The 57,671-nt window shown below is 69.4% G+C and carries 48 protein-coding genes (1 of these 48 only partly in view); 30 read left to right on the top strand and 18 right to left on the bottom strand.

The features are described 5' to 3' along the window. The 3 genes from IT355_13570 to IT355_13560 form a co-directional block, all read right to left on the bottom strand. A protein-coding gene (locus IT355_13570; protein MCC7054290.1) for a hypothetical protein crosses the window boundary here: on the bottom strand, positions 1-273 show its beginning. Its footprint begins 435 nt before the window's first position; 273 of the gene's 708 nt are visible here — the first part of the coding sequence; the start codon lies at positions 271-273; its stop codon lies off the left edge, out of view. 503 nt (positions 274-776) lie between these two features. Next, positions 777-3,608 carry a serine/threonine protein kinase gene (locus tag IT355_13565; GenBank protein ID MCC7054289.1) on the bottom strand — a complete coding sequence of 944 codons (2,832 nt, stop codon included), beginning with the start codon at positions 3,606-3,608 and terminating at the stop codon, positions 777-779. A gap of 9 nt (positions 3,609-3,617) precedes the next feature. Beyond that, the gene (locus IT355_13560; protein ID MCC7054288.1) at positions 3,618-4,292 is read right to left on the bottom strand and encodes an RNA polymerase subunit sigma-70; all 675 of its coding nucleotides are present in this window, start codon (positions 4,290-4,292) and stop codon (positions 3,618-3,620) included. 40 nt (positions 4,293-4,332) lie between these two features. Here IT355_13560 and IT355_13555 point away from each other — a divergent pair, with 40 nt between their 5' ends. The 3 genes from IT355_13555 (at position 4,333) to IT355_13545 (ending at position 6,594) form a co-directional block, all read left to right on the top strand. Next, positions 4,333-5,004 carry a hypothetical protein gene (locus IT355_13555; GenBank protein ID MCC7054287.1) on the top strand — a complete coding sequence of 224 codons (672 nt, stop codon included), beginning with the start codon at positions 4,333-4,335 and terminating at the stop codon, positions 5,002-5,004. Then, positions 5,001-5,708, top strand: a complete 708-nt coding sequence (locus IT355_13550; protein ID MCC7054286.1) for an RICIN domain-containing protein — start codon at positions 5,001-5,003, stop codon at positions 5,706-5,708. The genes IT355_13555 and IT355_13550 overlap by 4 nt, the downstream gene beginning before the upstream one ends. Before the next feature lie 64 nt (positions 5,709-5,772). Further along, on the top strand, positions 5,773-6,594 hold the full coding sequence (locus tag IT355_13545; GenBank protein MCC7054285.1) for a hypothetical protein: 822 nt from the start codon (positions 5,773-5,775) through the stop codon (positions 6,592-6,594). Here the strand turns inward: IT355_13545 and IT355_13540 are convergent. Further along, entirely contained in the window at positions 6,560-7,216 is a 657-nt protein-coding gene (locus IT355_13540; GenBank protein ID MCC7054284.1) for a DUF2306 domain-containing protein, read from the bottom strand. The two genes, IT355_13545 and IT355_13540, sit on opposite strands and share 35 nt — an antisense overlap. A gap of 11 nt (positions 7,217-7,227) precedes the next feature. Next, positions 7,228-7,878: a hypothetical protein gene (locus IT355_13535; protein ID MCC7054283.1), complete on the bottom strand. Its 651-nt coding sequence runs from the start codon at positions 7,876-7,878 to the stop codon at positions 7,228-7,230. A gap of 105 nt (positions 7,879-7,983) precedes the next feature. Here IT355_13535 and IT355_13530 point away from each other — a divergent pair, with 105 nt between their 5' ends. The 5 genes from IT355_13530 (at position 7,984) to IT355_13510 (ending at position 17,568) form a co-directional block, all read left to right on the top strand. Further along, positions 7,984-8,856: a TetR/AcrR family transcriptional regulator C-terminal domain-containing protein gene (locus IT355_13530; GenBank protein MCC7054282.1), complete on the top strand. Its 873-nt coding sequence runs from the start codon at positions 7,984-7,986 to the stop codon at positions 8,854-8,856. A 323-nt stretch (positions 8,857-9,179) separates the two neighbouring features. Beyond that, a complete protein-coding gene (locus IT355_13525) occupies positions 9,180-13,355 on the top strand; it encodes a serine hydrolase (GenBank protein ID MCC7054281.1) in 4,176 nt (1,391 codons plus the stop codon). Further along, the gene (locus IT355_13520; protein MCC7054280.1) at positions 13,352-14,950 is read left to right on the top strand and encodes a D-aminoacylase; all 1,599 of its coding nucleotides are present in this window, start codon (positions 13,352-13,354) and stop codon (positions 14,948-14,950) included. The genes IT355_13525 and IT355_13520 overlap by 4 nt, the downstream gene beginning before the upstream one ends. Before the next feature lie 153 nt (positions 14,951-15,103). Then, positions 15,104-16,243, top strand: coding sequence for a serine hydrolase (locus tag IT355_13515; GenBank protein MCC7054279.1), 1,140 nt, complete (start codon positions 15,104-15,106; stop codon positions 16,241-16,243). Between the two features lie 179 nt (positions 16,244-16,422). Next, positions 16,423-17,568: an alpha/beta hydrolase gene (locus IT355_13510; GenBank protein ID MCC7054278.1), complete on the top strand. Its 1,146-nt coding sequence runs from the start codon at positions 16,423-16,425 to the stop codon at positions 17,566-17,568. A gap of 6 nt (positions 17,569-17,574) precedes the next feature. Here the strand turns inward: IT355_13510 and IT355_13505 are convergent, their stop codons facing one another. Both IT355_13505 and IT355_13500 read right to left on the bottom strand, forming a co-directional pair. After that, on the bottom strand, positions 17,575-17,943 hold the full coding sequence (locus tag IT355_13505) for a hypothetical protein (protein MCC7054277.1): 369 nt from the start codon (positions 17,941-17,943) through the stop codon (positions 17,575-17,577). Further along, positions 17,868-18,998, bottom strand: coding sequence for a cytochrome-c peroxidase (locus IT355_13500; GenBank protein ID MCC7054276.1), 1,131 nt, complete (start codon positions 18,996-18,998; stop codon positions 17,868-17,870). Before IT355_13500 ends, IT355_13505 begins: the two co-directional genes overlap by 76 nt. A gap of 463 nt (positions 18,999-19,461) precedes the next feature. Between IT355_13500 and IT355_13495 the strand changes: the two genes are divergently transcribed. From IT355_13495 to IT355_13475, 5 genes are all read left to right on the top strand, one after another. Further along, a complete protein-coding gene (locus IT355_13495; GenBank protein MCC7054275.1) occupies positions 19,462-20,043 on the top strand; it encodes a PH domain-containing protein in 582 nt (193 codons plus the stop codon). Then, positions 20,036-20,803: a PH domain-containing protein gene (locus IT355_13490; protein MCC7054274.1), complete on the top strand. Its 768-nt coding sequence runs from the start codon at positions 20,036-20,038 to the stop codon at positions 20,801-20,803. The genes IT355_13495 and IT355_13490 overlap by 8 nt, the downstream gene beginning before the upstream one ends. 481 nt (positions 20,804-21,284) lie before the next feature. Then, entirely contained in the window at positions 21,285-22,385 is a 1,101-nt protein-coding gene (locus IT355_13485) for a hypothetical protein (GenBank protein ID MCC7054273.1), read from the top strand. Between the two features lie 281 nt (positions 22,386-22,666). After that, positions 22,667-23,206: a sigma-70 family RNA polymerase sigma factor gene (locus tag IT355_13480; GenBank protein ID MCC7054272.1), complete on the top strand. Its 540-nt coding sequence runs from the start codon at positions 22,667-22,669 to the stop codon at positions 23,204-23,206. Further along, positions 23,203-23,835 (top strand): hypothetical protein, encoded by a 633-nt coding sequence (locus tag IT355_13475; GenBank protein ID MCC7054271.1) that lies wholly within the window; start codon positions 23,203-23,205, stop codon positions 23,833-23,835. The genes IT355_13480 and IT355_13475 overlap by 4 nt, the downstream gene beginning before the upstream one ends. Here IT355_13475 and IT355_13470 read toward each other — a convergent pair. The 3 genes from IT355_13470 to IT355_13460 form a co-directional block, all read right to left on the bottom strand. Further along, entirely contained in the window at positions 23,796-26,597 is a 2,802-nt protein-coding gene (locus tag IT355_13470; GenBank protein MCC7054270.1) for a CHAT domain-containing protein, read from the bottom strand. The two genes, IT355_13475 and IT355_13470, sit on opposite strands and share 40 nt — an antisense overlap. A gap of 243 nt (positions 26,598-26,840) precedes the next feature. Continuing rightward, positions 26,841-28,802: a hypothetical protein gene (locus IT355_13465; protein MCC7054269.1), complete on the bottom strand. Its 1,962-nt coding sequence runs from the start codon at positions 28,800-28,802 to the stop codon at positions 26,841-26,843. A 169-nt stretch (positions 28,803-28,971) separates the two neighbouring features. Next, on the bottom strand, positions 28,972-30,900 hold the full coding sequence (locus tag IT355_13460; protein MCC7054268.1) for a hypothetical protein: 1,929 nt from the start codon (positions 30,898-30,900) through the stop codon (positions 28,972-28,974). 182 nt (positions 30,901-31,082) lie between these two features. Between IT355_13460 and IT355_13455 the strand changes: the two genes are divergently transcribed. The 4 genes from IT355_13455 (at position 31,083) to IT355_13440 (ending at position 36,389) form a co-directional block, all read left to right on the top strand. Then, a complete protein-coding gene (locus IT355_13455; GenBank protein MCC7054267.1) occupies positions 31,083-32,300 on the top strand; it encodes an amidohydrolase in 1,218 nt (405 codons plus the stop codon). Positions 32,301-32,463: 163 nt separating this feature from the next. Then, positions 32,464-32,847: a hypothetical protein gene (locus IT355_13450; GenBank protein MCC7054266.1), complete on the top strand. Its 384-nt coding sequence runs from the start codon at positions 32,464-32,466 to the stop codon at positions 32,845-32,847. A 249-nt stretch (positions 32,848-33,096) separates the two neighbouring features. After that, positions 33,097-34,938, top strand: a complete 1,842-nt coding sequence (locus tag IT355_13445) for a hypothetical protein (GenBank protein MCC7054265.1) — start codon at positions 33,097-33,099, stop codon at positions 34,936-34,938. Then, positions 34,938-36,389 carry a hypothetical protein gene (locus IT355_13440; GenBank protein MCC7054264.1) on the top strand — a complete coding sequence of 484 codons (1,452 nt, stop codon included), beginning with the start codon at positions 34,938-34,940 and terminating at the stop codon, positions 36,387-36,389. The genes IT355_13445 and IT355_13440 overlap by 1 nt, the downstream gene beginning before the upstream one ends. Before the next feature lie 519 nt (positions 36,390-36,908). On the opposite strand, the gene IT355_13435 is transcribed toward IT355_13440, so the two are convergent. After that, positions 36,909-40,679: a protein kinase gene (locus IT355_13435; protein ID MCC7054263.1), complete on the bottom strand. Its 3,771-nt coding sequence runs from the start codon at positions 40,677-40,679 to the stop codon at positions 36,909-36,911. A gap of 170 nt (positions 40,680-40,849) precedes the next feature. Here IT355_13435 and IT355_13430 point away from each other — a divergent pair, with 170 nt between their 5' ends. Next, on the top strand, positions 40,850-41,257 hold the full coding sequence (locus IT355_13430) for a VOC family protein (protein ID MCC7054262.1): 408 nt from the start codon (positions 40,850-40,852) through the stop codon (positions 41,255-41,257). A 188-nt stretch (positions 41,258-41,445) separates the two neighbouring features. Further along, complete coding sequence (locus IT355_13425) at positions 41,446-41,799, top strand: hypothetical protein (protein ID MCC7054261.1); 354 nt, start codon at positions 41,446-41,448, stop codon at positions 41,797-41,799. 176 nt (positions 41,800-41,975) lie between these two features. On the opposite strand, the gene IT355_13420 is transcribed toward IT355_13425, so the two are convergent. Beyond that, positions 41,976-42,506, bottom strand: coding sequence for a hypothetical protein (locus IT355_13420; GenBank protein MCC7054260.1), 531 nt, complete (start codon positions 42,504-42,506; stop codon positions 41,976-41,978). A 632-nt stretch (positions 42,507-43,138) separates the two neighbouring features. On the opposite strand from IT355_13420, the gene IT355_13415 reads away from it, so the two are divergent. Together IT355_13415 and IT355_13410 are read left to right on the top strand one after the other, a co-directional pair. Beyond that, the gene (locus IT355_13415; GenBank protein ID MCC7054259.1) at positions 43,139-43,987 is read left to right on the top strand and encodes a CPBP family intramembrane metalloprotease; all 849 of its coding nucleotides are present in this window, start codon (positions 43,139-43,141) and stop codon (positions 43,985-43,987) included. Between the two features lie 486 nt (positions 43,988-44,473). Further along, complete coding sequence (locus IT355_13410; GenBank protein ID MCC7054258.1) at positions 44,474-45,475, top strand: hypothetical protein; 1,002 nt, start codon at positions 44,474-44,476, stop codon at positions 45,473-45,475. Positions 45,476-45,560: 85 nt separating this feature from the next. On the opposite strand, the gene mazF is transcribed toward IT355_13410, so the two are convergent. Both mazF and IT355_13400 read right to left on the bottom strand, forming a co-directional pair. Next, positions 45,561-45,911, bottom strand: coding sequence for an endoribonuclease MazF (gene mazF / locus IT355_13405; GenBank protein ID MCC7054257.1), 351 nt, complete (start codon positions 45,909-45,911; stop codon positions 45,561-45,563). Further along, positions 45,908-46,138, bottom strand: coding sequence for an AbrB/MazE/SpoVT family DNA-binding domain-containing protein (locus tag IT355_13400; protein MCC7054256.1), 231 nt, complete (start codon positions 46,136-46,138; stop codon positions 45,908-45,910). The genes mazF and IT355_13400 overlap by 4 nt, the downstream gene beginning before the upstream one ends. Before the next feature lie 536 nt (positions 46,139-46,674). Between IT355_13400 and IT355_13395 the strand changes: the two genes are divergently transcribed. Together IT355_13395 and IT355_13390 are read left to right on the top strand one after the other, a co-directional pair. Beyond that, positions 46,675-47,427, top strand: coding sequence for an alpha/beta fold hydrolase (locus IT355_13395; protein MCC7054255.1), 753 nt, complete (start codon positions 46,675-46,677; stop codon positions 47,425-47,427). 23 nt (positions 47,428-47,450) lie between these two features. Next, entirely contained in the window at positions 47,451-47,798 is a 348-nt protein-coding gene (locus IT355_13390) for a cupin domain-containing protein (GenBank protein ID MCC7054254.1), read from the top strand. Positions 47,799-48,258: 460 nt separating this feature from the next. On the opposite strand, the gene IT355_13385 is transcribed toward IT355_13390, so the two are convergent. Then, positions 48,259-48,492 (bottom strand): hypothetical protein, encoded by a 234-nt coding sequence (locus IT355_13385; protein MCC7054253.1) that lies wholly within the window; start codon positions 48,490-48,492, stop codon positions 48,259-48,261. Between the two features lie 249 nt (positions 48,493-48,741). On the opposite strand from IT355_13385, the gene IT355_13380 reads away from it, so the two are divergent. Beyond that, positions 48,742-49,269 (top strand): hypothetical protein, encoded by a 528-nt coding sequence (locus IT355_13380; protein ID MCC7054252.1) that lies wholly within the window; start codon positions 48,742-48,744, stop codon positions 49,267-49,269. Between the two features lie 77 nt (positions 49,270-49,346). Beyond that, complete coding sequence (locus IT355_13375; protein MCC7054251.1) at positions 49,347-49,970, top strand: hypothetical protein; 624 nt, start codon at positions 49,347-49,349, stop codon at positions 49,968-49,970. On the opposite strand, the gene IT355_13370 is transcribed toward IT355_13375, so the two are convergent. After that, the gene (locus tag IT355_13370) at positions 49,967-50,596 is read right to left on the bottom strand and encodes a plasmid pRiA4b ORF-3 family protein (protein ID MCC7054250.1); all 630 of its coding nucleotides are present in this window, start codon (positions 50,594-50,596) and stop codon (positions 49,967-49,969) included. The two genes, IT355_13375 and IT355_13370, sit on opposite strands and share 4 nt — an antisense overlap. A 509-nt stretch (positions 50,597-51,105) precedes the next feature. Here IT355_13370 and IT355_13365 point away from each other — a divergent pair. Further along, positions 51,106-53,445, top strand: coding sequence for an SEL1-like repeat protein (locus tag IT355_13365; protein MCC7054249.1), 2,340 nt, complete (start codon positions 51,106-51,108; stop codon positions 53,443-53,445). 190 nt (positions 53,446-53,635) lie between these two features. Here IT355_13365 and IT355_13360 read toward each other — a convergent pair whose 3' ends face one another. Then, positions 53,636-53,845 carry a hypothetical protein gene (locus IT355_13360; protein ID MCC7054248.1) on the bottom strand — a complete coding sequence of 70 codons (210 nt, stop codon included), beginning with the start codon at positions 53,843-53,845 and terminating at the stop codon, positions 53,636-53,638. A gap of 246 nt (positions 53,846-54,091) precedes the next feature. Between IT355_13360 and IT355_13355 the strand changes: the two genes are divergently transcribed. From IT355_13355 to IT355_13340, 4 genes are all read left to right on the top strand, one after another. Beyond that, positions 54,092-54,700: a TetR/AcrR family transcriptional regulator gene (locus IT355_13355; GenBank protein MCC7054247.1), complete on the top strand. Its 609-nt coding sequence runs from the start codon at positions 54,092-54,094 to the stop codon at positions 54,698-54,700. Further along, on the top strand, positions 54,697-55,440 hold the full coding sequence (locus IT355_13350; GenBank protein MCC7054246.1) for a biotin/lipoyl-binding protein: 744 nt from the start codon (positions 54,697-54,699) through the stop codon (positions 55,438-55,440). Before IT355_13355 ends, IT355_13350 begins: the two co-directional genes overlap by 4 nt. 1 nt (position 55,441) lies before the next feature. Next, entirely contained in the window at positions 55,442-55,855 is a 414-nt protein-coding gene (locus IT355_13345) for a hypothetical protein (protein MCC7054245.1), read from the top strand. 103 nt (positions 55,856-55,958) lie between these two features. Beyond that, the gene (locus tag IT355_13340; protein MCC7054244.1) at positions 55,959-56,501 is read left to right on the top strand and encodes a hypothetical protein; all 543 of its coding nucleotides are present in this window, start codon (positions 55,959-55,961) and stop codon (positions 56,499-56,501) included. Positions 56,502-56,839: 338 nt separating this feature from the next. Here the strand turns inward: IT355_13340 and IT355_13335 are convergent, their stop codons facing one another. After that, positions 56,840-57,271, bottom strand: coding sequence for a hypothetical protein (locus tag IT355_13335; GenBank protein MCC7054243.1), 432 nt, complete (start codon positions 57,269-57,271; stop codon positions 56,840-56,842). Positions 57,272-57,671: the final 400 nt, after the last annotated feature.

Raw genomic sequence — 57,671 nt, 5'->3', positions numbered from 1 at the left:
CTCGATGGTGCCGTTCATGAAGTCGGTGCCCGTGATCACCGCCAGCCGGTCGACCTGCGACTGCTGCGCGATCGGCAGCGCGGCGAGGTCACGCTCCGTCTCGGCCGAGGTCTGGATGCGCACCGCGCGCTGTCCGCCGTGCACCACGGCCGTCGCGCTCACCCGGTGAAGGGTGAGCCCCTCCGCCGACTCGACGGGCACCCGTCGCACGCCCGCGGCCTGCGCCACAGCGGCCCGAGGGGTGCCGATGATCGCCAGCGACGACAGGAGCACTGCGGCACACCGCCACACCGTGCTCGGATTCCGGCGTCGCCTCATCGCTTCGGCAGTCCAGACGCCGGCACGATGGCGTTCGGGCGCGCAGACGCGATCAGCTGGCCATGATGCTGGTGCCGGTCCGCCAGCGACACGCTGTCGGGTGTCATCCTGGCTGCGGTGAATGGTTTCGCCGCTGCGGCGAGCGATCGTGCGTCTCGGCATGGGAAGCGGGGGCTTGGTGAGTGTCAGGAAGGCGCTCCTGCGCGCGCCCTGTCGTCAGTGCAACGGTAACACGGACGGATCCGCAGGTGTTGCCGATGTGCCCGTGCGCCCGTGTGGTTCTGTGAAAGCGTTGCGCCGCGCCCTTTCCTGGAGGTCGGCCAGCACATCGGCGATGCGGGTGCACCCCAGTGGCGCATCCACCGCCTCCTCGAGCTGCCGGACCGCACGACGGCTGCGCTGGTGATGCTGCCGCTGCCGTCGAGCCCCTTCGTCAGTCCGGCGCGTGACTGCGCGACTCAGCCACCGCGCCGCACCGTCACCCCGCAGCCGTTCGATCCCGCCTCCGACACCGCCAGGCGCGGCAGCAGCCGTGCCGGCAGGATCCCCTTCTGCTGCATGCGACGAAACGTCGCGACGCTGCGCGCGTGCCATGTGGCCGCGGCGCGGCACTCCTCATCGTGCGCTGGCCCCGCGCCGTGGCGCCGGCTGCGCGCCAGCAACACGTCACCCGCCGTCGCGTACACGAGCGCGAGGTTGACCTGCCACCGCGTGTTGAGTGTGTCGCGCGCGGCTGCCTCGGCCAGCGGCACGGCCAGCGCCAGCGCCGAGTCGGCCGGCGCGGGGGCGCCGAGCGCCCCGAAGGCGCGGCCACGGCCGGCGTGGATCAGGGACAGATCGGAGCCGTGCCGCGGGTTGGCGGGTTCAGCCACCTGCAGGGCCTCGCTCGCCACCTGCGCCCGGTCGAATGCCTCGAGCGCCGGACGCGCGAGGCCGGCATCTGCCAGCGCCTCACCGAGGAACTCCAGCGTGACCGCCACGTCGTGCTGGTTCTCGACACTCTGCGGGTCGGCCGCGCGGCGCTGCTCGGCCACGTCGAGCGCAGCGCGATGGTAGGGCACCGCTGCCGCAGCCTGCGACGCGGCGCGCAGGTCGCGCCCGAGCGAGTTGAGCATCACGCCGCGATTGCGGCGGTAGAGCGTGTTCTGCGGGTCGTTGGCGATCATCGCGTCGAGCAATGCGATGGTCTTCCGGTCGATCGCCAGCGCCTCTGCATAGCGCGCCGCGTCGGCCCACGGCTGCCGGATGCGGCTGTACGCCGACAGCAGCTCCTCGCGCGCGAACACGTTCCGCGGCTCCTCCGCCACCGCGCGCTCGAGCAGGCCCACCGCGCGCGCGAGCTGCGTCGTGCCGAGCGAGTCGCCCACCGCCACCGCCAGCGACCCGAGCGCCATCAGGTTCGTCGAGAGCGAGATGCGCACGCGCCGGTCCGATGGCGCCCGCTGCAGCAGCCGCTCGCCGATGGCGACCGCCTCACGAAGGTTGGTGAGGGCGCCTGGAATGTCACCGACGCTCGCCTGCCCGTCGGCGCCGAGGGTCTCTCCGAGCTCACGCAGCACCATCGCCAGCATGCGCGGGTGCTCGGTGCTGCCTGGCGCGGCGGCGGCCAGCATCCGCAGCACGTCGCGCGCGCGGCCGAAGCTCTGGATCGCCGCCGGCAGGTCGCCGGTGATGTTGCGCATGTTGGCCAGGCCCTCGTGCGCCTGCCACGTCACCTGCAGGATGCTGGTGTCGCGTGCCTGGCTGGCCGGGATCGCATCGAGCAGCGCCACCGCGCGCTCGTAGCTGCGCAGCGCACCCGGTGTGTCACCGAGGTTCGACGTGGACGAGTTGCCCTGGACCGCGCCGACGCGCACGTAGGCGGCGGCCAGGTCGCGCTGCAGCGCGGGGTCGCCGGGGGCCTCCTTCGCGAGGCCATCCAGCGACTCCAGCGCACGCTTCACCAGCAGGGCGCGCGTCGGCGTGGACCCCTTCAGGGTCACCAGCGCATCGTTGATGTCGAACAGGAACGACGTGGCCAGCGAACGCACCTCGGCAAAGCGCCGGTCCGACCGTGCGCGCTCGGTCCGGGCGATCCGCGCCTGCCAGAGCGCGGCGGTCGTGCCACCGAGCAGCGCGAGTGACGCGAGCGTCGCCGCTGTCACGCCGACGCGGTTCCGTCGCACGAACTTCATCAGCCGGTACGACGCGCGGTCACGCTGCGCCACCACCGGCAGCCGGTCGAGATGCCGGCGCACGTCCTCGGAGAGCTGCTCGACGGAGCGGTAGCGGCGCGCCGGATCCTTGTGCAGCGCCATCAGCACGATCGTGTCGAGGTCACCGCGCAGCCGGCGTGCGAGGGTGGCGTCGCGTCGTGCGACCACGATACTCGGCAGGGGCGGCTCGGTCTCGCGCACCAGCCGCGTGATCTCGGCCAGGCTGCGACCAGCCGTCGCGAACGGCCGCTGGTCCGTGAGCAGCTCGTACAACAGCACACCCAGCGAGTAGACGTCAGTGCTGGTCGAGAGCGGGGCGCCGAGCAGCTGCTCCGGGCTGGCGTACTCCGGTGTGAGGGCGTGCAGCGTCTCGGTGGCCGTCGCGCCCTCGGCGCCGGTGGCATCCAGGAGCCGTGCGATGCCGAAGTCGAGCAGCTTCGGCACGCCGCCGGCCGTCACCAGCACGTTCGCAGCCTTGATGTCGCGGTGCACGATCAGGTTCTGGTGCGCGTGCTGCACTGCGGCGCAGAGGGTGCGGAACAGCGCCAGCCGCTCGTCGATCGAGGGCGACCGGCGCTCGCAATACTCGCGGATCCCGGTGCCATCCACGTGCTCCATCACCACGTACGGCCGGCCGTCGGCGGTGGTGCCGCCATCGAGCAGGCGTGCGATGTTCGGGTGGTCGAGCGCGGCAAGCAGCTGTCGCTCCTGGCGGAAGCGCGCCACGATCCGGTCGGTGTCCATCCCGCGCTTGACCAGCTTCAGGGCGACCTGCTGCCGGTACTCGCCGTCGTCGCGGTCTGCGAGGTACACCGCACCCATGCCGCCGCGCCCGATCTCGCGCAGCAGCTTGTACGGCCCGATGCGCCCGTTCGATGGGAGCGGCTCGCTCACCTCGTCGAGCGCGAGCGCCGCCGCGGGCACCGCGAGGAAGTCATCCGGTGATTCATGCTCCGACAGCAGCGCCATGACGCGTGCGCCCAGCGCGGCATCGTGTCGGCTGCGGGACTGGACGAACGCCGTGCGGGTCGCGTCGGGCTGGTCGAGAGCGGCGTGGAAGAGCGCGGACACCTCCTCCCAGGATGGCGCGGTCACGGCGTGAGGTCAGTCGGCGCGCAGTGCGTCGCGCAGCCACGCGCGCGCCAGCGTCCACTCGCGCTTGAGTGTCGCCGGCGAGATGCCGAGCACCGTCGATGCCTCGTCGATGCCGAGGCCGGCGAAGAAGCGCAGTTCCACCACCTGCGCCTGCCGCGGGCTGATCGCGGCGAGGCGCGTGAGCGCGTCGTCCAGTTCCACCAGGTCGAGCGCCTGCCCGCCACCCCACGAGACCGAGTCGTCGAGCGTGACGCGTGTCGCCCCGCCGCCGCGCTTCGCTGCCTGCCGCGACTCGGCGTGGTTGACCAGGATCCGGCGCATCATCTGCGCCGCAAGCCCGAAGAACTGGCTGCGATCCAGCACACTCACCTGTGGTACGGCGGCGATGCGCAGGTAGGCCTCGTGGACCAGCGCCGTGGGCTGCAGGGTGTGGTCCGGGCGCTCGGCACGCAGATGTCGCGCGGCCAGTGCGCGGAGCTCGCCGTACACCGCCGGCAGCAGCGCATCCAGGGCGCTCCGCTCGAGCGAGGCGCCGGGCACCACGTACCCCGTCAGGTCGACCGGTCCGGACGCCGTCACGTCACCCCACGGCGGTTGGCGCCGGCAGCGGCATGAGCCGATTCGCGGCCGGTTCCTGCTTTCCCGGTACGACGCATCATCTCCCCCAATTCGGTACAGAGCCATGATAGGCAGCGGTCTCATGCGATGCCACCGAGGGCGGCCTGTGTCCCGCCTGGTGGCGCTCCTGTGCCTCCCGACCGCGGTCGCGAGCGCGCAGGGTGTGCTCGCCCGTGCGGCGCAGCGGATCGCGTCGATGTCGGCCGACGTGGCGCTCACCCGTGCGGCCAGCATCGACGTCCCGGCGGCCGGTGGCGTCTCGGTGCCGTTCGGCGACCTGCAGGCTGCCGTCCCGACCGTGGACCTCGTTCCCGGCGTGGTGGTGCGACTTCACCTGTTTCTCCGTAACACGGGCGAGGCGGCGGTCACGCTCCCCGTGCCGCCCGACAGCGCGTTCGTGCTGGTGGATGGCACCGGCCGCCGCCTGCCGCGCGTGTCGGTCCGGGTTCGCGAGGGGGCCGCGCAGGGCGTGCTGACCGTGCCGCCGCTCGAGCGCTCGCGATTCGAGCTCGTGTTCACGCTCGACAAGGCGGCCACGGGGGAGGCGGCACTGAAGGTCGGTGCCGCGACCGTGATCCGGGGCATCCCGCTCACGCAGGGCGAGGTCCAGGCGGCGGCGCCGACGCCCACTGCCACGCCACCTGCCGCGCCACCTGCCACGCCACCTGCCGCGCCACCTGCCGCGCCACCAGACACCGTGATTCCCCCGCGATCAGCGCCTCGGCGCCTCGCATTGCACCACGCAACCGTCCCAACCCAAACACCGGAGTTCCCATGAAGAAGCTCGCAGGAGTGCTGGCGCTCGTCGCCGCTGTGGCAGGAAGTGCACCGACGGTCGCCGGCGCCCAGACCGTGTTCAGCGGTGTCGGTGGCGTGTGCATGAACGTGGAAGGCGGCGTGATCGAGGGGGCGCGCATCATCGGGTGGTACTGCGGCGGTGGCGCCAACGAGAAGTTCGTGGTGACGAATGGTGTCATCAGGCTGCAGGGCACGAACTACTGCGTGGCCTCGGATGGGCGTGCGCAGGGGGCACAGCTGCGGCTCCGCACCTGCAACGGCGACGTGGCCACGCAGAACTTCGCGGTCTGGGCCAACAGCAAGATCGGCCACAACTCGGGGTACTGCGTGGACCTGAGCGGTGCGGGGTGGTTCGGCCAGAACAACGGCGGCAACCGCCCGGTCATCCTCTGGCCGTGCAGTGGCGATCGCAACCGGCAGTGGGCGGGCGGGGCACGCAACCAGCAGTGGTTCGCCGGCTCGGCGCCGCGCACCAGCATCGCAACGGCGGCGCTCCGGCGCGGTGCCGTGGTGGCGATCGCAGGCAGGCCAGGCACCTACACGTGGAATGGCTCGTCGCTGGTGGGCAATGACGGGGCGAGCCTGATCGGCAACGACGGCAGCACGCTGATCGCGGTGAACGCCGCCGGCCAGATGGTCGCGGCGGGTGGAGGCAACATGGTTGCCGCCGGCGGCGGGAACTGACGCGCGCACGGCGACCTCCACATCTCACCCGGGCTGACCCGTGATCCCTGCACCTTCCATGTCCATGTTCGCGCTCTCACTGTGCGCGCTCGTCTCCGGAACCGCGCTGCCGCCGCGCACCACCGTCACCGCACCGCCGGCGAACGTCATCAGCGGCCGCGTGACGATGGCCGACGGCACGCCGCTGCGCGGTGAGATCACCGACATCGCCATCCGCATCAACGGCATCACCATGGCCGGCGCGAACGTCAGCTACAGCCCCGTGGTGCGTCCCGATGGCACGTATCGCCAGCGGGTCGCGCCCGGGCAGTACTCGTTCTCCACGTCGCGCATCACCGTGACCTTCGGCTCGGCGCAGTTCGCGCTGCAACTCGAGCCGGTCGGCAGCAACTGGAACAAGAACCAGGACGCCGACGATGGCATCACGCAGCACTTCACGTGGAAGGTCACCGGCGCCACGCGATACGCCGCCGGCCAGCCGAGCCCGAACAACCACACGCACTGGTACGGGATGTCGGTCGGGATGGGATTCCAGACCTACCGCAGCGACCTGAAACGCAGCTCGGTGGAACCACCGGATGGCACGCGGCTCGTGTTCACCGCGACGGCCACGAGCCGTTCGATCGATGGCCGTGTGCTGGCGCCGGTGGTGATCGAGCGGGCCTGGAAGGCCGCGGCCATCACCCACAACGACGACCTGAACGACCTCGTGCCGGCGAACTACGACATCACGGGCGTGGCGATCCTGCCCGACGGCACGCGCAAGCCGATCGTGTTCCAGGGCGCCGGCAACTACCCGAACTACGTGAGCACGCTGAAGGCACCACTCGAGACGGGGTCGGTGGGCGGCATCAACAAGCTGCTCGCGGGATGGGCGATCGACTGAGGCTCCCGCGCCGGATGATCCACTCCGCCACCACCACGTTGATCGCCCACCCCGCGCCCATCAGCACGGCCCGACCCGTCTCGTCCGGCCGCCCGACCAGCACGAAGTACGGCAGGTGGGTCAGCACCTGCGTCCCCGCGCCCATGCCGATCGCATAGGCGCGGATCATCCACTCGCCGTGCACGGCGAAGGCGCGTCGCCGGATCGCGCCGGTCGCCAGCAGCAGGCACCCGAGCATCGCGATGCCGACCACGAGCCGCTCGACGTACAGCACCACGCCGTCGCCGCGCGGCCATGGATAGGTCAGTGTCATCCACAGCCCCGTCAGCGCGGCGATGAAGCCGCACGCCAGCACACCCTGCCCGGCGCCCCGGTGCCACCTCGGGTGCCGCGCACGCAGCGCCGGCGAGACCTGCAGTGCGCCGAGTACGCTGAACGGAATGACAGCGGTGATGTGCAGCACCACCGGCTCTGGCATGTCGAAGAAGCGTGCGTTGGCGGCGGTGACGACCGCACCGCGCACCAGCTCCAGCACCCGTGCCGCTCCGGCCAGCGCCGGAACGACACCCAGTGCGATCAGCCCCGCCGGCACCAGCCAGCCCGATCGGGGCGCGGCGCGCATCGGCGCCATGGTCAGTGCGTCGTGATGCGGAACCCGGCCATCACGCTCACGTCGTTCCGTCGTGCAGCGGTGCCCGTTCCCGTCAGTGGCGTGAAGCCGGAGACGTAGTCGCGGGCCTCCACGCGGAACCGGATGCGACGGTAGCCGAGCTCACCGCCGGCGCTGCCGTACGCCGCCAGGTTGTGCGATGCATCCACGTCGAGGCTGCGATAGTTGTAGCTGCGCCCGCCTGCGCCGCCGCCGGCGAACGGCGTGAAGGTCAGTGCCCGGCCCGACAGCCAGCGATCCGCGCGCAGCTCCGCGCCCACGTCGTAGGTGAACACGTCGAGCTTCGGCGCTCCGGTCGTCGCGATGTCGCGGCTCCGCGCCCAGCCCATGGACGCCGTCACGGCCAGGTTCGGCCAGACCGCGAACGACGCCTGGGCAAGCGTCATGTTGGCACGCTTCAGGGCATCCCGCTGGTCGCCGGTGGGCAGCAGGCCGCCCGAGGAGACGATGCACTCGAACCGGGACCGCTCCACCGGCTGCGCCGGCGCACCCTGCGCAATGGATGAGCTTGCCGTGGCCGCGAGGGCGGCTGCCAGCGCCAGTGGGGTCAGGGTGCCGGCGGCGCGGCGTGCGGTGCGGGCGATCCGGGTGGGTGCCGAGGTGGGCTGTGACATTGTCAGGCTCCGTGAGGTGGGCTATGTTTACGTCATACACTGTTACGAGTATACGATATACACAGTTTCAGGCCTGTCAATGGGCGGGCTGAAAACCGGAGCGACATGGCGGCACGTCCCGCAGCGAAGGGCCGGAAGGGCACCACCAAGGCGGCACCACGGCGCGGCACGGCCGAGCCGACGCACCCGGCGGCATCAGGCGTTGCCTTCGACGCCGAGGAAATCCGCAAGCGCAGCGAGTTGCTGTGGGACACGCCGCACAAGGCGACGCGTGGCCCGAAGGCGGCGCTGAGTCGTGATGACGTGGTGGCCGCCGCCATCCGCGTCGCGGACGAGGGTGATCTCGCGGCACTCACCATGCACGCCGTCGCCGCGCAGCTCGGCTACACGCCGATGGCGCTCTACCGCTACTTCCCGAACAAGGAAGCACTGGTGGACGCCGCGGTGGATGCGGCACTCGGCGCACCACCGCGGCGCGACGGCCCGCACGAGGGGTGGCGCGCGGAGATCCGGCACTGGGCCTGCGCCAAGCGCGAGATGCTCTGTGCACGTCCGTGGCTGGCCGAGCTGCCGTTCGTCGCGGCGCCGCATGGCCCGAACTGGCTGAGCTGGCACGAGGCGTTCCTGCGCACCATCGCCCACACCGGCCTCACGCCCGAGGACATGATGGACGTGCTGAGCGTGGTGCACGGCTACGTGCATGGCAGTGCGGACACCATCATCTCGCTCAGCCGCGCGACCGCGCGTGGTGTGACGCCGGAACAGTGGGCCGCGGCGGTCGGGGCCGATCTCAGTCGCGCGATCGGCGACCCGCGATATCCCATGCTCTCCGGGATCCTGACGTCGACCTCGGGCGGGATCACGGAGGGCTCGTCGCTCCCCACCCGGGACGGCAAGCAGCGCACGATGGACGAGAGTTTCGACTGGGGGCTGCAGCGGGTGCTGGACGGGATCGAGCGGTACCTGGCCACGGACTGACCGCCACGGCCGGAACGGCACCGCTCCCGCTTGCCGCAATCGCAAGGTGGTCGGGAGCCGGCTGGTGAAATAAGCCCGGGCGTCCCGGAGCCAGCGCGTGGCGGATGCAGGAGGCGGGCATGGCGAGTGCCTGACGCGGGCGTCCGTCCGTCATCGGTGTCGCCTGGTGTCGCCCGCTGCGTCGAGGCGACGGCGATTCCGCTTGCCACGATGCAGCAGCCCGTGCGCTCCGCTGCGTGTCAGGCGACCTTTTCGGCTGGTGGAGTGCCTGGTGCGCCCCGTGACGTCGCTTCCCCCTCGCACGCGTCGAGGAGTTCCGAACCGTGATCCATCGTAGCCGCGCTGCCGCAGTGGCCGTCGTGCAGTTGGTCAGCACCTGGTCGATGGCCGCCACGACGATACCCGCCACCGTGTGTGCGCAGGACCATCCACCGGTGCGCCGCGTGGCGTTCACCACCACGGAAGGCACGTGGGTCTCGCTCGACGTCACCCGGGACGGGCGTGCACTGGTCTTCGAACTGCTGGGAGACATCTACCGCCTGCCGGTCGAGGGCGGTCAGGCGCGGCCGCTCCTCACCGGGCGCGCCTTCCAGTCGCAGCCCCGTCTCTCCCCTGATGGAGCGCAGCTGGCGTTCATCAGCGACGCGAGCGGGTCCGACAACATCTGGGTGGCCACCGCGGACGGTCGTGACCCACGACCAGTGAGCCGCCTCCCGCGATCAGGGATGCTCTCACCGGCCTGGTCGTCCGACGGCCGCGCCATCCTCGTGACCGTCACCGACCCGCATGTGACGCGCACGGCCGAGTTGTGGCGCTTCGATGTCACGACCGGTGAAGGCAGTCGACTGGTTGCCAACGCGAATGGCCCGGCACAACCGCTCGTCTCGGCACCGGCGCCAGGCCCGTACGGCGCCTGGCCTGCCCCCGATGGCGCGAGTGTCTGGTTCACCTCCGTCACGCCGCGCCCGTATGGCAGCCGCAATGGCGCGACGAGCATGCTGATGCGCATCCCGGCCAGCGGCGGCGCCGCGACGCCGATGCCGGTCGAGGGTACGCCGGCCATGAAACCGATGCTCTCGCCGGACGGCAGCACGCTGGTCTACGCCACCGTGCGCGAAGGACAGACGGGACTGCGCGCACGACACCTCGCCACGGGTGCGGAGCGCTGGCTGGCGTACCCGGTGGACCGCCATCAGCTCGAGGCGCGCGCGTCGCGCGACGTCCTGCCCAACGCCGCCTTCTCGCCCGACGGCCGGTTCGTCTTCGCGGCCTTCGGCGGCAGGATCCACCGCCTCGGACTCCAGGACGGCACCGACACCATCATCCCCTTCACAGTCGACGTCGCGCTCGACGTGACGCCGACGCTGCACGTCCCGCAGCGGCTCGACACCGGCGCCGTGCGTACCCGACGCGTCCAGCATCAGGTGACGGCGTCGAACGGCCGCGTGGCGTTCTCGGCACTGGGCCGTGTGTGGGTCACCGATGCCAGCGGTACACCACGACGACTGACGAACACGCCCCGCGCGCGGGAGTTCATGCCCGCCTGGTCGCCCGATGCCCGCTGGGTGGCGTACGTCACGTGGGACGAGACCGGCGGCGCCCTGTGGAAGGCACGCGCTGACGGACGTGAGGCCCCGGTGCGCCTCACGACGGCGCCGGCGTGGTGGGCCGACCCCACCTGGAGCCTGGATGGCCGCACGATCATCGCGAACACGGCACCGCTGCGATCCACGCTGCTGGTGCCGCCCGGTGCACTCCCGCCGGACGCACAACGCGCGGAAGTCGCCGCCGCCGGTGGCGACTTCCGTGTGACTGGTCCTGCTCCGCGGCCGCAGGCGTCCACCGCGCAGCCGGCCAACGCGCCGGCCGGCGCCACTGCGCCGGCGCCGCCGGCGCGTGCCTTCGAGGTCTCGCTGCCGCGTGCCACTGTCACCGGCACTGTCGTGCTTCGGGGCGCGACGGTGATCACCATGCGCGGCACGGAGGTGCGCAGGAACGCCGATGTGACGGTCACCGACGGCCGCATCGTCGGCGTCGGACCGCGCGACAGCATCCGCACTCCACCGGGCGTGCGGGTGGTGGACGTGAGCGGAAAGTTCATCGTCCCGGGCTTCATCGACCTGCACGCCCACTGGGGACCATCGGGACCGCTCCTGCAACCCGAGTCCACCAACGGCTTCGCCAACCTCGCGCTCGGCGTCACCACCATCCGCGACCCGCAGGTCACGCCGGACATCTTCGACCTCGCCGATCTCGTCGAGGTGGATGGTGCCCCCAGCCCCCGCGTGCTGTCCGCCGGACCGGGCATCTTCGCCGGCACGAACTTCCAGTCGCTGGATGACGCGCGGCGCGAACTCCGCCGTTACCGCGACGAGTACGGGACTGCCTACCTCAAGTCGTACCTGACGGGATCCCGCCAGCAGCGACAGTGGCTGGTGGAGGCGGCGCGAGAGCTCGGTCTCATGCCGACCACCGAGGGTGGCGCCGACGGCAAGGAAGATCTCACGCACATCATGGACGGCTTCAGCGGCCTGGAACACGCGATCCCCGAGGCACCCATCCACGACGATGTGGTGCAGCTCATGGCGCGCACCGGCATCACCAACACCCCCACGCTGGTCGTCGCGTTCGGTGGTGCGCTGCCGGTGTACCGTCTCCTCGCCGAGGAACGGCCGCACCAGGACGCCCGCATCAATCGCTGGTTCCCCGACGGGGCGCTGTTCCAGAAGTCCTCGTCGCGCGTGCTCTGGTTTCCCCCGCAGGACTTCAACGATAGCGACGCCGCGGCTGGCGCTGTGGCGGTGCTGCGCGCCGGCGGTCACATCGGCCTGGGCGGGCACGGCGAGGTGCAGGGCCTCTCGAATCATTGGGAAATGGGGCTGCTCGCGGATGGCGGCATGCGGCCTGACGAAGTCCTGCGCGTCGCCACCATCGAAGGCGCGCACGCGCTCGGCCTCGATGCGGATCTCGGTTCGATCGAGGCTGGCAAGGTCGCGGACCTGGTGGTGCTCGATGCCGACCCGTTGCAGGACATCCGCAATGCGCGGTCGGTCAGCAGCGTGATGAAGGGCGGGGTGCTCTATCGTGGCGGCACGCTGGATCGGCTCTGGCCGAACCCGGCGCCGCTCACGCTGCCGTGGTCACTGCGCCGTGAGGCACTGCCGACCACCGCGGCGATCGACACCCTCGTTCGCCACACCATGGACGCCGCCCGCATCCCCGGGCTCGCGGTGGCCGTGATGCGGCGCGGCGAGGTGCTGCTGGCACGCGGCTTTGGCGTGGCGGAGCTGGAGAACCGCACGCCGGTCACCGACGAGACGATGTTCCAGTCCGGATCGCTCGGCAAGCAGTTCACCGCGGCTGGCGTGCTGGCGCTGGTGGAGGACGGACGCATGGCGCTCGACAGTTCCGTGCGCCGCTACCTCCCCGAAGTCCCGGCCACGTGGCAACCGATCACCATCCGCCATCTGCTCAGTCACACCGGCGGCGTCCCGGACTACACCAGCGACCGCTTCGACTACCGCAAGGACTACAGTGACGCTGACCTGATCGCGATGGCCTCCGCGTTGCCGCTGGAATTTCCGGCCGGCGCCCGGTGGAACTACTCCAACACCGGCTACGTGCTCCTTGGCATCATCGTGACGCGCGTCACCGGTCGCCCGTACGACGAGTTCCTCCGCGAGCGGATCTTCACGCCGGCGGGAATGCCGACCATCCGCGTGATCACCGAGTCCGCCGTCGTGCCGCACCGCGCGCACGGATACCTCCCCACCGCCACCGGCTGGGACCACGCGGCGTGGGTGGCACCGCGACTGAATACCACCGCCGACGGATCCATGCTGCTGTCGCTCCGCGACATGATCGCGTGGAACGAGGTGGTGCGTCAGCGGCGGCTGCTGCGTCCGGAGAGCTGGGCATTGATGCTCTCCGCCACGCGGCTGAACAGCGGACGCGCCTATCCGTACGCGCTCGGCTGGTTTCTCGGCGAGGCCAATGGGCACCCCGTGCAGGAGCACGGCGGGGTCTGGCAGGGCTTCGTGTCGCAGTACACACGCTTCCCGGATGACGATCTCGCCGTGGCGGTGCTCTCCAATGCACGCGCCATGGCCCCTGCCGCGCTGGCGATGCAGGTCGCCGCGCTGGTGGACTCGTCGCTGGCCGCGTCGTCGCCACCGGTCATTGCGATTCCCGATCGGGAGCCGCAGGCCACTGCGGCGGTGCGGACGGTGCTGACGCGAGTGGCCGGCGGTGGGCTGGCGCTCGACGATTTCGAGGTGGTGCGCCAGACCACCTTCCCGCGATTGAAGGCAGCCCTGACGGCGACGCTGCGGGGCAGGGGCGCCCCGACGCGACTCGAATTGCTCGCGAGGCGGGAGGTCGGTGATGATGTGGAACGCCAGTACTTCGCGTGGTTCGGCGCGGAGCGATTCCGAGTGCTGGTATCGCTGGGACCGCAGGGCAAGCTGACAGCGCTTCGCATCACGGCGGAGCAGCCATGAAGTCCGCGCCGCGCGCAAGGCATGCGACACGCGCAGCCATGCTGGTCGCGCTGCTTGCAGGATGCGGGAAGGCAGCCCCTGCCTATGACCTGCTGCTGACCGGCGGGACCGTGATCGACGGTACCGGAGCGCCACGGCGTGTCGCGGACGTGGCGATCACGGGCGATCGCATCGTGGCGATCGGCGCTGCCCTGCCGCGGAATGGCGCTGCTCGCGTGATGGACGTGGCCGGCCACGTGGTCGCGCCGGGCTTCTGGGACAACCACGCACACCTGGTCACCCTGGCAGACCATCCGCAGGCCGAGAACTTCGTGCGGCAGGGCATCACCACCGTGCTGGCGCCGCTGCACTCGCAGGACGAGGCATTCCCGATGGATGCGTACCGGGCGCGCGTGCGCATGGCGCCGAACGTGGGGTTGTTCGCGGGGCACACCTGGATTCGCAAGCGCGTCATGAGGCTCGCCAACCGCGCCCCGTCCGCTGCGGAACTGGCGTGGATGGCCGCGCTCGTGGACTCCGCCATGCAGCAAGGGGCGCTGGGGCTGTCCACGGGACTGGAATACGTGCCGGCGACGTATGCGACACTGGACGAGCTTGTTGCGCTCGCTGACGTGGCAGCGCGATCCGGCGGGCTGTATGTCACACACATGCGTGATGAGGGCGTCGCAGTGCTCGACGCAACGCGCGAGGCACTCGAGGTTGGCCGTCGTGCGCGGATTCCCGTGCAGGTGAATCACCTGAAGGTGACGGGAGCCGCGCAGTGGGGATGGAGCGAGCGTGTCCTGGCGCTGCTCGATTCGGCGCGTGTGGCGGGATTGGAGGTGGCAGCAGATGTCTATCCGTACACCGCCTACAGCACGTATTCCGACCTGATGTTCCCGCCGTGGGCGTTGGCGGATGGCCCTGCGGCATTCGCGCGGCGCGTCGCGGATGTGGGGACGAGGGCGCGGCTCGTTCGCGAGATGCTGGTGCGATTCACGCAGCAGTCCGGCGCGGGGCCGGCGTCCATCCAGTTCCGCGAGGTGCCGTCGGATTCGTCGCTCGCCGGCAAGACGCTGGAGGACTACCTCGTGGCGCATGGCCGTCCGGCAACCATCGCGGCCGCAGTCGAGGCGCTGATCGCGTTGCAACTGCGAGGTGGGTTCATCGGCATCTTCCACGGCATGGACGAAGCCGATGTCGAGCGCTTCCTGCGTCACCCGGGGACCATGGTTGAGACCGACGGCGACCTCGTGACCTTCGGACGCGGGTTCCCGCATCCGCGCAGTTATGGGTCGTTCCCGCGGGTGCTTGAGCGCTACGTGCGCGAGCGGAAGGTGTTCACGCTGGAGGCGGCTGTGCAGCGCATGACATCGATGCCGGCGCAGTGGCTGGGTATCCGCGACCGCGGGACGCTGGCGGTCGGGCAGAAGGCCGACGTCGTTGTGTTCGATGCCGCGCAGGTTGCGGACCGCGCGACCTACACCGAGCCACATCAGTGGCCGGCGGGGATCGTGATGGTCGCCGTGAATGGCGCCGTCGTGCTCGAGGGCGGGACGATGACGGGCGCGCTGCCGGGCGTGTTCCTCGCACGAGGGCGAGCGCCGCGACGGTGAGCGGGCCCGGTGCTGCGTCAGTGATGCATGCGTGGTCCGGTACGTGACAGTTCCATCGCGACCCTCCTATACGTTCCTCAGCCGCTTTCGCGCCTCCTCATTGCCGAGATAGAACAGCGACGTCGTCGGCATCCCCTAACGACTCCACCTTCCATGAACCGACTTCTCGCACTGGGACTGCTCGCCGCTTGCGCCGCCCCTGACCGGATCGCTGCGCAGGCGCGCGCGATCGGCACGCCGGCGCTTGCGTCATCGCCGGCACTGACGGCGCTGGCAGACTCCATGGCGCGCGGCGACCTGGGCTACGTGGATGCCCTGCACGTGGCGCGCAAGGGCGTGCCGCTGCTTTCGCGGACCTTCCCGCGGAGCTACGCCGGTATCTACCCGATGAAGGCGCCACCCGGCGCGTACAACTATCAGGACCCGGACTGGCATCCCTTCCATCAGCGCCGCACGCTGCACACCCTGCAATCGGTGACCAAGAGCATCGTCTCGCTGGTGTACGGCGTGGCGATCACGCGGAAGGACGTCGCCACCATCGACCAACCGATCGCGCCCTTCCTCCCGTCGCACGCTGACGCGTTCCGTGATTCACTGCGAAAGCAGATCACCATCCGTCACCTGTTGACGATGACCTCCGGCATCCGCTGGCCCGAGGGCGGCGGGTACGGCAGTGACGACGACATCACGCAGCGCATGGAGAACAGCGCCGACTGGGTCTCGATGGTCCTCGCACAGCCGATGGACACGGTCCCAGGCACGGCGTACCACTACAACGATGGTGCCGCGGCACTGCTGGCCGAGGTGTTCCGTGGCGCGACCGGCGTGGACCTGCAGGTGTATGCTGCGCAACACCTGTTCGCCCCGCTGGGCATCGCGCGCTTTCACTGGAAGGGCTCATCCGGTGGGCTGACCGATTCCGAGGGCGGCCTGTACCTCGAGCCAGCCGACCTTTCGAAGCTCGGCCAGCTGATGCTCGATCAGGGCATGTGGAACGGCACGAGACTCGTGAGCGCGGAGTGGGTGGCCGAGTCCGTGCGCGGACAGCGGCCGACCGCGGCGGGGAAGGCGGCACCGCGGGTGAACTACGGGTTGATGTGGTGGACCGTCGGCGCAGGCGTGCTGCAGGACCCGCGGGCGTATTTCGGCTGGGGATATGGCGGCCAGTATGTCTTCGTCTTCCCGGAGTCGCGCACGGTGGCGGTGCTGTACCAGTGGATGTTCGACGGGAAGGAGATACAACCGATCGCGTTCGCGCGTCGCATCGAGGCGGCGATTGCGGCCATGCCGTGAGGGCACGTGTCGCCAGGATGCGTGACGTCGGAGGCTGGCGTCCCGCTCGTCGCGCAACGTCATAGTGCCGCGTGTGGCGGGTGGCGGTGGGTCAGATGCGTCGAGACCTGATCGGTGCCCGGCATCCGGTGCCAATGCGGGGGTGGCTTCCGCCGGGCTCAGGCGGCATGCTTGGATACATGCGCCTTCCATCATTTGCCCGATGCGCGGTGGCCGCGCTCCTGGCCGCAGTCGCCGGACTACAAGCCGCGCCGGCCCAGTCGCTCTTCCCCCCGCCGGTTCCGTATCGCGACTCGATCGTCGCGCGCATCCGCGACCTGCGTAAGATCAGCACCCCGGAAGGCATCGACACGCTGCAGCGGCTGTCCATCGACGGCAGCCAGCAGTGGATCTCGATCCGCGGGCTCAATCGCGACAACCCGATCCTGCTCTTCATCCATGGTGGTCCAGGGGCGCCGATGATGGGCTCGGCCTGGGCCTATCAGGGGCCATGGGAGGACTACTTCACCGTCGTCCACTGGGAGCAGCGCGGTGTCGGCAAGAACCACGTGGACGCGGACACCACGGCGCTCGCGCCGACGATGTCGGTCGAGCGCATGGTGACCGACGCCGAGGCGGTGGTGGCGCAGCTGCGTCGCCAGTTCGGTCGCGACAAGATCGTCGTGATGGGATTCTCGTTCGGCAGCGAGATCGGCATGCGCCTGGTCAAGCGTCGCCCGGAGTGGGTATCAGCCTATGTGGGCGTGGGGCAGGTCGCGGCCGGTGACATCGAGACGCCGGTCTACAACCGGGTCATGGAGATCGCCCGGCAGCGCGGCGACGACTCGACACTGAAGGCCCTGCAGGCGCTGGCGCCATACCCCAGCGTCGGCGGGCCGACACCGCTGCAGCACATCATCGCCGTGCGCCGCGCCGCGCGCGTCTACAACGGGGGCTGGTACGGGCGCCCCGACTTCAGGCTCTGGTTCGCGCTGCCTGACTGGGCACCGGAGTACACCGCGGCCGAGGTCGAGGCGTTCATGCGCGGCGTCCGCTGGGGGGGCGAGCAGCTCGCCGCCAGGACCGTCTCCCTCGACCTGAGTGACCTCGGGCGGGAGTTCAGGGTCCCCATCATCATCCTGCAGGGGCGCTACGACCTGCACACGCCGTATGAGTCCGCCCGGCAATACTTCGGGACGATCCGGTCACCGCACAAGCGGTTCATCACCTTCGAGCGGAGTGCGCACTACCCGATGTTCGAGGAGTCGGGTCGCTTCCTGCTGACACTGGTGCAGGAAGTGCTGCCGTTGACGACGGAGCGGGCGGTGTTTCCGGTGCTGCCGTAGCCCGCGCTACGGCGCGCCGCCGGGAAGCTGAGGCTCGGCGATGTACGACGCCGGCAATTCGCCCGTGAGCGTGCCGAGCCACACGCGGATGCCCGCGACCGTGCCGGTGCCCAGCTCACGCCCGAGCTGATGGCGCGCCATCAGGACGATCACACTGTCCAGTGACGCGACCGAGCCGTCGTGGAAGTACGGCGCCGTCTGCACGACGTTGCGCAGCGAGGGCACCTTGAACACGAAGCGGTCGGACGCGAGATGCGTCACGGCGATCCGTCCGCTGTCCGTCGCCGTCGGCCACGGTGTCACCAGGCCAAGGCGGCGGTACATCTGGCCGCCGACGGACACGCCGCCGTGGCAGCTTGCGCAGCCGGTCTGCACGAAGAGCGCAGCGCCCGCGCGCTCGGCCGGTGTGAGCACGGTGGTGTCGCCTGCGAGGTACGCATCCCATCGCGATGGCGTGACCAGGCCGCGCTCGAACGCGCCGATCGCCCGGCCGCGTTGTACACGGTGGGCGCGTTCCGGCCGCCGACGTGCCCCACACTCCCGAAGCTCACGCGTCGCCCGTCTGCACCATACCCGTTCAGCGCGTGACAGCTGTTGCAGGAGACGTCATGCCCGTTCGACAGCAGGGTTTCGTAGAACAGCCGGCGGCCAAGTGCGACCAAGGCCGGGGTGCCGGGTGCCCCCGGCGCCGACATCACCGCCGGAAGCACGCCGAACATCGCCAGCTCGGCGCGCGTCAGCGTCGAAACCTGCACCGGGCTCTCGACCACGCTGCGCGAGCGCGCGCCGGCGCTGTCCGCAGTGGACGGAGGGGGCGGTGCCGCGCGTCCGCACGCCACGACCGTGGCTGCCACGACCGCGGGCCGCAGCACCGCCGGTGCAATGCCGAATGGGCGGCGCCACATGCGCAACACGAGCAGGGCAGCCACCGCGCACGTCGCCGCGACCACGAGACCCGACGCGGGGATCGCCAGCCACGAGAGTGATTCCTTCGCCGCGCCGGTGCTGCCCATGCCGGGGGCGCGCGCACCCGCCCAGACCCAGAAGAGCGAATAGCCAAGGCCACCGGCACCGGCCGCGACACTGATCATGCGCGCAAGCAGCGGCGCGATGCCGAGCAGCACCACGATGAGCGAGAGTGCGACCGCCGTGGTGCCGAGCGCGCCGGCATGCAGGTGCGCGCGCTGCATGTAGGCCCACGACTTCGCGAGCACCACCGCGATCGCGGCCGCATCGCCATGGTAGACCGGCGCGGGTGCGGCGGCCGCTGCGGCCGCGAGGCGTGTGGTGATCGCCTCCTCGTTCAACCCGAACACCACCCCCAGCCCGAAACCCAGCAGCAGTGTGAGCGTCGCGAGCAGCAAGCCCGGCAACACGGCATGCAGCAGGGCCTCGCTGATGGTCGAGGCAGGAAGACTCGTCGTCCGCATGAGAGCACTCTGTGCCTGACGGCACCTGATGGGAGGCGCACAGGACCGAATCGTTCTGTGTACAGCCGATCCCCGGTGCTGCAGTAAGACGTGTCACGCACGCGAACGCAATCGAACCCGACGCTGTCCACACCACAGCTCGACAGCGGTGCCGTGCCATGCACGTCTGCGGTGCTGCGGCGGATGTGCGTGACCAGCCCGCACCGGTGTGGTGGTGCAGGTGCTCCGCCGGACCCCGCGCAGATGGGCGTGGCGTCCACGGCGTTCCTCCGGTGCTGTTGTGCGCATACGCCAGGATGCCACCGGCGGCGACTTGCGCAACGCGGCCCCGCAGGGTTTCGACGTCGCCCGATGCGGCACTTGCCTCGCAGCACGCCGCAGGATAGATGTGTGGCGATCCACGGGGAGGGCGAACGGCCGTGGTGACTCCGCGTGCCCGAACCCGTGATGCTCACTTGTGTCGATGCTTCCTGATCGCGATGCGCACCTGCAGCCGGTTCCCGCGTCCCGGGTGCAGGCCATCGCGCGCCCGGACCCGCAGCTCTGGAAGTTGTACCTGATCTACTCGGTGCTGGCCAACGTGGCGTTCCCGCTGGCGGTGGTGCCGTACTACTTCCTGTATCGCACACTGCGCTTCCGGTTCGATGACGAGGGGGTGGCGGTGTCACACGGCCTCTTCTGGCGCCGCGAGACCTACCTGACGTACGCGCGGATCCAGGACATCCACGTGACGCGCAACATCTTCGAGCGCTGGCTCGGCATCGGCACGGTGAAGATCCAGACGGCATCGGGGAGCGCGGCCGCAACCGAGTCGATTCCCGGCCTGGTCGCGTACCAGGACGTCCGGAACTTCCTCTATGCGCGCATGCGCGGGCATCACGGTGCCGCACCTGCCGCGGCCACGCCGCCCGGTGACACCGCGCACGGCGCACTGGTCACGGGCAGCGAGGCGCTCGCCGTCGAGGCGCTCACCGGCATTCGCGACGAGCTGCGGGCCGTTCGTCAGCTGCTCGAAGGCCAGTCGCCCCGGGCGCCCGATGTATGAGTGGCTGAAGTCGATCATCCTGCCCCTCCTCCGGATCGAGGGGGGAGAGCCGCACCCGCCCGCAGGGCACGTGCCCGCCGAGATCCGTCGCATCGAGCGTGCAGCGCCCGGCTACCTGCGGCTGAAGTTGTTCTGGTGGGGGCTGTACGCGGCCGCGTGGGGGCTCGCCGTGGTGATCGCGAGCACGCTGCTGCTGGTCGCCGACGTGCGCCTGCTGCTGCTGGTCATTCCCCTGATCCTGGTGGCGCTGGCCAAGGCCGCGACGCTCTACGTCACCATGCGCCTCGACTACGAGCTGCGCTGGTACGTCCTCACCGACCGGAGCCTCATGATCCGGGAGGGCGTCTGGAACGTGAAGGAGATCACGCTCACCTACGCCAATGCACAGAACGTGCGGGTGACGCAGGGGCCACTCGAGCGCCTGTTCGGATTCTCGACGGTGGAGGTCGAGACGGCAGGTGGTGGGTCGGGGGAGAACGGCATGACGCCGCACCTGGCGCGCCTGCCGGGACTGGCGCATCCGCACGAGGTGCGTGACCTGATCCTCGACGGAGTCCGGCGCGTCGGGACCACGGGACTGGGCGACCTGGATGACCATCCGGCGCGCGCCACTGCGGCCGGCGCCGCAGGGTCGGTGCTCCCACCCCCCGCGCGGCAGGCGCGCCCGGCGACGACGGAGGCGACGCTCGTGATGCAGGAGGTGTGGGACGAGGCCCGGGCGCTTCGTGTTGCCTTGGAGCGGCGGCCGGAGACGGAGTAGCGCGCACGTCGGGTCGCGCGTCTCGACGCGACGGGGGCCCGTCCTTGCGGTAACACCGTGCGCTTCATGACCTGATCCGTCCCATGCGAGTTGCGAGAGAACGACCAGGCGCGCACGTCACCGAAGCGCGAGCCGTCACACACGCACCCGTCCAGTACGCTCGCGGAAGCGCGGCGACATATCTTCACGGCGAGGCACATCCATCCCCTGTTGCAACGCGGGACGACGCTGACGCCTGCCGCACTCGCACCGCCGTGCGTGACGGGTGCAACATGCTGAGCGAATGGCGAATGCAGCCCGTCGCCCGGTGGAATGCGACACGTGGACACCACGCGTCGGGCAGGGCGCTGCTGGTTCACACCGGTCCGACCCGGCCACCGTGTCGTCTGGGCGCACGATCCTCGCCTCTCACGCCAATCGCGCGCCGCGCCGCCAAGCGCTCGCGACCCCGGCGCGCTGCTGTCCCACACGCAGGAACTCCATGAAGATTGCATTCGCGGTGCTGCTCGCGCTCCACGGCCTCCTGCACCTGATCGGCCCGGCCAAGGCGTTCGGGTCCTGGGATATGACGCAACTGCGGCTGCCGATCTCCCCGATCGGAGGCGCGCTCTGGCTGCTCGCGGCCGTGCTGATGGTCGCTGCCGCGATCACCGTGCTCGTCGGAGCGCGATGGTGGTGGTGGCTCGCGCTGCCGGCGGTGGTGCTCTCGCAGCTGCTGATCATGCAGGCATGGAGCGACGCCCGGTTCGGCACGCTCGCCAATCTCCTGATCGTCGGGCCGGTGCTGCTCGCCGCGCTCGATGCACGGCCGGGAAGCTTTCGCTCGCGATTCTCGCGCGACAGCGCGACGCTGCTGGCTCGGCCTGTCGCGTCCGCGCCTGTCGTCACGAATGCGGATCTCGCCGTCCTGCCACCCCTGCTGCAGCGCTACCTGCGCAATGTCGGCGCCGTCGGACGGCCGCACATCCACAACATGCGCGTCGTGTTCGACGCCCAGATGCGCAGCAGTGCGGCAGCGCCGTGGATGGCCTCCACGGCCACGCAGTACGAGTCCTTCAATCCACCGGCGCGCCTCTTCCACATGACGGCATCGCGGAGCGGTGTGCCGTTCGACGTGTATCACCGGTACGTCGACGGTGCCGCCACGTTCCAGGTGAAGGTGGCCGGCCTGTACCCGATGGTGAACCAGGGCGGCCCGGTGATGACGAGGGCCGAAACCGTGACCCTGATGAACGACATCGTGGTGATGGCGCCGGCTGCGGTCCTTGACCTGCCCTTCACCTACACGACACTCGGCCCCCACGCGCTGCGCGCCACGTTCACCAACGCCGGCTTCACCGTGGCGGCGACGTTGACGTTCGACGATGCCGGAGACCTGGTCGGCTTCCTCTCCACGGATCGCGCCCAGGTGGACGGCGCCACGGTCACGCACGTGCCGTGGTCGACGCCGATCTCGGCCTATGCCGAGGTGGACGGCCACCGGGTTGGCACCAGGGGTGACGCGAACTGGATCCCGTCGACGGGCGAGTGGACGTACGGACGCTTCCTGATCCGGGAGCTCGGGTACAACGTCACGAAGTGATGGTGTGACCGGCGGGTACGCCGCAGCCCGCCAGCGCCGCGTACGACGGAGGCCGGAGGAGGCCGGAGGAGCCGGACGTGCTGCACGCGCCGAAGGGAGGCGCCGGCGGCAGGCACGGAGGTCGTGCTGCGCGCCGTTCACCCGTTCCAGGTGCGGAACGACGCTCGCTCCCGGCATGCGGCGGTGGATCACGCATCAGCCACGTCGCGCCCCCGGCCCCCACGTGAGACATTTCCGCGTCCGGCTGCGGCAATGCGGTACCCCCGCCGAGCGATGAACCCATGCCGACCACTGACGTCACGCCGCGCCACGACGATCTGAGTCACCGGATCGAGGCCGTGATCGCCGCGCACGCCCCGCGCGGGCGCGCCGCGGCGCGCCAGTACGGGGTGGACCTGGCCGACATCGAGCTCGTCCTGCAGGAGACCCGGCTGCGGATCTGGCGGCACGCGGAACGCGGCGACGCGCCCGACGACCTGCGCCCCGCGCTGATCTACCGGATCGCCGCCGGCGCCGCGATCGACCTGCTGCGCCGGCGCGATGCGCGGCGTGAGGTGCCGGCCGAGGCGGCGGCCGCGATCGCGGCGCGCGACGGCAACGCCCTCGATCAGGTGGCGCTGCAGGCGGCGCTCCGCACCTGCTTCGCGAAGCTCATGCAGAGCCGCCGCGCGGTGGTTGCGATGCACCTCCGCGGCAGCCCGCGCGAGGAGATCGCTGCACTCCTGCGCTGGAGTGAGGCGAAGACACGCAACCTGTTGTACCGTGGACTCGAGGATCTGCGGCTCTGTCTCCGGCACGCCGGCTTCGAGGGGGGATCATGAGCGTGAACGACGACACCCTGCGCCGGGAGTTCGCGTCGCTCTCGATGCCGCCCGACCAGCAGCCGACCGCCGGCGAGATCGTCGACCTCGTCGACGGCACCGGTGACGAACGGCAACGCCTCGACACGCTCGACCGGCTGATGGCCACGCCGGATGGCGCCGCAGAACTGGCGATGGTGCGTGCCCTCCGCCAAGGCCTCGCGGAGGACGTCGGGACGAGCGTCCCGATCGTGCCCACGGCGGGTCGTGTCCGGCGCTGGTGGCGGCCGGCGGCACTTGCCGCGGCCGCCGTCGTCGCTGTCGTCGTCAGTGCCCGCGCGATCGGCGATCGGGATGCCGCTCGCGTGCTGCGCAGCGCCGATGCCTCCATCACGCTCGTCACGCCACGCGACGGTGCCACCGCAGACGGCGGCGTGACCTTCGTGTGGCAGCGGATCGCCGACGCCACCTACGAGGTCGAGGTGTACTCGGCCGGTGGTGTGCCCGTGGTGCAACGCGAGACCGCTGACAGCACGCTGTCACTGGCGGCCGGTGCCGTACCGCGCGGTGACTACCGCTGGTGGGTCACGGCACGGCTCGACGACGGCACTCAGGTGCGCAGCCGCACGCGGCGGCTCGGGGTGCGGTAGAACCAGGCGACCAGGGCGCCAACGGCGAGCAGGCCGCTGAATCCCGCGATCAGCGGCGGCAGGTCGCTGGTGCTGCGTGGTGCCATGAGTGTGGCCGAGACACGCGTCGATGGATCACCCACATAGCTCCACCCCGCCCACTCACCCGGCGGCAGGCCGGCGCGGTGGCCGCGAAGCTGCGCCGCGCGCAGCGCGTCCGCCGTGGACAGTCCGCGCGCCAGCTCCGCGTAGAACCACGCCATCATCTGTGCGGCGGATGCATCGCTGGTCGGCCATTGCGTCGCCACCACTCCCTGCACGCCGGCGTCGAACAGCGGGCGCACGAGACCCTGCACCCCTTCAGCGGCCAGCACGCGGCCCGATGCCGTACTGCAGCCGGACAACACCACCAGCTCCGCCGGCAGCCGCATCGACGCGAGTTCGTGCGCGGTCAGGAGGCCGTCGTCACCGTCGGCGGGAGCAAGGACGATCGCCGCGCGCGACGCGGCACGATCGTCCACGATGGCGTGCATGGCGAAGTGCAGGATCGATGGCGGTGACGCCGCGAGACTCCTGACGGCCCGCTCCGTCGCAGCCGCGCCAACGATCGCGCGGCCGTTGGTCGCCGCGGTCGCCACGCCGTGCGCCTCGCGCTCGGCGCGCGGCAACGGTGCCAGTGTCGCGCCCTCCCAGCGCGCAGCGCCCGCCGAGAGGCCCAACGCAACGATCGGGCTGCCACGCGCGCCGGTGCGCTCCCGCGGGGGGGCTGGGGCGACCGGCCTGGTCGTCACGGCGAATCGCTCGATCACGCGCCGACCGTCCGGCAGCACGAGCGCCGCCCATGGCACGCCGTGCAACATGCCGTCTGGGACGATCACGAGATGGCGTGTGGACGAATCCGCGGCCGGGATGGCGCTGCCGAGCAGCGACGTGCCGAGCACCCGGGCGAGGTCCGTTGCAGCCGCGTTGCCCGCGAGCAATGAGCGCAGTGCGGCAATGGAGCGGAGCAGGGAGTCCACCGGCGGCAGCGCGGCGCTGCGCAGGGAGGTGCCGCGCCTGATGAAGAGTGTGGTGGGCTCGCCGCGGCGTCCGGTCACGAACTGGAGCCAGAGTTCGCCGGCCGCCGGTGCGCGATCAGCGCCCGCGACCACCGCGCTGCGCAGGTCGCGTGAGCGACGGGCGTTCGCGAGTCGGAGGGCCAGCGTGTCGTGCCCCGCGTGTGCCGTCCTGGCGATGATCGTCGCGATGCCCAGGTCCGGATCGGAGTCGATGGACCGCTCGTCCCAGCTCGCGATCCGCAACGCACGATCGCTGATGCTCGCCCGCCACGCGCCGAAGCGCGCGATCGCGCTGTCCAGCATCCGCGCCCCCTGCAGGACATCACCCGCGAGTGACTGCGCCTCCGCATGCCGCACGGCGAAGTCGAAGCGACGGACGGCGTTCAGCGTCCGTTCGTCGAGCGTGGCACGGAAGCGGCGAAAGTGCCCGAGCGCGCCGGCACCGTCGCCCCGTCGCAGCGCCAGCAGTCCAAGGTGGTAGTGCCGCTCGTTGTCCCATGTGGGATTCCGGGCGCGTCGCGCGATGGAGTCCATCCACGCCAGCCGTGCCAGCGCTGCGGTCTCGCCGCTGAGTTCCCGTTCGATGTCAATGAGCGGGGCGCCGTGGTTGACCAGGTTCGTCACGGCACCGAGCGACTCGCTCTGCGCGATGGCTTCCAGGAAGCGCGCCCGGGCGCGCTTCAGGTCACCGAGTTGATGCGCGGCGGCGCCGGCCAGGTCGCTGGCCTCGGCCAGCCCCCAGCGATCGTCGATGGCCGCCAGGGCAAGCCGACCGCGATGCGCCTCGTCCGCCGCACGCACCGGTTCGGCCGCGGCAAGCGACAGCGCGCTCAGCCCGAGCCATGCCCATGCCACCGGGGAGCGATTCCCCGAGACAGTGCCGGCCTCGATCGCGCGACTGAAATCCGCCTTGGCCGCGTCGAACTCACCGAGCAGCCGGTTGGTGTAGCCACGCCACTGCAGAGCGGCTGACAGGGACGCCTGGTCCCGCCCCGCCTCGAATCGATCGGCTGCCGCACCAAACGCGATCGCTGCATCGCGATACTTGTCATGGCCGAAGTGTGCCTGGGCGGCCGCCAGCCAGCACTGGCCCTCGACGCGTGCGTCGCCGAGCGCCGCGGCGCTCGCTGCGTGTGTCAGCGCGTCGCGGAGGGCCACGGTGTCACCGGTGCGAACGCGCACCTGCGCCCTGCGGCACGCGAGCTCGAGCTTCCACGAGGCGTCTGCCGGTCCGAAGAGACGCGCGGCCGAATCCGCGGTTGCAAGCGCTGACGCAACACCGTCGGTGCGCTGGCGGATCGAGACAAGCTGGAGCAATCCCTCCGCGATCACATCGGTGGAGCCCGACCGCACGGCGAGCGCTCGCGCACGCAGCAACAGACGGCTTGCCTCACGCACGTTGAACTGCTGCGCTTCCACCGATGCCAGGCCCAGCGCCGCGCGCGCCGTGACTTCGTCTGGCACGGTCGTATCGCCCTCGGCCGCGCGGAACAGGCGTGCGGCCTCGGGGAATCGGTAGGCGAGTCGCGCCGCTGATCCGAGTGCCAGCGCCGCGAGGCGGCGGTCGACCGAGGCCGGCGCACGCTCCCACCTGTCGCGGAAGGCCTGCAGCGTACCGCGCGCTGCCGCCGCACGGGCTTCGTCCACCACGTCGCGCGCGCGCCCCGGGCGCTGCGCCACGAGCGGACCATGGATGAGCAGAACCAGCGCCAGCCAAGGCCGCATCGGCAACTCCGGCGCGACCGTCAGGCGCCGGGCGCCCTCGTCGTCACGCGGTGAAGTGGCGCGGATCGCCCGACTCCGGCTGCCCCGCCGAAGTGCGACGATGCACACCCCTCAACGTTAGTCGCGGAGTGAACGAATGCGACCCGCGCACGCGATGGCACCGGCAGCGCCCCGTCCGCTGCCGGTGCCATCGCCGGTACCACAGGCACCTCGCCGGCCGCTACCGCTCGCTGAGCGCCCGCCTCACGGCCGGCGGAGCCCAAGAACCCGTGCATGCCGGCTGACGGCCGGCGCCGCAGTCACGACGGCCGATCCGCTCTCGCGCGTGCTCGTGACGCCGGTGGCACCGTCGGCGAGTGGGCTGGCCAGTTGGTGGTGGCTGCCGCCCGCCGCCGAGACGCTCCACGCGAAGGGCGCCGTGGTGAGGCCCCAGGCGTTGTTCCATCCCGTCACGCCTGACAGGTCGGGCATCTGGATGTCCCACGTCGCCGGCAGGGACGCGCCGGCGTATCCGGCCGTGACGAGCACGCTGTTGTGACGGGGGGCCGTACTGAAGGTGGCCTGTACCCAGCGGTCGTATTCCGGCTGCGACGTCAGCGCGGCGCGCCCGCGTCCGTACGGCGCGCTGGCGAGCCGTGTCACTGTGGGGACGCTCAGCCGCGGTGGCAAGGTCAGCGACGCGGCGGCGGCACTCCGGAAGTACCGCATCACGGTGCGCGTCTCGAGCTGGTCACCGCTCACCACGCTCGTCAGCAGCTGCTGCAACTCCCCGGTGTTCAGCCGTGACGCCGGCAGCGCGTAGTAACGCCACGTCCCGGGGACATCGAAGGCGTAGAACAGCTCCGCCAGCGCCGATCCGCGCGACCCGTTGAAGTGCACGTACCCGTCCTGCTGGTCGCCTGTGGTGAGGCCGGTGATGGCGACGCTCGCTGTCTCCGGCGTGAACGCCTCGCTGCTGGCGAAATCGATGCTGGCGCCCGTGCCGCCGGCCGGGATGTTCACATCGCGGCGCATCACGACACGCAGCGGCTGATCGGGTGCCGACCCGTTGCGCGTGGTGGCCAGCAGTACCTGGGGGCCTGGCGCCACGAGGTCCAGCTGGAAGGTGCCGGATGCAGGCGTGTTGGCGTTGATCGACGCATTGGCGTACCCGATGCCGATGCTCTTGCGCTGGGCGGTGGTCGCACCCGTGAACGGCACGGTCACCGTCTTGCTCCCGCAACCGCCCGTGTTCACCGTCGCGGCGTATTCGGTGAGGTCCGCAGTGGTGAGATAGATCACGTCGACGAGCGGGCTGTTGAACACAGTGTCCACGACAGCCAGCCCGCCGCGTCCCGATGCGAAGTTGATGTGGTACGTGCTCCCCGTCGTGGGCAGCACCCGCGTCCACGCGCCGGCGCCGTCCTGCTGCGCCACCCACACCGGCGCATCTTCAGCGCAGTACGCCACCGCGATGCCGCTCCCGATCGCCGGCGGCGACACGGTCACGGTGATCGTCGCGGTGGCATTGCTCACGCCAGCGCCACTGGCCGTGACGATCACCGGGTACGACCCGCCGGCGAGCGTGCTCGCCGCCTGCGCCGACACCGCGGCCGTGGTCCCTGTGATGCCGGTGGCGGGGGTGGCCGTGACCGTCAGTCCAGGCGGCGCGCCACTCAGCGCCAGCGCGACCGCGCCAGTGAAGGGTGCCGTGCGGGTGATCGTGACCGTCGACGTTGCCGCGGCGCCGCCGGCGATGAGCGCGAGGGTTGGTGGCGCGGCGGCGACCGCAATGCTGCCAGGTGTTGCAGCGCTCACGGTCACGACGACGGTGCCGGCGGTGACGGTCGCACCGCCGGCCAGACCCGTCGCCGAGACGGTGAGCGTGAACGACGTGCCGGCGGGCGTCGTCGCGGTCGTCGTGACGAGCGCCGTGCTGCTCGTGGCGCCCACCGCGATCGTGGCCGGCGTGAGGGTCACGGTGACGCCAGCCGGTGCGCCGGTGACGCTGAGTGGCACTGCACCGGAGAAGGTTCCGCTACGGACCGCCGTGATCGTCACGGCGCGGGAATCACCGGCGGCAACCGACATCGTGGCCGAGGAGGTCACGATGGTGACGCTCCCGGTCGGACCGACCGGATCGTCGTCATCATCGTCGCCACCGCTCGTGCAGCTGGTCAGAAGCGCAAGGGTCGTGAGCGCGAGCAGTGCGTGGCGGAGTGGCATGATGGAGCGGACCATGAGGCGAGCCCGAGTGGTGGGTGAGTGCCGACTGGGCGCGCGAGCTGCAACGGCGCAGTGCGACGCGACTGGGTGTGCCGCATCACTCCACGTGTCTTTCTCACGGCGCGGCTGCGCCGCAGGTCGCGTCCCACCGCAGTGGATGCGGTGCGACCTACGGTATGGGCAGCCACGCGTGCGGGTGTTGCGAGAGGCGCAGGTCCGCAGGCAGGAGCGCGTTGGACCGCGTGGCGAGAATGCCTCGCGCGCCATCGGCGGGTGCGGGGGGCAGGCGGAAGAGGCTTCCGCCAGCCGCCGTTACCTCCCACAGCAACTCGCCCGTCGCAGCAATCGCCCACGCATCGTTCCAGCCGCTCGCGGCAGACAGATCGGGCATCTGCAGGTCCCACGTGGTCGGCAGCGACGCGCCGGCGAATGCGGCCGTGACCAGCATCGTGTTCACGCGCGCACCGGTGCTGAACGACGCCTGTGCCCAGCGGTTGTACTCCGGTTGCGAGGAGAACGTCGCGCGGCCGCGCGCGAAAGCCCCGCTCTCGATGCGGGTGATGGTCGGGGTGGGGAGCGCTGGCCCGATCACGGCGGAGGTGGTGGCAACGCTGCGGAAGTACCGCGCGACGGTTCGCCGCGACCGCTGATCGCTGCTCAGCACGCTCGTCTGGAACATCTGCAACTCGCCGGACAGCAGCCGGCTGCCTTGCAGCCCATAGTACCGCGTGACGCGACCATGGTTGTTCAGGGATTGGATCGGACTCCGTGCCGACCCCTGTGATCCGGTGAAGTACACGCCGCCGCTTCCGGTCTCCGAATCGCTCATGCCGGTGACGGTCATGGTTGCGGAATCGGGGTCGAATGACTCCGGGCCGTTGAAGTCGAGGAACGCCGCGGTCCCGCCGTCGGCAATGCTGACACTGCGGCGGATCGCGAGACGCGGCGCGAAGCCCACGCTCGTGCGGGTTCCGAGCAGCACCTGTGGTCCGGCCGCAACGCCGCGGATCGTGATCGTGCCGCCGCTGCCAGAGCCGGTCGCGTGCCCGAGCGACGCGCGCAGGGAGATGAGGGCGCCGAGATCCTGAGACGGCACGAAGACCGTCTTCGTCCCGCAGCGTCCGATGTTCACGCTGCTCGCGTATGCCGTCAACTCCTCCACCGTGAGGTACCTGACGCCGAGCGCACTGACCGAGCCGGTCGTGTCGACGACGGCGAGCCCGCCCCGACCGGTGGTGAAGTTGATGTGGTATGTGCTGCCGGTCGTGGGAAGGACGCGCGTCCACGCGCCGGCGCCGTCCTGCTGCGCCACCCAGATCGGGGCGTCGGGGGCGCAGTAGGTCACCGCAATCCCGGTGCTCACCGGCGCCTCCACGGCGACGTCGATCGTATCGGCGGACTTGCTGATACCCTCGCCGCTGGCCGTGACGATCAGGGGATACGTGGCGGGTGCGAGGGTCGCCGCTGCGCGCACGGAGAGTGTCGCGCTGGTGCCTGCAATCCCGGTGGCGGGTGTGGCCGTGGCGGTGAGGCCGGCTGGCACGTTGCTCACGTCCAGGTCGACGGCGCCAGCAAACGGTGCGGTGCGGGTGATGGCAATCGCCGCTGTGCCTGCCGCGCCGCCAGCCACGATCGCGACGAGTGCAGGTGACGCGGCGATCGCCACGCTGCCTGTCGGCGCGGCCGTCACGGTGACGGTGACGTTCGCCGGGGTGGCGGTCGCACCGCCCGCGAGTCCGGTCGTCGCAATGGTCAGCGCAAACGGCCCCGTCGCTGTCGCTGCAGTAGTCCTGAGCGTCGCAACGGCGACGGTCTCGCCTGGGGCGATCGTCGCGGGTGCGAAGGAGACCGTCACGCCGCTGGGCGCGCCACTCGACGTCAGCGAGACGGCACCCGTGAAGGCGCCGCTCCGCGCGATCGTGATACCCACCGTGCCGTCACTGCCCGCCTGCAGCGTCACGTTCGGTGTCGCGACCATGATCGCGACACTCCCCGGTGGTTCGACGGGGTCGCCCTTTCCACTGTTGCCCGCCGTGCAGCTGCCGAGCAACAGCACGGCGGTGACGGCCTGCACAAGAGACCGGCGTCGGACGGTCACGATACGCATCTGGCGATCCCGCTGTCGGGGGGAGAGGACACGCGAGCGCTCACCTGCTGCGGCGGCGCACTGCGGCGCATCACTGTAGGCCGCAGCCACTGGCGCGGTCGTCTCACGCCGCGACAGGAAACTCCCGCCAGTCCCCTGGCGTAGGGTGGCCGACCCCACACGAGGAGCCATCGATGCATCGGTATGCCGCCGTAGTCGCCGTCGCTGTCATCGGGAGCTCGGCCGCGCTGGCGCAGCGCGATCCGCTCATGCAGACCGTGGCGGCGCGACTCAGTGCAACCGAAGGTGAGTTCATCGCCTTCCGTCGGGACCTCCACCAGCACCCCGAAGCGTCAGGCAACGAGGTGCGTACGGCCGAACGTGTTGCCGCCCGGCTTCGCGCACTTGGGCTGGAGGTTCGCACGGGGGTTGGCGGCCACGGCGTTGTGGCGGTGCTGCCCGGCGGCAGGCCAGGGCCGGTCGTGGCGTATCGTGCCGACATGGATGCCGTGATGACGGACGACGCCGACCCGGTGGCGTTTCGCTCCCTCACGCCGGGTGTCCGCCACATCTGCGGGCACGACCTGCACACGACCATCGGGCTGGCGCTCGCCACCGCGTTGCATGCGGTCCGCGCGCAACTCCCGGGCACGGTGCTGTTCATCTTCCAGCCAGCCGAGGAACGCGCAACGGGCGCACACGCCATGCTTGGCGCCGGTGTCTTCGGTCCCCGCGCGCCGGACGCGATCTACGCCCTCCACACCGCACCGCTCGAGGTGGGGCAGCTGGGAACGATCGCGGGAGACCTGATGAGTGGGCGCGATGCGTACCGGATCACGCTCAGTGGTTCCGGCGACCTCGCGGCTGCGGCAGGAACGGTGAAGCAGCGCCTCGATGCGATCGCGACGATCACGGCGGAGCAGTCGTTTGCGCCGGCAGCCCGTGACCTGATCCTGATCGAATCGCGCGCGGAGGCGGATTCTGCGGGAATCCGCACGGTGCAGGGAACGATCATGGCGACGGCGCTCAGCCGGCCCCGCGTTGTCGCAGCGATGGCGGAGCTGCGCGCGATGACACGGCCGAACGTCACCGTGCGGGTGGACTACCGCCCGAAGTTGATGGCGGGCGTCACCAACGATTCGGCGCTGACTCCGCGTGCCGTCGCGGCGCTCGGGCGCGAGCTGGGTGGCGCCGCGACCCTCGAGGTGAACCAGATCATTCCCGCCTTCAGCGAGGACTTCGGCGCCTTCACCGAACAGGTGCCCGGCACTTACTTCTTCCTCGGTGTCAGCAGCTCGGCGAACGGTACGGTCGGGATGCCGCACACGCCGGGCTACGTCGCGGACGAGGGGGCGATCCAGGTCGGTGCACGCGCCATGGCCGCCGTGATCCTCGACCGGTTGCGACGCTAGTTCAGTTCGCTTGGCCCCCCCCGGTCTTGCAGGATGTGGCAGCCCCCGGCATCGTGGCACGAGCGTGCGAATCAGCCCACGTCGTTCCCGCTCGGTGCTGATCACTCGCAGCATGCGCTCGCGCGCCGTTCCGGTCAGACGCGCCCATTCTCCTGGAGGATCCATGCGACCGACGATTCGACGGGTGCTGCTGGTCTGCGCTGCCAGCGCCGCACCGGCCCTCAGCCTGGCGCAGGCGACGCGAGAGGTGACGCCGCGCCGCAACGCGTTCGGCTTTTCGTATGTCAGCTACGCGATCGACGACGACGACGCCGTCTTCACGGATGCACAGGAACACTTCACGGCCAATTTTGGCTTCCGCTTCACCAGGGCGTTCGTCCGGCCGAGCCGCGCGCTCGGCTGGATGATCGACGGTGAGCTGTTCCTTGGCGTGATCGACCGTGAGCTGCTGGACGTGCCGTTGCCGGAGACCATGCTCGGCCTGCACGCCTTCGTCGGCCCGGTACGGCAGAACATCAGGACGTCGTTCTCGTTCACTGGCGGCTGAGGTCCGGATCGCGGAGCGGCGTCTCCGGCTCGAACCCCAACGGCGTAGTCGGATGCGCTGCGTGGCGGCATCCGGAAGGAGGGAGACGCTCCCACCGCCCGAGGGATCAACGAGCTCCGGGATATCCCTCGTTCCGGTCTCCCCGCGGCATTGCCCGGAAGGAACACGCGCCCGCGAATCTGGTCTTTACGGGTTGTTATGCTCCTCGGTGCCCACATGCAGTTGGCCGCAGACTCCCGAATCATCCGCATGCTCCCGTTCCCGGTGACCAGACTGCTTGCCGCGCTCCGGGCCCTGCTGGCGCTGGCGTTCGGTATCTGCCTTGTACTGCCGCTTGCAGCACAGGAGGTGGTGGCGCCAGCAGGATGGACGTCACGCCGCGCCGAGGGCCTCGTACTGTTGAGGCCGCCACAGGTCGAACCGCGTACGGTGTTCACCGTCACGGTCTACGCGCCTGTCGCCCCGGGCGCCGAGGCCCCCGACCAGTGGCTGGCCTCACGCGCCGATGCCGACATCGCGACCGTGGCGAACGCCAGCGTGGAGCGCCGCACCCCGGTGACCCCGGATGCCGACGGCATTCGCTCGACCTCCCGCGTCCTGGTGACGCCATCCGGTGCGCGCCTGCTCGCGCTGTATTTCGGCGTGACTCCACGGAGCGGCCGTGCAGGACTGGTACGCGTGCTCTCGTCCTCGGCGGCGCTGCTGAGTGAGCACGCCGACGCCGTCACGCAGGTCGTGCGGCAGGTGAGCGCCCTGCAGCCGCCGCAGGTCGCGGCACTCCCCGTGCCCGCAACACCCGCCGCAGAGGCGACGTCATCGCCGGGCCCCGGCGCCATCGGCGCGCCCACCGTGCCGGTGTCGGATGCCGGTGACGTCGGTCGGATCTCGCCGAATGTCGTCGTGCGCACGCCTGCTCCGCGAAGGAACGGGTTTCGCGCCGGCGGGGTGCTGGCGCCGGGCATGTACGTGGGAAAGCAGGTGTACACCGACACACGTGAGGTCCTCAACGAGATGACGCTGTGGATCTATCCATCCGGTGAGTACCGCCAGGTGTGGCAGGGCAGCACGCGCGAGCCCGGTACAGGGCAGTTCGCCTACGACCCCGCCACCGGCCGGATCGATCTCGAGTGGGGCTCGCTCATGACCATCGTGAACAGCCGTATCGAACCCCGGACGGATTTCGCCGTGATGGGAAGCACGGACGACGGCGTGCCGGCGCTGCTGGCCGAGAACGATCGCGGCTTCCACATCCTCCGCACGCTGCTGGTGCGTGCGGGGCCGAACGACCGACCGTCCCCGGCGGCAATGAAGGCCGCAGAAGCGGCAGCGGCGGCGGAAGAAGCACGCTACAAGTATGTCGTCGCGCCGGGACGTGGCCTGCAGGAGGCGCAGATCGCCGGGATCCACCTGCATGCGGAGATGCACCAGACCGTCGGGCTCAGCATGCAGCTCGGTGTGTCGAGTACGCTGTCACTCTACCTGCTGCTGTCCGATGGCACGGTGCATGATGGCGTGCCCGTGGCGCCGGATGAAATGGACCTCGTGGCGAGCCGGCGTCGAGAGCCGGAGCGGTGGGGGCGCTGGCGCCGCGTGGGGGCGGCGCTGCAGGTGGCCTGGAACGTGAAGCCCGACGAGTGGGTGCCGCTCCCGGGCGAGCCGATGGTGAAGATTCCGCCGGTGTACGAGTTGCGCGGACGGTTCAGCGGTGGCGAATCGTCGGCCGCCGGCGATGTGGGGAGCTACTCGCTCTACGGTGTCACGTTCGGACCCGGGCGGACGTTCGAGACCGATTCGCGCGGCGGCACGGGGACGGGCTCGTTCACGCAGGTTACCGGCGGGACCAGCGTGCAGGTCGCACGTGATGACGAGGGATCGGCGACGGTCGCATCGACGCCGGGCGTGATCGTGACGGGAACGCGGCGCGCCGAGGCCGCAGCGCGGAGTGGCACCTATCGCGTGATCGGATGGACGCTGGAGGCGCGCTATGACGACGGGCGCGTCGTGCGCCAGCCGGCCTTCTTCCTCGACCACGATCGGGACGCGATCTACTGGCAGGGGAAAGTTGTGACGCTGAACCGGGAGACCCGTTGATGACACGTACCGCACTGTCGCACCACCGCCCGCCCCCCCGCTGGCGCGCCCGCTGCGTGATGCTCGCGGTGTGGGTGCTCATCGCGATGCCGACTGGCGCGCAGCGACCGGCGCCGCCCCGCGGCTGGACCATCGACACGACGGGCGGGGTGCCGGTGGCGGTTCGCCGGGGCGGCATGCTGAGCACTGACACGAAGGCCGAGCTGCTCGGCCCGGTGCTGCGCGAGGGGCCAGCGCTGCAGATCTGGATCTCCACCTTCGCGCGCAGCAACGCCGCCACCCTCGGCACGGTGGATTCGGGGGTGAAGGACGAGATCGCGGTCGGCACGATTGCCGGACAACGTGTCGTGACCGCCGCGCAGACCGTGCGGACGCAATCGGGAACGAAGTACGTGGCCTACGGCATCCTGCAGGACACGCCGACAGGCGCACCGGTGATCGTGGTACGCAGCATTTTCGGTGACGCGCTGACGCTGGCGCGGGTGTTCCGGTCGAGTGTGGAGGCGCTGATGCCGTATGTCCTCGCGCCGATGGAGAGCATGCGCGTGCAGCGGTCGGTCGCGATGGCGGCGCAGCCGGTGACGTCGTTCCGTGGTCTTGCCAGCGCAACGCCGCCGCCCGCCGACACGGCAGTGCCCGTCGCGGCCGCCACCGCGCCGGCGGCGACCGGTGATTCGGCCGGCCGGGCCGCGATCGGTGCCGCCATCACCGATGCCGTCGCCGAGCTCGAGCCGACGCCCGCTGCGGCGACAGCGGGTCCGGCGCGCTCGCCGGCGACGGCCGGGCGCGCACGGGGCACCCGGACCGGTTCCGCGACCACGCCGACGGTCGCGACCGGGGCGCTCGCGGCGTCGCTGGTGAAGGTGGTGTTCTATCAGTTCGGCGACCTGCAGTTCCACCCCGTCGCGCTCTTCCGTGACGGCACGTCGTTCGACGTCAGCGATGTGCCGCTGGAGCAGACGGATGCGAGGGCGTCGCGTGCGGCGCAGCCACGCCGGTGGGGTCGCTGGCGCAACGAGGGCCAGACCTACTACCTGTCCGGGCAGGGAGAGAAGGAACGGGACTACACGCTTGGCGGCGGTGGCTTCCACACGGCGTTCGCCGCGCCACCCGGCACCACGCTCGACGGCACGTACAAGGCCGTGTCGGGGATGACGATGGGCGAGACGAACACGCTGAGCACCACGCAGCTCCGCTTTGCGCCGGATGGACGCTTCACCGGCGCCAACGAATTCGCGGCCATCGGCAGTGGCGAAACCAGCGGCGTCAGCACCGCGGCCGGTGCCAGCAGCAGCAACGCCGGCCGGTATCGTGTGACCGGCCATCGGCTGGTGCTGACCTATGACAGCGGGGAGGTGAAGGAGTTCTTCTTCGCCTTCGGCTCGGGTGGTGACACGGAGGCCATCGATCGCGACATGATGTTCGTGGGGTCGACGGCGTTCGTGCGGTAGGTGCGGGCCGCCGTGGGTGGCGTGGTGCGCGGGAATGACGGAACGGTGAGGTGCGATCGGCCACCATGGCCGCACTCCGCCTGAGCGCCAGCCTGGCGACCGACGTCACGTCCCCCTGCCCGCCGACCGCTTCGGGATCCGATCCCCCACGCACGGAGAGGCTCGGCAGTCCGACCGGCACACTGGCGGCAAGGCACGATGCAAGGATCGATACGCGAACAACTCGGTGCGGTGTGTGCACGGGTCACCTCCACGCGGGATCGGGATCGGACAGGCAATCGGGGACGGACGAGTGTTGGCGTGGTCGCCCAGCATCAGGGGCAGCAGCCGTCCCTCTGGACGTCCGAGTCTCTTTGCGCGCACTCGCTCCTCGTGAGTAAGCCGGAAACGAGTCCCAATCAGCTCATTGCCTCGCCGCTGGCCGCGAGCACGGCGCGCCGCAGACCCAGCTGATCAGCTGGCCCGTTTCTCCTGCCCCGATGCAGCTCGTCACGGCCACGCCACGTGACGGTGCGCGCGTCATGGATGCGACGGCGGAGCGATGGGCGCCTCAGGTGGCGCCAGCGGATTCGGTATGCCAAGCGCGACCGCGCCCGCCGCGACGTGATCCCCGAGCCCGGTGAGGTCGGTCTCGGCAAGGCCCGTCGCGCGCTGCAGCAGCGCGCGTCGGGCGTCGGCCTGCAGCACGCCGTAGCGATCCCCCGTTGCACTGGCAATGGCCCGGGCCTCGTCCACAGCACGCGCTGCGTCCTCGTGGCGTCGCTGCTGCATGGCCACATCGGCGCTGACGCGCAGCGCCAGGCTCAGTCCCCAGCGGTCGCCGATGTCCCGGAACACCGTGGTCGACTCCGCGACGAGTTGTGCGGCGATCGCCAGGTCGCCGCGCTCGCCCGCGGCTTGCGCCCGGATGCTTCCGTTGAAGGCAAGCAGTTGGCGTTCGCCGAGGGTCTCGAAGTGCTCGCACGCTTCACGCAGGAGCGCCTCGGCGCGATCGTGATCGCCACACCGCAGCGTGGTCCATCCCAGCACCGTGAGCGTGAACGCCACGTTACGCGTGTCACCCAGAGCGCGGCGCAAGGCGAGGCTTTCTGTCAGCGCCTCGCGGCTGGTCTCCATCTGACCCTCGAACAGTGCGACCCAGCCGAGGTTCGACAGCGCCAGCGCCACGCCGCGTGGGTTTCCCTGCTCCTGATGGAGCGCCAGGCACTCGGTGGACAGGCGCCGCGCGTCGGTGAACGCGCAAAGCCGCCACGCCAGCCATCCCATCACGCCCAGCGTCCGCGCCTCGCCGCTGCGATCACCCAGCGCGCGCCACAGGGCGTGCGCATGTTCCGCGGACTGGTAGGCGATCTGGTAGTCGCCCTGGTTCTGCGCCAGGGTGCTGTCCGCGCCGAGCAACTCCGCGTGCAGTGCGGTGCCGTGCATGTCGGGCAGCTGGATTCCCTGCGCGATGCGACGGCGTGCCTCGCCCCACGCGCCGCGGACCAGCCACGCGCGCCAGAGTGACAGCACCAGGCGGCCGAAGCCGGCGCCGTCAGCCTTGCGATCGGCATGGTCGAGCGCGGCGTTGAAGTTGCCTCGTTCATGGTCGAAGCGTGCCAGCGCTGAGACGGAGCGTTCCCCTTCGAGCTCGGCCGGCAGCGATGCGGCGCGGTCGGCGAACACACGAAAGTGACGGTCGCGGATTTCGTCGGCCTCGCCGGCAGGGACGGCGGCGGTGGCGCGGAATTCACGGATGCTCTCGAGCATGGTGAACCGGGTGTCGCCATCCGGCATCTCCACCCGCCGCACCAGGCAGCTGTCCACCAGCGTCTGCACCGCGTCGAGGAGCGCATCCTCCGTCGTCGACAGCACTGCGACGGCATCGGCGAATGCGGCACCACCGGTGAAGGCCGCCAGCCCCCGCAGTGCACGTTGCTCGGCGGGCGCCAGCAGGTCATAGCCCCATGCGATCGCGCCGCGGAGCGTCTGCTGCCGTGCGGGGAGGTCGCGGGCGCCACCCACGAGGAGGTCGAAGCGGCGATCCAGGCGCGCGATGATTGCGCGCGGTGACAGCACGCGACACCGCGATGCCGCCAGCTCGATGGCCAGCGGCAGGCCGTCGAGGCGCGTGCAGATCTCGGCGATGGCGCGCAGCGTGGCGTCGTCGGCGTCGAAATCCTGCTGTGCATCGCGCGCCACGCGCAGGAAGAGCTCCACCGCCGGACTGGCGCGATACGCGTCGGTGTCAGCGCTCGCGAGGTCCGGTACGGCCAGCGGCGTGAGGTGGAACTCGTGTTCACCACGCAGTCGGAGGCGGATGCGACTGGTGACCAGCAGTGTGAGTTGCGGGCACCTGGTCAACAGTGGCGTGAGGGCCATCGCGCCTGCCACGACCTGCTCGAAGTTGTCGAGCAGCAGCAAGACCTGTCGCTCGCCGATCACGTGCACCAGCGCGTCGAGTGCCGAACGCCCTTCGCCCTCACGGGCGCCGAGTGCGGCTGCTATGTGCGTCAGCAGGCCGTCAGTGTCGTGCACCGAGGAGAGGTCGATGAAGCGGACGCCATCGGTGAACGTTGCGCATGCCTCAGCCGCCACCCGCAGGGCAAACCGCGTCTTGCCGGCGCCGCCGGCGCCGGTCACCGTCAGGAGGCGGATGTCGGGGCGCGTGAGCAGGGCACCAGCCGTCACCAGCTCACGGTCGCGTCCGATGAGTGCACCCGGCGGACGTGGCAGGGGCGCCGCGTCACGCATGGGTGACGGCGCGGCACTGGAGGCCAGCTGGGCGGCGAACGCCGCCGCCGTGATCGTACGTTGCCCGGGATCAGGGTGCAGCGCGCGCGCCAGCAGGTCTGCAATCGCGGCTGGCGTCTCCGGCCGGAACGTGCTCACGAGCGGTGGCACCTCGACGAGGCGCTTGGTGAGCAGCATGTGCGCGGAAGCGGCGATCCATGGTGGACGACCCGCCAGCATCTCGTACATCACGCAGGCCAGCGAGAAGACGTCGCTACGGCCGTCCGCATCGCGTCCGTCGGTGAACTGCTCGGGACTCATGTAGGCCGGCGTGCCCACCGCAAACCCGGCCTGCGTCAGCATCGGCTGCGAGGCATCCGACACCAGTCGCGCGATGCCGAAGTCAGCGACGATCGCATGACTGTCGCTGACCAGGATGTTCTCCGGCTTGATGTCGCGATGGACGATGCCACGGGCGTGCGCGTGTGCGAGCGCGTCGGCCACTTCGCCGCACAGCCGCACCGCCACGTCGACCGACAGCGTGCCCGTGCGCGCGAGCATCGCGCGGAGCGTCTCCCCATCCACGAAAGGCATGACGTAGAACAGCGTGCCGTCCGCCTCGCCCGAGTCGAAGAGTGGCAGGATGTTCGGGTGCCGCAACGCCGCCGTGACGAGGATCTCGCGGGACAGCCGCTCGCGCCCCAGCGCCTCGGCCAGTTCGGGGTGCAGCATCTTGATCGCCACGTCCCGTTCGTGGCGCACGTCGCGCGCCAGGAACACCGCCGCCATGCCGCCGCGTCCGATCTCGCGCCCGAGCACATAGCGCCCGGCGAGCGTGGACTCGTCCGGCGTCGAGGGCGGCGACGGTTCCGACGTGTGCGCCGCCGTCGCCGACCGCCGACGCAGGCGGTCGGCCGCGTCGCGCACTGCGGACGAGGGCTCACGGTCGAGATCCTCACGGACACGGGCGTGATAGCGGTCGGCGTGCTCCAGTGCCACGGCGCGTTGCCCGTGGCGGTGGAGTGCCGACATCAACCCCAGCGCGGCCTGCGTACCGAGGGCATCGATGTCGGTCAGTCGCCGCCACCAGTGTACGGCCGCGGCGTGGTCGCCTGCGGCGTCGGCGCTGGTCGCGAGGTGTTCGAACGCCGACGCCGCACGTGAGGCCAGTCGGGCCCGCAAATCGTCGGCCCATCGCTCGAACCCGAGCGCGTCGTCGAGGAAGATGCCGTCGAGGAAGGGACCCACGTACAGCGACGCCATCTGGGCGTGATCGGCGGATGCCTCGGCCTGCAGGAAGTCGCCGATGTCGCTGCTGATCACCGACGGATCCAGTTCCAGCAATTCGGCTGCACCGCGCACCAGCGACTGCCCGCCGGCGTCACGACGCAAGGCGTACAGCGCCTGCGAGAGGGCCTGGCGTCCGCGGTCCTCGGACGTCTCGGGCCACAGCTGGCCAAGGAGCTTGGCGCGCGTCACACCCGTGGTGGGGTGGGCGGCGAGCATGGCCAGCACCGCGAGTCGCCGTGGTTGCTGGCCGGCGCCGCCCACCGGCGTCTCGCCATCGAGGAGCCGCAAGCCTCCCAAGGTGTGCAGCCTCAGCCGTGGCCGGCGGGGATCAGCCATGGGTGGGAGCTCAGGTGAGACGCAGGTGAGACCGCTGGCTGAGTATAGGCTCGCCGAGGAGAAGCGTCGAGGGAGTCGCCCGTCGATACGCCTCGGCGCCACGCGCCCATCAGGAGGACAGCATGCCCGCCACACCCGCCCCGATTCAGATCGTGACCACCGGCGTCCACCACCTTGCATTGCGGTGTACCGACCTCGCGCGATCGCGGAGGTTCTACGTCGAAATGCTGGGCTTCGTCCCACTGCTTGACACGCCAAGCCTGTTCATCGTGGCGGCGGGCCAGACGGCGGTCGCCGTCCGCGCGCCGGGGCCGGCCACCGACAGCACCGACACCTTCGACCCGTTCCGTGTTGGCCTCGACCACGTCGCGCTCATGTGCGCCGATCCTGCCGAGCTGCAGCGGGTGGCCGCGGCACTCACGGACTGGGGGGTGGAGCACACGGGCGTCAAGACCGACGAGGTGCTCGGCAAGGATTACGTGGCGTTCCGGGACCCGGATGGCATCAAGTGGGAGGTGTACATGCAGTGAGCGACGCGGAACCCGCGCACCGGCTGCCGAGCGTGACGGGCAGCCGGTGCGCGCGGCTCCGTCCGTCGTTGGGGTGGGACGGCCCCTTACAGGCGACCGGCGCGTTCCTTCCTGAGAGCATTCTGGAGTACGACCCCGGCATTTCGCTTGAGCCCCGCCAGCTTCGCCCGCTTCATCTCACGACCCCCGTGCACCGGTTGCATCGCAAGGCACTCGGCAAGCTCTCGGGTGCCGCACTGGTCGTCGATGGGTTGCTCACCCGCATCTTCGACAGCATGGCAGGGAACGCGTCGCCGCCGAAGGCGAGAAACACGCTCACGCATCAGGCGTATCCGTGGATCTTCAGCGCTGGCGTGATCGCCACGGCCGTTGCCGCGCTGGGCGGCGCCATCGGCATCGCGACGGCGCTCCGGACGTCGGGCAGTCATGCGGTGATCCTCGCGACGAACACGTTCGTCCCCGGCGCATTCGACGTGGCCGTCGGACGAAGGGACATCGCCACCATCGACCAGCCGATCGTCATTCCTCCCGGCGCACGCTGACGCCTTCCGCGATTCGCTGCGGAAGCAGATCACCTTTCGTCATCTGGTGACGATGACGTCTGGCATTCGCTGGCCCGAGGGTGGTGGCGACGGTGCTGACTCAGTGGATGTTCAAGGGGAAGGAGATCCAGCCGATTGCGTTCGCACGGCGGATCGAGCCGGCGATTGCGGCGATGCTAGAAGCAGCGCTCCAGCATCGCGGCCGCAGCGCCCGACAGCCCGATGATCTTGTTGGTCGCCTGCCGATAGAACTTGAAGTGCAGCTCGGCCTCCGGTCCGTTCTCCGCCGGACCCGCATGCGCCTTCAGCTCCGCGCGACCCAGCGCACGCGTCGCGCGCGCGGTCTGACTGACGGTGATGTTGACACGTGGTGTCTGGCGCTCAAGGCCCGGCTTCTTCCGAACGGCTGTCACCGTCAGGACCACACCGCGCGCGAAGAGACCGGCGCCGCCCTCGTTCTCGCTGTCGAAGAGGTAGATCGTGTCGCCCGCCGCGATCTGCTTGCCGCCGTACATCGTCTTCTGCGACGGGAACGAGAACGTCGCGGCTGTGAGGTCGCTGACCGCGACCTTGATGGCGTACATGAAATCCGCACCTCCGACTCGTGCTGGATGCTGGCTGACGATGCGCGCCGCGGCCTGTTGCCGTAAGGTGACATCGTGTGTCCCCGCTCGATGCGCACCGCGGAACTCGGTGATGGGAGACACGCAAGGTGGGCCGGTGCCGCGATCACTCTCTGAACAGTGGGAACGCCGATCAATTCTGACAAGGACCCCGTCACGCCGAGGTACGACGGGCTGGTATCCCAGCCATCCGCCTGGGATGCGACGTCGGGCCGCGCGCCGACCGACGCCCCGCGACCGCGCAGCGACGTTCGACGTGCGCGACCGTGCCCACCCGAGCGTCACGAAGGGCCCTGCCTGCTCCGCGTCACCGCTCGGTCCTCCAAAGCCCGATCGGACCGCATGACACAGCGCAGCGGTGGCGGACTCGTCGTCGCCTGTCACGCGGCGCTGGCGAGGTCGATGATCGCGCCGTATGCTCGACGATGAGTCAACTGGTCCCGAGGGAGACTCCGCTGACGAGATCGGAAGGGCGCTGGGGCGGCGTTGGCGGAGTCGTGAGATGCGCCAACACTGCGTTGAGGAATGGGAAGTGATGCGGCAGCAGCCGACGCTGGTCATGCGGGCCACGGGCGACCTGGTGATGAAGTCGCGGCGCGCCACAACGACGGAGCAGGCATCGTGGCCGTGGAGAGGACCGAACGCACGTTTCGCGAGCCTGCGCCGTTCGTGCAGCGCCCGTGCCCTTGCTCGCGCGCAGCTCTCGGCGAGCCCCGATGAGAACGCCCGGCAGAGGGCAAGGCGATGAGTGCGCCGCTGCGCCGGCGAACGAGTGCGCGCCGCCGGTCCGGTCGCCGCTGAACTTCTTCGGGCTGGTCTTCGCGCTCTCCGTTCCGTTCTGGCTGGCTGGCGCCGTGTCGGACCTCCAGTTGATGCCTGGGCTTTCGGTGAGTGCGCTGATGACCTTCTGTCCCATGGCCGCTGCGCTGATCCTCGTTCACCGGGAGGGCGGTGGTGCGCGGGTGGCCGAACTGCTCAGCAGGTCCTTCGACTTCGAACGCATCCGATCGAAGCGCTGGTACATCCCTGTTCTGTTCCTGATGGCCGGGGTCAACCTGGCGGTGTACGGTGTGATGGTCGGGTTGGGCATGCCCCTTCCATCGCCGCAGATCCAGCTGACCTCGGCATCGCTGATGTTCGTGGCGTTCTTCGCCGGTGCCCTTGGTGAGGAACTGGGCTGGTCGGGCTATATCACAGGCCAGCTGCAGCGCCGATGGAACGCGCTGCAGACCGGCCTGATTCTGGCGTTGGTAGCGGTCCTGTGGCACCTCCCGGCACTGCTGCTGGTGCACCGGTCACCACGCTGGATCGCCTGGTGGTGCTTGTACGCCGTGGCGGCACGGATCCTCATCGTCTGGCTCTTCAACAACACGGGCCAGAGTGTGTGTGCCGTAGCGCTATTCCATGCGACGCTGAACCTCAGCTACATGTTGTTCCCGGTCTACGGCTCACACTTCGACATGCGTATCGCCGGCGTGATCATGGTGCTCGCTGCCGCCATCGTCATCGCGGTGTGGCAGCCTGACACACTGGCGCGACGGCCGCAGTTCAGCCGGCCACCGTGATTGGTCAGCCGGCCTGACAACGGGCCGCGGACGCGTGCGGCGTCGATGGTCCGCAGCACGCTCACGTCGTACAGATCCGGATCGCAGCCGCCCGGGATTCCGGCGTGCGACGGGGAAACTCGAGGATCTCCTCGCAGCCTGTGCTGTGGTCATGTAATGCAGAACGCGTTCGCAAGTCTGTTGGTCGCCGCGCCGGTTCGTGCCAGTAGACATCAGGCGGCACGTCACCGTAGTGGTGGTACATCTATGCCGATTCCGTCGCTGGCACGGATCGGGCTCGCTGCCCTCGTCCCGCGCCTTCCGCGCGCCCGCCGTCCCCCCCCCGGCACGGCCCGCCGGAAAGGCACGTGCGCCGTATACTCCACGAATCATCGATCGACCTCGACCGAAGGCCTTTCCCCGGATCGCGTGCGACTGCCGGGGGATGCTGGGAAGCAACCCGGCCCTGACCACAAGGGGTTTCGCGTCGGTCGCTACGAAGGACCGGTGCGCAACACCGCGGGGAAGGACCCGGGCAAGACCCCGCTCGACATTCGGTCGATCAGTGCCACCGGAGCGGTGCGGGCATATCTGCGCGAGTACGATGGACTGAAGGGTGAGGGAGACCTGACCGGTGCGATCAACACGGCCGGCGTACTGCAGCTGCAGGGCGGCCTGCGCTCGCCGTCGGACAACAGCGTGTGGCAGAGCGCGCTGCTTGCCGTGTTCGTGAGCGGGAAGCTGCGGCTCGGCCAGCGGCTGACGCTGAACGGCCAGCAGCAGGAAGAGGCAGGGACGCTGACGTACACTGGCCCGGCGATGCCAATCGCGGTCGCAGCCCAGGCTCAGCCGACACCGCCTGCCGGTCGGGCAGCGCAGGCCGCTCCAGCCGCAGCTGCTCCCGCGCCTGCGCTCGCGACCGGCGCAGGTGCCGGCGTCGCCGGGCCGTATGATTACACGCAGGATTTCGAGTCCGTGGACGCCTTCTACTTCTCCCAGCAGGGGCTCGTCTATCATCGGCTCGTCGGCGCTTTCACTCAGGCCGGTCTCGACGCGGTCGACGCAGGCACGCGCGTCAGATATCGTCGCAACGGCACGAAGGTGGATGTCACCACCGACAACGGTCGGACGGCGCAATACAACTTCCAGCCAGGCCGGGAGGCGTCCCTCTGCACCAAGGTCGTGCCCGTCGCCAATGCACAGACGCAGATGGGGCAAGACACGTCGAGCGGCGGGTTCGGCGCGCTCCGCACGGCGAGCGACCTCGAGCTGCGCGCCGGTGGGGCCTACTCCCGCACCGCCGTCGGCTTGTATCGGTCGGTCGGAGACTCGTACGGTGGCTCGACGGAAGACACCGGTCGCTGGATGTACGCCGACGACACGATCACGTTCCGGTCCGCGAGGGGTCCCGCAGAGCAGTTGATCGCCCTCGTGCCCGCGCGGGGCTCGGTCGTGGGCGCCTTGGGCCAGCTGTATGTCGGCGGGCGACTCTATCGGCGGAAGACGTGAGTGCGCGCGCGACCGGCGCTCGAATGCTGAACCCCGCCCGAGGGTGACTCGGGCTGTGCGCCACGATGCCGCACCCTCCGCAGGGTCACTCGAGTAGCGCGCGCGTTCGGGCGAGGAGTTGTGCGACGACGGACGCTGAAAGCACCGCCGCGAGCTTCGCGTGCCGGGCGCGCCAGTCCATGCATTTCACCTGATCGGCGAACGCCACGCCCTGCACTGCGCAGTCCGCGGGAAGCGCGACTTCGAATGGATACCCCTTCGCCTTCGTGGTCACGGGCACGCACAGCGCCCGACCGGTCGGTGCGTTGTAACTCGCCGGCGACAGCACGACCGCAGGGCGACGGCCCGCCTGCTCCCGTCCCGCCTGCGGATCGAACTCGAGCCACACCACATCGCCGCGGTCCGGCACCCAGTCGGCGTTGAGTGGTGCTCTCACCACAGCTCGCCACCGCGCGGCGCATCATCCACGTCGAGGGCAGGCAGGTTCGCGGCGGTGATCCCTGACACCAGTTCAGCCAGCGACAGCACCGGCACGATCACCAGCTGCCCTTCCCGGATGCTCACGTCCACCTCGGCGCCCTCATGCAGGTGCGCGTCCTCGGCCAGTGCGCTCGGGATCCGCACGCCAAGGCTGTTGCCCCACTTCCGGATTCTCGTCCGCATATCCGCCTCAGAAAAGTATACACATAGTATAGCCAAGCGAGGTCGTGTGCGCCAACGACTCCATCCGTGACTTCACGTACCACGGGCACACAGTCTGGGAGATGTGTCGGTATAACCGTTTAGGGCTCAAACTTTCGACTGGCGGCCGAACTGTATGTGGCGCAGCGACTTAGCCAGGATGCGCGTCTGCCGCTTCAGCGAATGGTGCTTCGGCACCCACTGCCGAGCTCGGCAAAGTCCACACTCAAACGGCCGGAACAAGGCAGGATCATGCAAATCGTCGCAAAGTCAGAGAATCATGCAAGAGGATTCGCGCAAGAACGTCTGAATGTTTACTCAACAGCGCGATCGACCCAAATAGAAGAGGTCGGTAGACGCTCGGATGCGGTCCCTGAACCGTGGCGCGCCCCATCGCTCGGCGGCGCTGCATGTTGGAGGTCTCTGCCCGCAGGACCGACTCGGGGTGAGCATGGCGAGCCGGTGGTATTTGTCCACGGATCGGGAGACAGCCGACACCACTTCGACGACGTGCGCCCGTGCTGGCCGTGCACTATCGCGTCGCCGCGCCGGCACGACGGGGGCACGGCCAGTCACAGGTGCCATCCACGCCGTTCACGCTCGACGAAGTGACGAACGATGCGGGCCTGCTCGACTCGCTGCACCTCGACACGATGACGCTCGGCGGGCTCTCGTTCGGTGGCAACGAGATCACGTGGTTCGCGGAGCGGTTGGCCGCGCGAGTGTCGCGGCTCGTGTGTCTCGACGCCGCGTTCGAGCAAAGCGGGCCCGGGCATGCCGCGGTCTGCTCATCCTTGCCGTCGCTACCCGAGGCGGCAATGTCGGCGACGCCGTACGCGAGGCCGGCCCTGGCCGGCCGGAGCCGGGATCTGCAGAGCCTTGTCGTGCGTGGGCTGGTCGGACTTCTCAGCTCGCATACCACCGTGGCATACTGCCTGAACCCGAATCGATCATCGTCTCACTCCCCGCGGGTCGCATCCCTTCTGGCCGCCGGGGTGCACAACGTCTCCCCTCTGATTGACCGAGGCTCGTCATGCAGCCGATCGAGCGCCGCACGTTCGTTGGGATCGCCCTCGCTGCACTGCCACTGCCACTGCCACTGCCACTGCCACTGCCACTGCCACTGCCACTGCCACACCGCCACGGCAACGATCGGTTGCCACAGTGGTCCCGCCCGTCACCGCCGTCCGAACCCGTGTACGTTCGCGCGGGCACGGATCGCGATGGCGTCCACAAGACGCTGGGCATCAGCACGATCGACTTCAAGGTGACGTCGGCTGACACCGGCGGAGCCATGCTCGCCATCGAGAACACGAACCGTGGCAGGGGCGGGCCAGCGAAACACCTGCACCTCGCTCAGGACGAACTGTTCTGCGTCATCGAGGGCGAATACGTGATCATGATTGGTGATCAGCGATTCGACCTGAAGCCTGGTGACACGATTATGGCGCCGCGAGGCGTGCCGCACGTCTGGGCGTACATGGGGCACACAGTCGGCCGGATGCTGATCACGTTCACGCCACCGGGAGCCATGGAAGACTTCTTCCGCCTGGTATCGAAGGGCAATTCGATGCCGGTCCAGGACCCAGCACTCTGGAGAGCGCATGGCATGGAGCTGCTCGGACCGCCATTGCCGGTGTAGCAGGCGCGCGGTCGCCGTCGGTTGGCTCATACCGTTCGCGACGTCACCGGCGCTGACATGACACTCACTGCCGACGGGCGCAAGGCCCGAACTGTTCGACACGGGCTCTGCGCAGGCGTGATGCGCCCGCAGGAACTCGATCGTCGCGTTCAGCGGCCGGGCGTGATGGGCTGCTCCTGCATCACTGCCACATCGTCGACATCCGCAGCAACAGCTACCGCATGCGGCAGCACCGGACTCTGCCCATGCACCGGACCGCGTCCGACGCCGGCCGGCGGTCCGGCCGCCGCAAGGAGCGCTGACCGCTCCCGCTCGCCAGCCCCTGCCGAATGTACAATTTCGAACAGCAGAAGGGTGCAATCGCAGTGTCCGATCTCAATCGGCGTCGACAGTCGGCGGCGAGGCAGGCGACGGGTCCGCAGCGGCCTCGCCCGGAACATGCACAGAGGGTGCTCGCGCCTCACGCGTCTGGCTCGGGCACTGCGGTCAGACGCGCATTGGCAAGTACCACCGCAGCATTCCGCCTGAGCCCCGCCAGCTTCGCCCGCTTCATCGGTGACTTCCGGAACGCCGCGCTGAACGCGTCGTGATCGAGTGTCAGAATGTCTTTCGCCAGTGTCACCGCGCCCTTCCCGTCCAGAAACGGTCGCGCCCGGAACGGCGAGTCTTCTGCCAGCTCCTGCGAGAACTTCACGTTCCACGGACACACGTCCTGGGAGATGTGTCGGTATAACCGTTTTGAGGTTCCGCTCGAAGCGGGTTGGCGGACGGTCGTCAGGCCCGCCGGTGAGCGCTCGAAGCTTTTCCGCTGCGGGCTTTGTGCTCCCTAGCCAAATGTCCGCCCCCCGCGTGACTGACGAGCGTTGCTATTGACAGCTCGTGGCGTTTGTTCAAGATTCATGAAATGTGAAGAGTTTCGTTCGCCCCCTCGTCCGCCTGATCGATGCCGCCGCTCAAGCCTCAGGATATTGCCGTCGCGCTCCAGTTGGCGCTGACGCCCAGGCTGACGTACGCCGCGCTCGCCGCCGCGACCGGTATCAGCCAGGGCGAGGTGCACAATGCCGTCCGCCGCCTGCGCGGCGCTCGCCTGGTACTGGCGAACGCGACGCAGGTCCACGGTCCGGCACTGCTGGAGTTTCTGGGCTCTGGCGTGCCATACGCGTTCCCAGCGGAGGCTGGTGCGGAGTCCCGCGGTGTGCCGACGGCACATGCGGCCAGCGTGCTCGGCGCGGGATTCAGCACCGCGGAGTCCCTGGTCTGGCCCAGTGTCGAGGGCCGTGTGCGGGGCGCCAGTGTCGTCCCGCTGTATGACGGAGCGGCAGCGACGGCGGCGCGGAACCCGGCGCTCTACGAATTGCTCGCACTGGTCGATGCCGTGCGCCTTGGCCGCGCCCGCGAACGCACGCGAGCGAAACAGGTGCTGCGAGAGCGGATCGCTGCGGCAGCAGCGCCATCAGAGACGCCAGCGTGACCGAGACTCCGCGCAGCCCGAACCGAGATCGTCTCCTCCGCACGGCACGCCTGCTCCGACCACTGCTCAGTGAGCTGGTGTTCGTCGGCGGGCAGGTCGCCGAACTGCTCGTCACTGACCCGGCCGCGGTTCGTGTCCGTCCGACCGATGATGTCGACGTGGTGGTGCCCATCACCACCCGCTCGGCATACGACGCGCTGCAGCAACGACTGATGGCGCTGGGATTCACGCCGGACCATCGCGAGGGTGCTCCGGTCTGCCGCATGCGGACGGCGGATGACCTGATTCTCGACGTGATGCCGCTCGACGAAGGAATCCTCGGGTTCAGCAACCGCTGGTATCCGTACGCGATTGTGAGCGCGGCCACGGTGACGCTCGAACGTGGACTGGACGTGCGAATCGCCTCGGCTGCGGCGTTCCTCGCGATGAAGTGGGAGGCGTTCTCGACCCGCGGTGCTGCCGACCCGATGAGCAGTCACGATCTCGAGGACCTGATCACTGTCGTGGCGGGTCGTGCCGGCATCGTTGCGGACGTCCAGGCAGCGCCGGACGAGATCAGCGACTTCATTCGCACGCAGACCGCGGCGCTACTCGCAGCGGAGTGGGCGTCGGTGATTCTCGAAGGCAATCTCCCGGACGCGCGACGCGTACCGGGATTGGTGGACGCCGTTGTGCGGCGCCTTCGGGAGCTGGCTGTCTAGCGGAGCGCTCCCCACACTGCGGCCATGATCAATGCATGTCGTGCGGCGCGCGCGTCGAATCGCTCGGCATCGAAATCCGGTCCGATCCAGGTGCGCATGTCGGTGTGAGCCGCGTCGGATGGGTCGGAGAGGACGCGCAGCAGTTCTTCGTACCCAGGAGGCCCTCCACAGTCTTCCGGCGGCGCCGCACGTCGACCGTCCAGGAGCAGCGGCGCTGGTATCCGTTCGGTGTGGTCGGCCGCTGGCGAGATCGCGCGCACCTCGATGCGGTGCGTCCACGAATCCCCGAAGTCATACTCGTAGGTGAAGTGCGCGCCGACGGTCAGGCCCAGCTGCGCGAGCGTCACGCCAAGTGCACTGCGGGCAGGCACGCCAAAGTCATCGAGCTCCTCGTCAGGGATGGTGTATCGCTCCTCGCCGATCGTGAACTGATGCAGATGGTAGTCATACCACTGAAACGCGATCTGAATGGCGCGGTGGAGTTCTGGCAGCGTCGTCGCGTCGAGCACTGCGATTTCGCGCCAGATCGGAGGCTCGATGTCTTCGAGCGTGATCCGCAGCACCACGTCCTGCGGTGTGCGCTTTGGGCGACGGGCGGCGGGCTTCTTTGCGCGGGTGACTGCCATGCGACGGCTCGCAGCGTTCGGGTGCAGGCGCGACTGCTGGGAACCTCATTCTAGCCGCACGGCGTGCAACGCAGCGCGCAGTCACGATCACATTCGTCGGCGGCGAGGCTCACTTGGGGGCCGCAGCGGCCTCGCCCCGCCCATGCCCGGCGGGTACTCGCGCCCTACGCGTCTCGCTGGGGCACTGCGGCCGGACGCGCGTTGGCAAGTACCACCGCAGCATTCCGCCTGAGCCCCGCCAGCTTCGCCCGCTTCATCGGTGACTTCCGGAACGCCGCACTGAACTGCTCCTGATCCAACGCCAGGATGTCCGTCGCCAGTGTGACCGCGTCCTTCCCGTCCAGAAACGGTCGCGCCCGGAACGGCGAATCCTCCGCCAGCTCCACCGAAAACTTCACGTTCCACGGGCAAACGTCCTGGGAGATGTGTCGGTATAACCGTTTCCAGATCGCGCTCGCCGTCGGCGCGCAGACCGTCCGTCGACGCACGCCGTCACCGTGTGACGACAGGTGTGGCCCTCGCGGCCTTCATTCACCGAAATGATGCCTCGGCTTTGGCGAGCACCAGCCCTGCATGCCTGTCGAGTCCCGCCTGCCTCACCCGTTCGAGTGATGACGTGCAACAGGCGCGGCAGTATTCTCACCGCTGTGCTCGTCTCCCGCACGCGCCGTCCACCCCGTCACGTCGTCGCCTTCATGCCGTTCTTTCGGTGCAACGCAGTCCCGTCGGCGCTCGGTCTGGTGTTGACCATCGCAGCGGCATCAGTGGCATCAGCACAGTACGGCGATGCCTACCATGCGCCTGACTACAATCGCCTGCGCCAGATGGCCGACGCGCGGGCAGCGGCGTCGCTGGCCGAGCACTACGCCCGGATCGCGCCCACGCCACGCGCGCGTACAGCCGGAACGGCTGGTGGGCGAACGCCAGCCTCCGACCCGAACTCCTGGGCGATGACCGGCCGCATCACGGCGCAGCGTCGGGATGGTGCACGAGTGGACGCACGGCTCGCCGCCTATGAGGCGAAGGACGCGCGCCTTCGCGCGTTGATCGCGGAGCGGAAGCTGCAGATCGTGCCCGCTGACTTCGATCGCCTCGTGCAGGCCGCACTCGACGCCGGGTTCGATGCCTACTGGGCGTCCCGGCGATTCGGCAATTCGCGAGAGGAGTTCACGGCTCGCCAGGCCATGATCGCGGCGAGCTTCAATCCGGAGCCCACGGTAACTCGTCGGTCAGGCCCGGTCCCTCCCGATTGTCAGGGCGCCTGTAGCACGACGATCGTCGCGTCGGATGGTTCTGTCTACACCGGCAACATTCGCGCGGGTGCGCCGAATGGCCGCGGGCGGTATCAGCGTCCCTCCGGCGACGTGTACATCGGCACGTTCGCTGATGGACAGATGAACGGCCCGATGCGCATCGAATTTGCGGACGGCGCTGTGTACGAGGGCGCCACCGCGAACAACCGGATGGAGGGTGAGGGCAAGTTCACGTGGGCCGATGGGAGCGTCGCCATCGGTCGTTTCGAGCGAGGTCTGCAGGTTTCCGGACGCGTCGAGCATAGCGACACGCACGATGTCTTCGAGGGCGTGTTCGACTCGAGTGGTGCACCGTCCATCGGGACATACCGCGCAAAGACGTTCACCTACACGGGTGAATATCGTAACGGCATGCGGTCGCGTGGCACCATTGACTTGGGTGATCAGGTCCACGTGGGCGTCTACGACGCACTCGGACGTTTGCGCTACGGTCGGGTGACGATGAAGGACGACGGCGTGGTCACGGAAGGGTTCTACGACGAGGCAACGCGGCGGCACGGGTACGTGGTGGATGCGCTGAGGGACGGAAGCGCCATCGAGGCCATCTTCGAGCACGATCGACGGGTCGGGCCGGTGATCCGTACCCGGAGCAATGGGGACGTCATCACGGGCACCACGGCCATGCCGGGGTACCAGATTTTCGGCATGATGCGCACCGCCGACGGCACCGTGACGCCGACCGGATTGACGGTCGGGGCGGAGTATGTCACCCTGCTGCCGGCCGAAAATGCGCGGGCACGCGAGATCGCCGCGCAGGCTGCGGCGGTGCTGTTGGCGGAGCGCGCGCGATACCGGGCGCTCATCGAACAGGATGGCGCCGTGCAGCCAGCGCAGGTCGCGCAGGCGACGCAGGTGGCGCGGGCCGCAGTGCCAGCAGACCGCCGGACGTCACCTCCCGTCGCACCCGCACGCGCCACCGCGCCCGTCGACTCACTCGACGCCGCGTGTAACGCGCGCAACGGACGCGCCTGCGTCGAACTCGGTGTCGCGCTGACCGACGGCACGGGGGTCCCGATCGATCTCCCCCGTGGTGCACTCCTGTTTCAGAAGGCCTGCACGTACGACGACGGTCGCGGGTGCATGCTGTGGGCCTATGCGCTCAATCATGGTCGTGGCGTGGCCCAGAACTATACGGGCGGCCTCACCGCCAACGCGCGGTCCTGTGCGATGGAGTACGGCCTCGGATGCAACAACCTTGGTGCGATGTATCTGCTGGGGAGCGGTGTGACACGCGACGAGCGGAAGGCGTTCGATTTCTACGCGAAGGCCTGTACGCTCCGCACCGGCGTGGGGTGCCGAAACGTCGGCATACTGCACGCCGACGCCGCGACGCTCCCGCATGATCGTGCTCTCGCCGTCGCCGAGTTCACGAAGGGATGCCGCTTCGGTGATCTCGATAGCTGCAACAAGCAGGCGTGGCACCTCGAGCAGGGGCTCGGCACCCCCCGAAACATCGACGAGGCGCGACGACTGTATGCGAAGGCGTGCGACGGTGGTTTTCAGTTGGCGTGTGACAACGGCAGGAAACTTCCGTGACAGGCAACGTGAGCGCTACGCGCTGCAGGGTACCGCAGGGTTGGCACGATTGGCTAGATCTCGCCGAGTCGTGCGCGCGGCACGCGGCGCGGTGTGCACCTCCGTACAGGCTGCGGGCATAGCTCCAGTCGCGACGGCGCGGCGACAAGCGCGCGTCATGCGCGTGCGTCTACAGGTTGCGATTCGTCCGCTACACGCCACCGTTCGCTAGGACCACGGCTGCATTCCGCCGCAACCCCGCCAGCTTCGCCCTTTTCATCGGCGACTTCCGCAACGCCGCGCTGAACGCGTCCTGATCGAGTGCCAGGATGCCCGTCGCCAGTGTCACCGCATCCTTCCCCGCAATGAACTCCCGCGCCCGGAACGGCGAGTCGCCCGCCAGTTCCTGCGCGAACTTCACGTTCCACGGGCAGACGCTCTGGGAGATGTGTCGGTATACCCGTTTTGAGATCCGGCTCGATGGGGGCGCACGGACGCTGCGGGCGTAGCCCACGCTGAAGCCGTGCCCGCACCGCGTATCTCCGAGATCAACGGGCGACCATGGCGGCGCGGTGACGCCGCAGACGACGTGCACTCCAGTTCCTGAGAGGGCTTGCGGTCCGCCTAAAAGCAGTGAGTAATTAATCACTCACTCATTCAGGCGCGCATGCGGAAATCCACAAACAGCCTCCCCGCCGACGAACGCCGATTGGCCACGGTCGAGACCGTCATTGCCCTCGCAGGGTCCACCAACCCCGGGGACATCACCACCACCGCGATCGCCGCAGAGATGGGGCTGACGCAGGGTGCCCTCTTCCGCCATTTCCCAACCAAGGACTCCATCATCGAGGCCGTCATCGAGTGGGTGGTCGAGCACTTGATGGCCCGCGTCGACACGGCCGCCGGCTCGGCGAGCGCGCCGCTGGCGGCACTCGAGGCGGTGTTCCTCGCGCACATCGATTTCGTCGCACGGCACCCCGGCGTTCCCCGCATCGTCTTCGGGCAGCTGCAGCACGCCGGGCAGACGGCCGCGAAGGGCATGGTCCAGGCGATGCTGCGGCGCTACGGACAGCGCGTCGCGGCGTTGCTCGCAGACGCCCGTGACCGAGGCGAGGTCGACGCCGCGCTCGACGTCGAGGCGGCGACCACGCTCTTCATCGGCACCATTCAGGGGCTGGTGATGCAGTCGCTCCTGCATGGCGACGTGCGCCAGATCCTGTCCGATGCACCTCGCGTCTTCCAGATCTACCGGCGCGGCATCGCCACTGCACGATGACCCGCGTCCGCATCCGGGGGCGCACCGTCGGGCTGATCGCCTTCACCATCGGCCTGCTGGCCGTCTTCGTGTTCGTCGCCCTTCGCTCCGGGCCACTGGCGCCGGTGCCGGTGACCATCGGCAGCGTCGATTCCGGCGCAGTGACACCCGCCCTGTTCGGCATCGGCACGATCCAGTCGCGGTTCAGTTACCGCATCGGGCCCACCGCGCCCGGTCGCGTGCAGCGAGTCCTCGTCGACGTGGGCGATGCGGTGACGGCCGGACAGCTGCTGGGCGAAATCGACCCGGTGGACCTCGACGACCGGATTCGCGCACAGGAGGCGTTGGTCGGCCGCAACCGTGCGGCGCTCGCCGAGGCACGGGCACGACAGCAGTACGCTCGCGTGGAGGGCGAGCGCTACGAGCAGCTGTTCGCGGCGCGGTCAACCAGTGAGGAAGTGGTCGCAGCACTCGCGAGTGTCGACGCCGCATCGCAGGCGGCAGACACATCCGCGGAGCGTCAGCATGCGCACGGTGCGGTTGGCTACCTGCAGGTACTCGTGGCATGGAAGCAGTCGCGACAGGCGCAGAGCAATGTGATCGCCGCTCGTGCTCAGCGACTGTTCGACAGCGTCCAGTACGATCGGGCTGCCGGGGGCACGGCGGGGCCCGTGCCGACGACACCGGTGATTGGCAAGGAGAGAGAGTGTGATGCCAACCGGTGGGCGAATCGCGCCAAAGTCGTCAGGCGCTGGCCATGACATGACCGCCTCACCGCAGGCACGCGCTGTCCGAGTGGTCGCGGTCACGGTTGCGGGACTGTTCGGTGTCGCGACGCTCTTCGCGGGCGGTCGCGTGCTGCTCGGTTCAGATCCCGGCTACACGGTGTTCCGCCCTCTGCTGTTGTTCAACATGGTGATGGGTGTGGCCTATCTCGCAGCCGGCGTCGCCATGTGGCGCAGTGCCGTTCGGGGACGGGGCGCTGCGGGTGCGATCTTCGTGCTCAATCTCGTCGCGCTCCTGGGCATCGTGATCGTCTACCGACGTGGCGCGGCAGTCGCCGTCGATAGCCTCCGTGCGATGAGCCTCCGGACGATCGTCTGGCTCGTACTGTACCTGGCTGGGGTCTGGCTCGCCCACGCCCCCGATCCGCCCCGGTTGTCCGGAGCGCAGTGAGAAATGCAAGCAGATATCACGTCATCGCCGGTCCTCGTTCGATCACTGTTTCTTCACGCATCCGCCGCCTGCCGCGGCGCGCAAACCAAGGGTGAGGCCATCCATGCTGCAGCACTTCACGACAGGACCGCAGGCTCATCAGGGTTCAGGCGGAGCCCTGCGCCGCATTGCACTGATTGCATTGCTGACGGTCGCGGCATCAGGCTGTGGCGGCACGCAGGACGTGCCGGTCCGGGGCGGCAATGCCGGTCCTGGTTCCTCGGCGTCGATCGCGTCGGATCCCGATGGTCGGACCGCGATCGTGCTGCCGGTGCAGGGCCGGCACCTTGTTCTCACCGAAATGCGCGGAATGCTGACGTCTGTGCAAGGGTACGTCGACGCGGCGGCGCGTGGTGACACAGCTGGGATGCGGGCCGCGGCGCAGGCGTCCGGGATGGCGGCGGCACGTGATCTGGATCCGGCCATGCAGCAGCGCCTGCCCGCTGAATTCCTGCGTCTCGGGATGAGCACGCATGCCGCGTGGGATTCTTTGGCGGTGGATGTCAGCCGCGGCGTACCGACCGGAAAAACTCTCACTCGCCTGGGGGCGATCATGGGTAACTGCGTGGCCTGCCATGCCCAGTTCCGGATCAACGTGGAACGCTGAGTTGCTGATCGCGCCGACCAGTTGCCGATGACCGCGGTTTCGCGTGAGACGCTGCGTCGGCAGTGGCTTCCCGAGAGGCGCGTTCGTTGAACGCACTAACACGGCGCACGGCACGATCACGCCAGCTCTTCTCACGCCCGGAGCGCAGGCACGGGCAGACGGCACCGTGCGCCATCCGTCACCTGAGCAGTAGTGGCCTGCCAGCGAACGTCATCGTGCAAGACGGCATCGGGTCATCTCGCGTGGCAGCGTCGAAAATCATGCGCGGGCGTCCGTGCCTCTTCAGTGCGACCCGGCCTTCGTTGTCAGGTCATGAGGCGTCGCGTGCTGCTGTTGCATCAGGCTGCGGCAGCTGGTGATCCCGCCGACGGCGTGTGCACGACGGTCAGCAGGAACGTACAGCCCTCCGCAGAACGCGCCGAATGGCGGACGCCCGGTGCCAATACGAGGATGTCGTTGGTGGCCAGCGCGTGGTCGATTTCCAGCGCGTGAAAGACCGCGCTGCCCTTGAGGATGTGAATGCTCACCGGACCGTCAGTGCTGTGCTCCGGCAGCTCCCCGCCCGGTGCCAGTGCCAGCATCGTCAATCGCAGCGGTCCCTCTTTCACGAGCGTTCGCGCGGTGCGGCCGCTGCGCGCGAGAAGGTCGTCGCCGAGCGTCGACTCGTCTTGCGTCAGGTGGTGAAGCAGCACATCGCCCTGCACCGTTCGTTGCATCGATGACATGAAATTCGGCTCTGAATAGTTTTTGAGTACCACCGTCCAGCTCATGCGGCGGCCTTCCTGCACACCCGACATTCGCTGGACGCATCTTGGCACATCGTGTGCACTTTGCGATTCGATGACAATCTATCGCCGGTCGGGTGAAGATCGAGCGTGGTAGCCGTGTCGTATTCCATCGACAGGAAGGTGACTTCGTGCATTGACGACCTTGCGGGTGCCCCGAGATCGTGCAGGCCGGGTAGATGATGCTCATCTCCCTCTGGGTGAATCTCGCTGCAAGGACGTTCGCAACAGAACGGTCAATGCTCGATGGTGCGGTATCCATCTCCCCACGCGCCACGGCAAGCTCGGCCGGTGTCAGCAGGCCGTGTGGTACGCGACGAGGTTGCCAGCGTGGATCTAAATGCCAGGCGCGTGCCCATCGGCGGTGAGAGCCTTTCCTGCGACG

The organism is Gemmatimonadaceae bacterium (genome assembly GCA_020851035.1).
Lineage (GTDB): Bacteria > Gemmatimonadota > Gemmatimonadetes > Gemmatimonadales > Gemmatimonadaceae > JACMLX01.
The sequence above is the reverse complement of the archived record's forward strand: the minus strand, read 5'-3'. Positions and strand labels throughout refer to the sequence as shown.

Coding starts and splice junctions, on each gene's coding strand:
- IT355_13350 (MCC7054246.1), top strand. CDS start 54,697: ATGACCCGCGTCCGCATCCGGGGGCGCACCGTCGGGCTGATCGCCTTC.
- IT355_13450 (MCC7054266.1), top strand. CDS start 32,464: ATGCGACCGACGATTCGACGGGTGCTGCTGGTCTGCGCTGCCAGCGCC.
- IT355_13355 (MCC7054247.1), top strand. CDS start 54,092: ATGCGGAAATCCACAAACAGCCTCCCCGCCGACGAACGCCGATTGGCC.
- IT355_13465 (MCC7054269.1), bottom strand. CDS start 28,802: ATGCCACTCCGCCACGCACTGCTCGCGCTCACGACCCTTGCGCTTCTG.
- IT355_13340 (MCC7054244.1), top strand. CDS start 55,959: ATGCTGCAGCACTTCACGACAGGACCGCAGGCTCATCAGGGTTCAGGC.
- IT355_13520 (MCC7054280.1), top strand. CDS start 13,352: ATGAAGTCCGCGCCGCGCGCAAGGCATGCGACACGCGCAGCCATGCTG.
- IT355_13535 (MCC7054283.1), bottom strand. CDS start 7,878: ATGTCACAGCCCACCTCGGCACCCACCCGGATCGCCCGCACCGCACGC.
- IT355_13470 (MCC7054270.1), bottom strand. CDS start 26,597: ATGCGGCCTTGGCTGGCGCTGGTTCTGCTCATCCATGGTCCGCTCGTG.
- IT355_13495 (MCC7054275.1), top strand. CDS start 19,462: ATGCTTCCTGATCGCGATGCGCACCTGCAGCCGGTTCCCGCGTCCCGG.
- IT355_13370 (MCC7054250.1), bottom strand. CDS start 50,596: ATGGCAGTCACCCGCGCAAAGAAGCCCGCCGCCCGTCGCCCAAAGCGC.
- IT355_13390 (MCC7054254.1), top strand. CDS start 47,451: ATGCTCGCCATCGAGAACACGAACCGTGGCAGGGGCGGGCCAGCGAAA.
- IT355_13545 (MCC7054285.1), top strand. CDS start 5,773: ATGTTCGCGCTCTCACTGTGCGCGCTCGTCTCCGGAACCGCGCTGCCG.
- IT355_13500 (MCC7054276.1), bottom strand. CDS start 18,998: ATGCGGACGACGAGTCTTCCTGCCTCGACCATCAGCGAGGCCCTGCTG.
- IT355_13455 (MCC7054267.1), top strand. CDS start 31,083: ATGCATCGGTATGCCGCCGTAGTCGCCGTCGCTGTCATCGGGAGCTCG.
- IT355_13445 (MCC7054265.1), top strand. CDS start 33,097: ATGCTCCCGTTCCCGGTGACCAGACTGCTTGCCGCGCTCCGGGCCCTG.
- IT355_13415 (MCC7054259.1), top strand. CDS start 43,139: ATGAGAACGCCCGGCAGAGGGCAAGGCGATGAGTGCGCCGCTGCGCCG.
- IT355_13540 (MCC7054284.1), bottom strand. CDS start 7,216: ATGCGCGCCGCGCCCCGATCGGGCTGGCTGGTGCCGGCGGGGCTGATC.
- IT355_13335 (MCC7054243.1), bottom strand. CDS start 57,271: ATGAGCTGGACGGTGGTACTCAAAAACTATTCAGAGCCGAATTTCATG.
- IT355_13440 (MCC7054264.1), top strand. CDS start 34,938: ATGACACGTACCGCACTGTCGCACCACCGCCCGCCCCCCCGCTGGCGC.
- IT355_13530 (MCC7054282.1), top strand. CDS start 7,984: ATGGCGGCACGTCCCGCAGCGAAGGGCCGGAAGGGCACCACCAAGGCG.
- IT355_13550 (MCC7054286.1), top strand. CDS start 5,001: ATGAAGAAGCTCGCAGGAGTGCTGGCGCTCGTCGCCGCTGTGGCAGGA.
- IT355_13480 (MCC7054272.1), top strand. CDS start 22,667: ATGCCGACCACTGACGTCACGCCGCGCCACGACGATCTGAGTCACCGG.
- IT355_13515 (MCC7054279.1), top strand. CDS start 15,104: ATGAACCGACTTCTCGCACTGGGACTGCTCGCCGCTTGCGCCGCCCCT.
- IT355_13430 (MCC7054262.1), top strand. CDS start 40,850: ATGCCCGCCACACCCGCCCCGATTCAGATCGTGACCACCGGCGTCCAC.
- IT355_13490 (MCC7054274.1), top strand. CDS start 20,036: ATGTATGAGTGGCTGAAGTCGATCATCCTGCCCCTCCTCCGGATCGAG.
- IT355_13560 (MCC7054288.1), bottom strand. CDS start 4,292: ATGGCTCTGTACCGAATTGGGGGAGATGATGCGTCGTACCGGGAAAGC.
- IT355_13345 (MCC7054245.1), top strand. CDS start 55,442: ATGACCGCCTCACCGCAGGCACGCGCTGTCCGAGTGGTCGCGGTCACG.
- IT355_13510 (MCC7054278.1), top strand. CDS start 16,423: ATGCGCCTTCCATCATTTGCCCGATGCGCGGTGGCCGCGCTCCTGGCC.
- IT355_13380 (MCC7054252.1), top strand. CDS start 48,742: ATGCCGCCGCTCAAGCCTCAGGATATTGCCGTCGCGCTCCAGTTGGCG.
- IT355_13475 (MCC7054271.1), top strand. CDS start 23,203: ATGAGCGTGAACGACGACACCCTGCGCCGGGAGTTCGCGTCGCTCTCG.
- IT355_13400 (MCC7054256.1), bottom strand. CDS start 46,138: ATGCGGACGAGAATCCGGAAGTGGGGCAACAGCCTTGGCGTGCGGATC.
- IT355_13485 (MCC7054273.1), top strand. CDS start 21,285: ATGAAGATTGCATTCGCGGTGCTGCTCGCGCTCCACGGCCTCCTGCAC.